This window comes from Halorubrum distributum JCM 10118, from assembly GCF_000337335.1.
Lineage (GTDB): Archaea > Halobacteriota > Halobacteria > Halobacteriales > Haloferacaceae > Halorubrum > Halorubrum distributum.
Genome location: NZ_AOJN01000018.1, coordinates 1 through 54254 on the forward strand (window position 1 = coordinate 1; position 54254 = coordinate 54254).

Genomic DNA, 54254 nt, shown 5'->3' on the forward strand with positions numbered 1-54254 from the left:
GCCCGCTCAGAGATGTGTATAAGAGACAGGTTCCTGACGGGGCGGCTGAAGCACGGTGACAGGGACCTCACCTCCACGCAGCGACTCCTGTTGTCGGCGACGGTCGGCGTCGCGACCGCGGTTGGCGCCCTCACGCTGATCGCGGTGTGGGACCGGAGCGGCGCCCTGTTCAAGGCCGCGCAGTCGGCGCTGACCGCCAACCAGGTGTCGAACGTCGTCCTCGCCGTGATCCTCCTCGCGATCGCGTACGCGCTCACGGACTTCCTCGGGGGCGTCATCCGCGAGATCGGCGCCGAGAGCGCGTCGATCTCCCAACACCAACAGGAGGTGATCCTGCGGGTCACGCAGCTGACCGTCTACACGTCGGCGATACTCGCGGTCGTCGGGCTGTTCACCGAGAACGTCGGCAGCCTCCTCGTCGGCGCGGGGTTCCTCGGGATCGTGGTCGGGATGGCGGCCCGGCAGACGCTCGGCGCGATCCTCGCGGGGTTCGTGCTGATGTTCTCGCGACCGTTCGAGGTCGGCGACTGGGTGGAGATCGGCGACCACGAGGGGACGGTGACGGAGATCTCGATCATGAGCACCCGGATCCGGTCGTTCGACGGCGAGGTGATCACGATGCCGAACGACGACGTCCGCTCGGGGTCGATCGTCGACCGCTCGCGGCGGAACCGGCTGCGGATCGAAGTAGAGGTCGGCGTCGACTACGACACCGACGTCGAACGCGCGGCCGCGGTCGTCGAGGCGGCGGCCGCCGACGTCGAGGACGTCGCCGAGATGCCCGAGCCGAACGCCGTGACGAAGCGCTTCGACGACTCGGCGGTCGTGTTGGGGCTCCGCTACTGGATCCGGAACCCGAGCATGCGGAAGCGCTGGCGGACCCAGACCGCCGCGATGAACGCGATGAAGGACGCGCTCGAAGACGAGGGGATCGTCATCCCGTTCCCGCAGCAGACGCTCTCCGCCCGCGCAGAGGGCGCTTCCGGGCCGCAGCTGGACGCTTCGGTCGAGGGCCGCGCGGCGACGCGAGACGGGTCCGCGTCCGCGGGCGACGGCGGCTCGGAAGACGCCGACGACGGAGGCTCTGTGAGCGCGAGCGACGGGGGCTCGGAGGGCGACGGCCGATGACCGGCGGCGGGGGCGAGCGCGACGCCGCGAGCGACCGCGGCGGCGACCTCGCGGCGCTTCGCGGCGCCGACGACGCCGCTGTCTACCAGCCCGCCGAGGACTCCGGGCTGCTCGCGGAGGCGGCGGTCGCGGAGGCGCACGGGCGCGTGCTGGAGGTCGGGACGGGCTCTGGGTGGGTCGCCGAGCGGGTCGCGACCGAGCGCGACCTCGACGTGGTCGGCAGCGACCTCAACCCGCACGCGGCACGGCAGGCCCGCGAGCGGGGCGTCGAGGCCGTCGTCGCCGACCTCCTCTCGCCGTTCCGCGCGGACGCGTTCGACGCGGTGTGTTTCAACCCGCCGTACCTGCCGACCGACCCGGACAACGAGTGGGACGACTGGATGGAGCACGCGCTCTCGGGCGGCGAGTCGGGCCGCGAGCTCATCGAGCCGTTCCTCGCTGACGTGGGGCGCGTCCTCGCGCCCGACGGCGTCGTCCTGCTCTTGGTCTCCTCGCTCACCGGGTACGACGAGGTGCTCGCCCTGGTCGAGGACGCGGGGTTCGACCACGAGCCGGTCGTCGAGGAGTCGTTCCCGTTCGAGACGCTCACGGTGCTGGCGCTGCGGCGGGCGTAGCGCTCCGTCGCGCACTCAATTACCTTCGGACATAATTCGTATTAGCAAATATTATACGACGGCATATCTAACGGACGGTGATGACCGAACGTGTCGCGGCGACGCCGGGGCTGTATCCGCTCCCGGACCGGGCGAAAGAGACGCTCTCCGACCTGAAGGGCCACCAGAAGGGCGACCTCCTGAGCGGCGACGAGAGCGAGGCGATCGTCGCAGAGTACGACGAGGTACGCGCCGAGTACGTCGACCACCAGCTGGACGCCGGCCTCGACCTGATCTCCGAGGGGCAGGGCCGCTGGGACGACATGATCGCGCACCCGCTGACCGTCAGCGACGCCGTCGAGACAGGCGGGATCGTGCGGTACTACGACAACAACAACTTCTACCGCGACCCGCGCGTCGCCGACGACCTCGGCTTCTCCGGCGACGTGGCCGGCGAACTGTCCGACGCGGCCGACCTGCTCGCGGACGCCGACGGCGCCGCCGACGCGTCGCTCGCGGCGACGCTCCCCGGGCCGTACTCGCTCGCGGACCTCGCGACGGACGAGCACTACGGCGACGAGGCCGAGTTTCAGGCGGCGATCGCCGAGTTCCTCGCCGGCGAGGTCGCGGCGTTCCCGGCCCACGAGACGCTGTTCCTCCTCGAGCCGTCGCTCGTCACGAACCCGCCCGCCGAGGGCGACGAGTCGAGCGCGACGGACGCGATCGCGACGGTCGCCGACGCGACCGACGCCGACGTGGTCGTCCAGACGTTCTACGGCGCGCTCGGCGAGAAGCTGTACGCGCACCTCGTCGACGAGGCGGGCGCGGACGCGCTCGGGCTCGACCTCGTCGCCGGCGATCGCGACGACACCGTCTACAACGTTCAGGAGTTCGGCTCGACCGACTCGCTGTCGCTCGGGCTCGTCGACGGGCAGAACACGCTCGTCGAGGACGCGGAGACGGTCGCGGAGCGCGTCGAGTGGTTCGAGGAACAGATCCCGCTCGAGGGGTTCGACCGGACCTACCTCACGCCGAACACCGAGCTGTTCTACCTGCCGACGAACAAGTACCGCGAGAAGCTGAACGCGCTCGCCGCCGCCGCGGAGGTGCTCGACTGATGGTCAGAAACCCCGAAGCCAACCGCGACCAGTTCCGCCCGCACGACCACCCGAACGACGCGTTCCTGCTGACGACCGTCGTCGGCTCCTACCCGAAGCCGAAGTGGCTCAACCGGGCCGACGAGCTGGTCGACGACCCCGACTCGAAGTTCGACGCGTCCGACCTCGAAGAGGCCCACGACGACGCCTGTCGGCTCATCACGCACGAGCACGAGCGCGCCGGCCTCGACACGGTCGTCGACGGCGAGATGCGCCGCAACGAGATGGTGGAGTTCTTCGCCGACCGCATCGACGGCTACGAGTTCAACGGCCCCGTGAAGGTGTGGGGCCACAACTACTTCGACAAGCCCAGCGTGGTCGAGGAGGTCGCGTACGACGAGCCGTGGCTCGTCGACGAGTTCGAGTTCACCTCGAACGTCGCCGAGCGCCCCGTCAAGGTCCCGGTCACGGGGCCGTACACGCTCGGCTTCTGGGCGTTCAACGAGGCGTACCCCTCCACCGAGGAGCTCGTCTACGACCTCGCGGACCTCGTCAACGAGGAGGTCGAGAAGCTCGTCGAGGCGGGCGCGCGCTACATCCAGATCGACGAGCCCGCGCTCGCGACGACCCCGGAGGACCACGCCATCGTCGGCGAGGCGCTCGAACGCATCGCCGCGGGTATCCCCGAGGAGGTCCGCATCGGCCTCCACGTCTGTTACGGCGACTACTCGCGGATCTACCCCGAGATCAACGACTACCCGATCGACGAGTTCGACGTGGAACTGTGCAACGGCGACTTCGAGCAGATCCCGACGTTCACCGACCCCGAGTTCGAGCCCGACCTCGCGCTCGGCGTCGTCGACGCGCACACCGCCGAGGTCGAGTCGGTCGCAGAGATCAAGGAGAACATCCGCCAAGGCCTCCGCGTCGTCCCGCCGGAGAAGCTCACGATCTCCCCCGACTGCGGGCTGAAGCTCCTCCCGCGCGACGTCGCGTACGGCAAGACCGAGAACATGGTGACCGCGGTCCGCGAGGTCGAGGCCGAGATCGATTCCGGCGAGATCGACCTCGATAACCCACTCGCTGACGACTGACACGGCGCCGTCGAACCACTCTTCGTGAGCTCGCCGCTCTCAGTCCAGCGGAACATCCGGATTGCGTCCGAACGTTTACTACGGCGGGCACACTCGATGCCCATCGTGAGTCGCGTTCGGTTGCTAGAGAGCCCCTTCGTTCGATGGGCGATCGCCGTCCTCTATCTCGCGACGTCGCTGTTCTTACTGATCGTGGTCGGTGACCTGCCGAAGCCGGATCAGATCGCGGTGACGATCACCTGTGTGATCGGGTTCTTCGTGGTCCCGATAGCGCTGAAGGGGTACGTGAATTCGGCGCCGGAAGAGTACTGACGGACCCGAGACGGTGCCGCTGCGCTGCGCGTGCCCCGACGGACCCGTTCTGAGCCCGGACCAACGGGGAATCCCGACGCGGCACCGCCGAGCCGGCGACACCATTTATGCGATCGCCGCACCCACCGCCGACATGGACATCGGCGTGACCGTCGGCGACGACCTCGACCGCCTCGCGGCGTCGCCGGCGCGGTTCGACTTCTGCGAACTCGGCGTCGGCGAGCCGACGCTCGTCCCGGGCGAGATCGACCCCGACCGCCTGACGGACGCGCTCGCCGGCCGCGACCTGCTCGTCCACCTCCCGTACAGCCAGCGCCTGGCGACGTACGTCCCGGAGGTGAACGACGCCATCGTCGACTACCAGCGCCGCCTTTTAACTGCGGCCGGCGACCTCGGCGCGGAGAAGGCGGTCCTCCACGCCACCTCCGCCGACCGCGACGACGTGAACTTCAGGGAGACCGCCGGCGAGCAGCTCCGCCGGGTCGCGGACGCCGGCCGCGAGGCGGGCGTCGAGGTCGTCGTGGAGAACGTCGGCCACCAGCACGCGGGGCTCCAGCTCTCCGTCCTCGGCGACCTCGCTCGCGAGACGGACACGCCGGTCTGCTTCGACGTCGGGCACGCGTACATGGAAGGCGGAAACAAGGCGATCAAGCGGTTCCTCCGGAGCCACGGGGACCGGGTCTCACACCTCCACTGTCACGACGTCCGCCGCCGCGGCGACACGCACCTCCCGGTGGGCGCCGGCGAGGTCGACTACGACCTCGTCGAGTCCGAGCTCGCCGACTTCGACGGGACGGTCGCGCTGGAGGTGTTCACCGACGACGAGACGCTCCTCCTCGATTCGGCCGAGCGCGTCGCCGACCGGCTCGGGGCGTCGTTTTAAAAGTGTGACTCAGTTCGGCCGGTCGTCAGAGTCGTCGGCGTCCGCGCCGTCCGCGCCGTCCGCGTTCCTCTCCTCGTCCACGGCGCCTTCCGCGTCGTCGTCCTCGACGGGAGCGTTCTCGCCAGCGTCCGGTTCGACCTCGTCGCCGTCGATCTGGCGCTTTATCGACTCCAGCTCGGACTCGACGTCGACCTCCGGCGGGTCGTCGGCGTCCTCGGCCGCCTCGCCCTCGGACGCGGCGTCCTCGGCGTCCTCGTCGGGATCGGTCACGTGAATCTGAACCGGGTCGGTGTCGTCGTCTCGGTCGGCGCCTCCCTCGTTCCGCGGTGGGTTCTCGTCACTCCGGCTCTCGTCGCGGTCCCGCCCGAGCCGCCGGTCTCGCGCCGCGTCCGCCTCCCGTCGCCCCTCGTCGATCCGGGACTCGATCTCCGCGGTGAGGTCGCGCGCGTCGGCGATGATCGAGCGCGAGGCGGCCTCCTCCGGGAGGTCGGCCTCCGAGAGCGCGGTCCGGAGCTCCGAGAGCGACCGCGAGAGCCCGGCGGTCGCGCCGTCGCGGACGTCCGCGAGCCGGTCGCCGGCGCCCTCCGCGCCCTCGGCGACGCTCCGGCCGGGGTCCGCGAGCCGGAGGGTGCCCTGAAGCAGTTCGAGCGACTTGATCGTCGTCTCCAGGAGGGCGATTATCGTCGGGATGGTGTACTGCTCGGTGAACCGCACGAGCTCCGAGAGCCGGGGCGGCCGCGGGGGCCCGCGGCGGTCGCGCTCGGTCTCCCGGAGGTCGGCGCGGAGCTCGCTCAGCACGTCTTCGAGCTCGTCGAGCCGCTCCTCGAGGTCGTCGTCGCGTGGGTCGCGGGAACTCATGCCGCGTCGTAGACGGTCCGCGGATAAAAAGCCCGGCAGCGCCGCGGGGGCCCCGCGGGCCGGTCCGCTCCGCTCAGAACCCCTCGCGCAGAAAGGTCCGCCGCGGCGGGAACAGGGCGGCGAGGTCGGCCGCGAGCCCGTCGGGCGCGCCGTCGGCGAGGCCGAGCGCGGCGTGCGCCCGGAGGTCGTCGACGTCGCGGTAGCCGGCGTACAGCTGCGAGAGCGCGCCGATACCGGCGCTCACGTCGGCGTCGACCGAGCCGGAGACGTCGGGGTCGACCCGTTCGGCGTCGACCGCGCCGTCCGCGACGGCCACCCGGACCGGTCGCTCGTGCCAGTCGACGAGGGGGTCGTCGACCGCGAGCGCGAACGCCGTCTCGAGGTCGGGGTCCGGATCGAGCGCGGCCAGCGCGGCGGGCACGTCGACCAGTCGGAACATCGGGCCGGCGCGGACCTCCTCCGTCACCTCGCGCGGGTCGTCCACGCGGTCGAGGAGGCTCACGTCCGCGGGGAGCCGGAGCCGGACGCGCTCGACCTGCGAGTCGTGGTCTCGGCAGAACCGAAACACCAGGTCCCAGTCGGCGGGGTCGGCGACGGCGGCGTCGGAGACGACCATCGCGCGCCCGTCGCCGTCGTCACGCTCCTCGAACGTGTACGACAGGAGCGCCTGGAGGTCGCCGTCGCGCTCGAAGCCGTAGACGTACGGGTCCGTCTTCCACCCGCGGAGGGTGCGCTCGCGCCACCACGGCTCCGTGCGGGCCAGCGTGAAGTCGTAGCGCTCCGCGGTCGCGGCCAGCAGGTCGGCGGCCGCGTCGTAGTCGTCCTCGTCGAGTCGGCGGAACTCGCCCGCCTCGTCGCCCCTGTCGCTCGCTTCGGCCGCGAACGCCAGCTGCTCGGGGGGCGTCTTCACCCAGCGGTACCGGTTCACGGTCGCCCAGCCGTAGCGCCGGTAGAACGGGTGCTCGAAGGGCCACAACACGGAGAAGCGCACGCCGTCGCCGCGGTACTCCGTTACCGACTCGCGGAGGAGCCGCTCGATGTGGCCCTGCCGCCGGTGTTCGGGCGGCGAAGCGACCGCGGAGAGGCCGGCGGCGTCCCGGTCGCGCCCGCGGATCCGGAGCGTGAAGTCGTGGTGGCCGCACACCGCCACCGGCTCGTCGCCGTCGAACAGGCCCCGGTAGTCCGCGAGGTGCTCGCGGTCGTCGTCGTCTTCCTCGGGGTCGTAGGGGCCCTCCTCGGGCGAGAAGGCGTAGCGCATGAACGCGCTGAACTCGTCGTCGCGCTCCTCGGGGAAGGGCCGGTAGTCGAGGTCGCCCATACGCCGACGGCGCCCGCGAGCCCGATAAACCTTCCCGGCGCCTGCGTGTGGTTCTCAACCTCGCGGCGCCGGCGGTCGGCCGGGCGACCCGTCTCAGTCGTAGCGCCCGCGGCGGTACTGGACCGGCCACTCGGCCTCTTCGCCGAGCTCGTGGGCGGCCTCCAGCGGCCAGTAGGGGTGTCGGAGCATCTCGCGGCCGAGCGCGACGAGGTCCGCCCGCTCGTTTCGGACCAGCGCGTCGGCGTGGGTCGGCTCCGTGATCCCGCCGACCGCGGCGACGGGCACGTCGGCCCCCTCGCGGATCGCCTCGGCGTAGGGCACTTGGTACCCCGGGCCCGCGCTCGGGATCTCCTGGTCCGGGTGGATCCCGCCCCCCGAGACGTCGATCAGGTCGGCGCCGGCCTCGGCGAGGAGGGGCGCCAGCCGCACCGAGTCGTCCACGTCCCACGAGTCGCGGTCGGGGAGCCAGTCCGTCGCGGAGATGCGGACGAAGACGGGCTTCCCGTCGGGCCAGACTTCGCGGACGGCCTCGACGACCTCGCGGACGAGGCGGGTCCGGTTCTCGAAGCTCCCGCCGTACTCGTCGTCGCGGTCGTTGGTGACCGGCGAGAGGAACTGGTGGAGCAGGTAGCCGTGGGCCGCGTGGACCTCAGCGACCTCGAAGCCGACGTCGTGCGCGCGCTCCGCCGCGGCCGCGAACGCGTCGATCACCTCGTCGATCCCGTCGCCGTCGAGCCGGCGGGTGTCGGCCAGCTCGCTCTGGTCGACGTTCGGGTGGGGGTACGGCTCGTCGGTCGCGGAGACGGCCTCCCAGCCCGCCGGCTCGTCGGCGGGGATCGGACCGCTCCCCTCCGCCGGCGGCCGGTGGGAGGCCTTCCGGCCGGCGTGAGCCAGCTGGATCCCGGGCGTCGCGCCCTGTGAGCGGACGAAATCGACGATCGGTTCGATCGCCTCGGCGTGGTCGTCCGACCAGATCCCGAGGCAGTTCGGCGTGATGCGGCCGCGGTCCTCGACGGCGGTCGCCTCCGTCATCACGACCCCCGCGCCGCCGGCGGCGCGGGCGCCGAGGTGGACGCGGTGCCAGTCGTTCGCCAGCCCGTCCTCGGCGGAGTACTGGCACATCGGCGAGAGCATCACGCGGTTTCGGACCTCGGTGTCGCGAAGCGTGAGCGGCGTGAACAGCGTGTCGGTCACGGATCGCCGAACGGCCGCCGCGAGGTAAGTCCCACCGATCCCCCGCGCGGATCGCCGCCTGTGGTTTAGGCCGACCGAAATCTATAACACCGACGGACTCCGAGGGAGTCGTAATGACAACGGGAGACCGGATCGAGCGGGACGCCGAACCGGCGGCCGACGAGCGGCCGACCGTCGCCGCGACCCGCTGTTCACAGGACCGGACCGTCTTCGCCGAACAGGGCAACACCGACGCGTGGATCGCGACCGACCTCACGGTCGATCTCGATCTCGAACGATAACGCGAAAATCCTCCGACCCCGCTGACGCCGCCCCCTCCACCTCTCCGCGTTCGCCGTTCAGCGGCGCTTCACTCCTCGGAGCGCAGCGTCTCTCCCGGCGTCCCGGATGCGCGCGGCGACGATGCGGATCCCGCGTTCGTCTCCACCCCGCGCTCTCGCCGCTCGTCGACGAGCGCGCGGATCCGGTCTACGATCGCGTCGAACCGACCGCGGTCGGCCCCCTTCTCGAAGTAGGCGTCCGCGCCGGCGCCGAACGCCGCCGCCTCGCGCTCCTCGCCCGGACACGTGGTGTGGAAGACGATGGGAACTCCCCGGCCCGCCTCGCGCAGCCGTTCGGTGAGGGCGACGCCGTCGCCGTCGGGGAGCCGCTGTTCGGTCACGACGCAGTCGACCGGGACGCGCTCCCCGCCGACCCCGACGCCCGTCTCGACCGCGTCGAGCGCGTCCGCGAAGCGGCCCACGGAGCGGACCTGGAATCGGTCGGTGAGCCGCGCCGCGAACGCCTCCAAAAGCTCCGCGGAGCGCGCGTCGGGCTCGACTTGGAGAACGGTTATCGGCGCGTGGCGCGCCTCCGCGGCTCCGGCTGTGGTCGGTTCTGATCGATCGGCGGCTGCGTTCGTGTCCACGCGTGCGTCTGACGGCGGGGATGTGTGTTCGGTCATGCGTTGTGGCGGCGAGCGACGACTCGGCGAGGAGCGACTTACTACAACGGTGGTAACTTTCTTCGAAGAATAATTTCATCGCCGACGACATAATAATACCGCGATCACCGTTGTCACGGCGCTCAGACGCGATTATTCGGTGGTATTACCGCGAAACCACCGGACGAAAGTGGGGCCGGCGGGCGGTCGCGCGAACGCTCCCCGAGCGCGGCGAAGGTCCCCGAAACGGGGCCGCTCAGGCGAACAGGTCGCGCGCCTCGCGGACCGCGTCGACGAGGGCGTCGACCTCCTCGACGGTGTTGTAGAAGTAGAAAGAGGCGCGCGCCGAGGCGGCGACGCCCATCTCGTCGTGGAGGGGTTGGGTGCAGTGGTCGCCGGCGCGGATCGCGACGCCGTAGTCGTTGAGGATGCTGGAGAGGTCGTGGGCGTGGACGCCCTCGACGTTGAACGCGACGAGGCCGCCGCGGTCGTCGCCGGGCGGGCCGTAGATCTCGACGCCGCCGAGCGCCTCCAGTTCGTCGTAGGCGTACTCGGCCAGCAGATCCTCGTGGGCCTCGATCCGATCCATCCCGACCTCTTCGAGGTACTCGATCGCGGCCGCGAAGCCGATCCCCTGCGCGATGGAGGGCGTCCCGGCCTCGAACTTCCACGGCAGGTCCTCCCAGGTGGAGTCCTCGAAGGAGACGCGACGGATCATGTCGCCGCCGTAGAGGTACGGTTGCATCCCCTCTAAGATCTCCTCGCGAGCGTAGAGGGCGCCGATGCCGGTCGGACCGCACATCTTGTGGCCGGAGAAGGCGAGGAAGTCGACGTCCAGTTCCCCGACGTCGACCGGGCGCGTCGGCACCGACTGCGCGGCGTCGGCGAAGATGTAGGCGTCGTGATCGTGCGCCATGTCGGCCAGCTCGCGGATCGGGTTCACGGTGCCGAGCGTGTTCGACACGTGGACGATCGACACCATCTCGGTGTCGTCGTCGACCAGCTCGGCGGCGTGGTCCATGTCGAGCCGCCCCTCGTCGGTGACGTCGATGAAGCGCACGTCGGCGCCCGTCCGCTTGCCGATCTGCTGCCAGGTGACGAGCGACGCGTGGTGCTCCATCTCGGAGAGGACGACGTTGTCGCCGGGACCGAGCTCCTCGAGCCCCCAGGCGTACGCGACGAGGTTCATCGCCTCCGTCGTGTTCTTCGTGAAGACGATCTCCTCGCGGCCCGCGGCGCCGACGAAGTCGGCGACCGCGTCGTGGGCCTCCTCGTAGGCGACCGACGCCTCCTGGCTCAGCTGGTGGATCCCGCGGTGGACGTTCGAGTTGTAGCTCCGGTAGTAGTCCGAGATGGCGTCGACGACCGGGTCGGGCGTGTGCGAGGTCGCCGCGTTGTCGAGGTAGACGAGGGGGGTGTCGTCTCCCTCGCCCTCCCCGGCCGTCTCCGGGTCCCCGCCGACCTTCCGATCGAGGATCGGGAAGTCGGCGCGGAGCGCCTCCACGTCGAACGGGTACTGTTCTTGGACTCCCATTACCCGTTATCGGGCCCCGAGCACTAACACACCTTCGGTCCGGTACGTCTTGCCCGTATCGCTGACGCGCGGGATCGCGCGCTTCGCGGCGGTTCGCGCCCGAAATCGACCCGCAGTCGAGGCGCACTCGACCCGCACTCGACCCGCGCTCGACCCGCACTCGACCCGCGCTCGACCCGCACTCGACCCGGCCCGGACCGCCCCCCGCCTACTCCTGCCAGTCCGGGTTCGCGCGCGGCGGCGAGAAGATGTCGAAGCCGACGACCGGCTCGTCGGTGCGGTTCTCGGCGGCGTGCGGCTCGCCGCCGGGGATCGCGTAGGTGTCGTCGGGGCCGACGACGCGCTCCTCGCCGTCGGCGACGAACGTCAGCCTCCCGGCCGTGATCACGCCGATCTGCTCGTGCGGGTGCTCGTGTTCGGGCACCGTCGCGCCCGGTTCGAGCTCGAACCGCTGGATGCTGGTATCCTCGGCGACGGCGCCCTGCGTGAGGAACACGCCGTCGACCGCCTCGACCGCTTCGACGTCCGCGTCGGGTACGACGTCCATACGACCTCCCGCGACCCGGAGGCACCTAAACCCGCGGGCACGGGCAGTCGACGCCGGAGCGAGCAGCCCGACCGGCGGGACGCCGCCCGGGCCGCCCCGTCACGGGAACGGGTGGTACGGCCGGTCAAGCGCGGGATCGAACCCCATCGAGCGCGGCACCTCGCTCGCGCGGTCGCCGAAGAACGGATCGCCGGTGAACAGCGGCTGGGCGTCTGGCACCAGCACGCGAACGGCCTCGAAGCCCAGCGTCGCGAGGTCCCGCGTCGTCACCCGCGCGACGTAGGGGTCGAGCCCGACGCTCTCGACGCGGTCGACGACCGCGGCGAGCTCGTCGGCTCCCGACAGCGCCGGCTCCCCCAGCCCCTCGGCCGAGACGGTCGCGTCCGGGTCGAAGAACGCGGCCGTCTCCGCGGGGCGGTCGGCGTGGTGACCGATCGCCGCGCCCTGCTCGTCGGCCGTTTCACGGCCCATCGAGCGGAGTTCGGTCCAGTTCTGGAGCGCCTCGGCGAGCGCGCTCCGCGCCGCGGCTGTCGGGTCGAGGTCGGCGCCCGACCCCGCGGCGAACCGCGGCCAGTCGCCGTCGCGGCCGACGCCGACCGCGACGACCGGCACGTCGACGTCGGTCGTGACGAGCAGGGAGGTCACCGACAGCGACTCCGCGCGCGCCCGCTTCTCCAGCTCGGCGAACCCGGGATCGTCCACGTCGAGCCCGAGCGGCTCCGTCGTGGAGTACCAGCTGGTCATCGTCGCGTCGCGCTCGATCGTCTCGTAGAGTCCGGAGAGCGCGGCGTCCGGGCCGGAGCTTCCGAGCCCGAGCCCGGTCGTGATCGGCGGGCGATACCGGTTCTCCGGGGGCGGGAAGTGAACGAACTCCGCGGGGAGGCTCGCGGGGTTGCCGGTCCCGAGCCGCTCGCCGCGGACCCACGGGAGCCGGTCGTCGCGGTCGTACGCCTCGGCGCCCTCGGGCCGGACGAACGCGTCCGGCGTGACCGGGTTCGGGACGTTCGCGGCCGGCGCGCGCGTGAAATCCGCCTCCCGGTAGACTCCGGCCGCGTACCGCTCTAACCCCTCGCCGAGCGCCTTCATGAACGCGGCGTCCCAGCCGGCGGCCGCCCCGCCGCCGAAGTCGGCCGCGTCGGCGTCGGAGAAGGGCGTCGTGTCCGCGATCCGGGCGACGTAGTACGGCAGGGGGAACGACTCCTGCTCGCCCACCTCGCTCAGGGCGCCGATCCGGCGGTCGACCGCGCGCTCCGCCCGGTCGATCGCCTCGTCGAGGTCCCGCTCGACGTGCTCGCGCGGGAGCGCGTCGCCGGGGTCGGCGCCGCAGCCGCACCCGGGCGCGGGCAGCAGGGTCCGCTCGCCGCCCGGGACCTCGACGACGGTGTCCGCCACCGGGTCGCCGGCGAGCAGTCGGATCGCCCGTCGCCCGGCCACCGCGCCGGCGTAGCGCACGGCGGAGCGGCGGCCGGTCGGCGAGTCGGCCGGCTCCGCTCCGCCGCTCTCGACGCGGGCGCGCAGGCAGTCGTAGCAGGCGTCGTCGAAGGCCGTCACCGCGGCGTCGAGGTCGGCGAGGGGGACGCCGCCGAGCCCGCCGACCTCGACGGCGATCCAGCGGTCGAGCAGCTCGTTCGCGGTCGCGAACGCCGCCGACCCCGCGGTGTCGACGACGACCGCCAGGTCGAACCCGTCGAGCAGGTCGGCCTCGACGGGCATCGCGTTCACGTCGACGTCGCCGAGCGCGGCCTCTGTCGCCTCCGCCGCGGGCCCGTCGCCGACAAGTCCGATATCCATACCCGGTCGACGCGAGGCGGCGAAAAAAAGCCGCGGGGTCCGCGGCGGGCGGCGGCTCGCTCAGCGGTGCCGCGGCGAGGGTCGGAGCGGGCGTTCGCGAGTGCGCTCAGGCGGGCGTCGCGGCCATCATCTCGGCGGCCTCGGCGGCCAGCTCCGCGGCGTCGACGCCCTCGAGGCGCTCGTCGCCGAGCTTCAGGCGGAGCCGGGGGCGGCCGACGTCGATCGGGACCTTCTCGGTGTCAATGACCCCGAGGTCCTCGAGGCGCGTCTTCGTCCGGGAGAAGGTCGCCTTCGAGGCGATGCCGACGTCCTCGCCCCACTTCGAGATGTCATAGAGGAGCACGTCGTTCTTCGCCGCGACGAGCAGCGAGACGGTCACCTCGTCGAGGTCGGCGCCGCCGTCGCGCTCGGTCGCGTCGAGGACGGCGTCGAAGTCGGCGCGGGCCGCCTCGCCGATCTCCGCCTCCATCGTCTCGCGGACCCGGCTGATCGCCGGCGTGCGGAGCGTGTACGGCTCCGCGTCGTCGAACGCGCCGCGGTGGGAGTCGTACACCTCGTCGACGAACTCGCCGTCGTCGGTCGAGAGCGCGGCGACGCCGTCCCCCGCGGTGACCAGGGCGACGACCCGGGACGGGGAGACGAACAGCGCGTTGTCGACCTCCCCGTCGAGCACCCGGAGGTCCAAGGAGCCGTCGGCGACGAGGTCGGCCGCCCGGGACGCGACGACGAAGTCGTCCATCACGTCCTTGAGCGTGCGCTCGTCGGCGAGCATCGACAGCTCCGGGAGGTCGTCCCGCCCGACCGCGGTCTCGACCAGCGATACGATCGTCTCCGCGGAGGGGTCCACGACGAGCAGCTCGTCGTCGCCCCCGGCGAACGCCGCTTCGAGTGCCGCCTCGACGTCGGCCGCCAGTAAATTCGACACCATTTATCTCTCAGTATCAAGGCCGGTTGCGTATTTAATATTAACGGGGTTATTGGAACGAACAACACGGTTAGAGGGGCTCAAACCTCCGAAAAAGGGGGATGAGCCCTCGCCGATCGGATGCCTCTCGAGGGGAGCGATCCCGAGGTGACGACGCAGACGATCCCGAGGTGGCGACGCAGACGAGTGCGATGCGGAAGCGGGCGCGGAACCGCACCCTCGGGGTTCGGCCGAAGCGGCTCTCGCCGCCGACGGAAGGATTAATGCGCGGTCGCGCCCGCGTTCGCACATGGACCACGAGCACGTCCGGGAGGTCGACCCGGCGGTCGCCGACGCGCTGGCGGGCGAGCGCGACAGACAGGAGCAGACGCTCGCGATGATCGCGAGCGAGAACCACGTAAGCGAGGCGGTACTGGAGGCGCAGGGGAGCGTCCTCACCAACAAGTACGCCGAGGGCTACCCCGGGTCGCGCTACTACGCCGGCTGCGAGTACGCCGACGAGGTCGAGGAGCTGGCGATCGAGCGCGCGAAGGAACTGTGGGGCGCCGACCACGTCAACGTCCAGCCCCACTCCGGCACGCAGGCGAACCAGGCGGTGTACTACTCCGTCCTCGAACCGGGCGACAAGATCCTCTCGCTCGAGCTGAACCACGGCGGGCACCTCTCGCACGGCCACCCCGCGAACTTCACGGGGCAGCTGTACGAGGTCGAGCAGTACGAGGTCGACACCGAGACCGGCTACATCGACTACGAGGGGCTCCACGAGGCGGCCGAGTCGTTCGATCCGGACATCATCGTCTCGGGCTACTCGGCGTACCCGCGCACCGTCGACTGGGAGGAGATCCAGGCGGCCGCGGACGCGGTCGACGCCTACCACCTCGCGGACATCGCGCACATCACCGGGCTCGTCGCCGCCGGCGTCCACCCCTCGCCGGTCGGTGTCGCCGACTTCGTCACCGGCTCGACTCACAAGACGATCCGCGCCGGCCGCGGCGGGATCGTGATGTGCGACGAGGAGTTCGCGGACGACGTCGACAGCGCCGTTTTCCCCGGGGGGCAGGGCGGCCCGCTGATGCACAACGTCGCCGGCAAGGCGGTCGGCTTCAAGGAGGCGCTCGAGCCCGAGTTCGAGGAGTACGCCCAAAACGTGGTCGACAACGCCGAGGTGCTCGCCGAGACGCTTCAGGAGCACGGCCTCTCCCTGGTCTCCGGCGGGACCGACAACCACCTGGTGCTGGCCGACCTGCGCGACTCGCACCCGGACCTCTCCGGCGGCGACGCGGAGGACGCGCTCGCGGCCGCGAACATCGTCCTCAACGGGAACACGGTCCCCGGCGAGACGCGCTCGCCGTTCGACCCCTCCGGGATCCGCGCGGGCACCGCCGGGCTCACCACCCGCGGCTTCGACGCCGACGCGATCGAGGAGGTCGGCGACCTGATCTACCGCGTCGTCGACAACGTCGACAGCGAGGACGTCATCTACGAGGTCGGCGAGCGCGTCGTCGAGCTCTGCGAGGCGCACCCGCTGTACGAGTAGTGACCCGCGGTCGGCGGCGGTCCGCGTCGACGAGAATCCGTGCGTAAAAGTGGGGGCGGCTCACAGGAGTCGGTATGGACGCTCCGTCGTTTCTCGCCGCCCGCCTCGACCGCGGCGCCGCGCCGCTCGCCGTCGGGGACGTGATCGCGTTGATCCTCCTGTTGACCGTCGGGACGCTCAACCACACCACCGTCGAGTTCCTGACCGCGAACCCGCTGTACCTGCCGGGCGTTTACGCGCCCTTCCTGATCGCGTGGGCCCTGATCGCGCCGCTCGTGGGCGCGTACTCCGCGGGCGCGGCCGAGACGGCGAAGTCGTCGGTGCCGCTCGTCGTCCGGTCGTGGATCCCCGCCGCGGTCCTCGGGCTCGCCCTCCGCGCGTTCGTGTTCCGCGGCGGCGCCGAACTCACCTTCGCGGCCGTCATGCTCGTGACGGGATCGCTCGCGCTCGGCGGCTGGCGGGCGCTCTACTTCCGGCTCCGGTAGCGTTCTCGGCCGATTTCTGGGCTCGAAAGCCGTTTCTTCCACCTTTTGGCGATCTCGACCTGCGTCGACGACACCACCTTCCGGCTCATAAGTTATGAGTTACATCTGCGTGTTCACGAACGAACCGCCTCCGAACCGCGGGAAAAATTTAATATGGATTTCGACGTTAGTATTCAACGGAAGCATGACTGGATACTACGACTACGTCCTTGGGCTCATCCCGGTAGCGCTGATCGGTGTGACCGCCTCGCTCACGCTGGTCGGGTTGTCCGTAACCTCGGCGCTCCCGTTCGGCGCCGTCGCCGCGGGGACGGTAATGGCTCACGCGATGTTCGTCCGAAATCCAGTCGCCAGCGACGCGCCCTCGGAGCGGTCGTTCGACGGCGACGCCGGCGAGCGCTCCGCGGTCGGGGGCTCGGCGGCGGGCGGTTCCTCCGCGGGCACCGCCGACTGAGCGGCGGCGGGGCGTTCCGCTCGTCGCGGCCCCGGGCCGCCGGCCGCGACCGATCGCCGCGTCCTGTACCGTTTAGTCCCCGCGCCCCGAGTGGGCGGGTATGACGGAGGCCCTGTTCCTCACGAGTTCCGAGGTCGACGACCTCGCCGAGCCGGCCGACTACGTCGCCGCCGTGCGCGACGCCTACCGACAGGTGGGCGAGGGAGCGCCCGCGGAGCCGCGGACGAAGCTGTTCAACCGCGAGCCGCCGGGGATGTTCACGACCTACGCCGCCGTCCTCCCGGAGACGGGCGCGATGGGCGGCTACTCCTACTCCGCCGGCTTCGGCGCGGGGGACGCGTGGTTCATGACGCCGCTGTTCGACGCCGAGTCGGGCGCGCCGCTCGCGCTGCTCGACGGCGCGTCGATGAACCCGTTTAAGACGGGTGCCGCCGGAGCGGTCGCGGTCGACGCGCTCGCCCGCGACGACGCGACCGACCTCGCCGTGATCGGCAGCGGCGCGCAGGCGCGCGGGCAGGTCGCGACGACCGCGACGGTCCGCGAGTTCGAGGCCGTCCGCGTCTTCTCGCCGACTCCGGAGAGCCGAGAGTCGTTCGCCGCCGACTTCGACGAGCGACTCGACGCCGACGTGTCGCCGGTCGAGAGCGCGGGCGACGCGCTGGCCGGCGCCGACGTGGTCATCACCGCGACGACCGCGAGCGACCCCGTGGTCGACGACGCCGACGTAGAGCCGGGCACGCACGTCACGGCGATGGGGCAGTACCACCCGGAGAAGAACGAGCTCCCGCCGGAGCTCGTCGCGCGGGCGACGTACGTCCCCGACCTCCGAGCGCGCGCGACGCAGGACGCCGGGTCGTACCTCGCCGCGGTCGCGGCCGGACTGATCCCGGAGGGCGAGGGCATCGCGGCCGACCTCGGCGAGGTCGTCGCGGGCGACCACCCCGGTCGGACGAGCGACGACGAGGTGACCGTCTTCGACTCGGGCGGGACCGGGGTCGAGACGGTCGCGGCCGCGCACATGCTCTACGAGCGCGCGAGCGAGGCGGGCCGCGGGCAGACCATCGACCTCGCGCCCGCGAGCGATGCGCTGACGGGCGAGTAGTTGGAAACAGCTCTGTTACGATCCTAACCGGTGATATGTACTTGGAGCCGTGCTGAATACAGAGCGCGAATCGGCCAGAGTAGAGTTCGTTTCAGACGATCTCTTCAAGCACTGACTCGCCACTACCATCCTGTGACTCCCATTCCCACTTGTCTTCGATACGCACGCGACCATCGCCAAGCAGTTCGACGGTGCCCACAGAGTGGCCACTCGCGGTTTCGTTCTCCGTGTTGATCTGTGAATACCTGATATTCCATTCATTTCCGTCAAACGTTCCGACGAGATGGCCATCGACAATACTTCCACCAGCATAGTGTGCGTAAATTCGTTCGCCTTCCTGTTCAAACTCGAAGCGAGTATCTCCACTCACTTCCCCCGAATCGGTGTTTGCAACGCCAACAAGCGTCCGACCATCGAGTGAGATATCTTCTGTCATATACTGTTGTGCTATCTATGAGGTCAAAAAACCACGAACTTAGTTGCTGACTACATCCTCTGTATCTCGCACGTAATTCGTGTCAAGATATGGGGATTTCTACAGAGTCAATGACGTGTTCGTGAGCGAAATATCGGCGAGAATTCCGGCCTCCATCCCCCGCGCGGGGGTGGGGGGCTGGCGCACACGCGGGCGCGTAATCTCCCGCATCGAGCGGTTCGCCGCGATTCTTCGTGCTGATTGAAATCAGACTCTCGGCTCTGCTGAAATCCTCTTCTTCAGATAGGCTCTTGCCTGAAACAACTGGTCACTGAAGGGTGCCTACTGATACGCCCGTTCGAAGACATATTGTGTGACGAGTACGGCGACGACGACGATCGCAAACCTCGACAACAGCCCAAAACCCGTCAATGCCCGTAGGACGACAAGAACAACGAGGGCAACCACAGCAGAGGCGGCTAGTTTCTGGTTCTCGCGGGAGACCATATCGCAAATCAACAGAATTGAACAAAGTACCTACCGAAAACTCGTTCCTCTGTGCTGAGCGATTGGGGTGAAAAACTATCAGTTGCTGAGGATTTCAACAGAGCTAGATTTATCTGTCTCACATGAAGATTGATATAAATGAGTAAACGCCGGGAGATGCTCTCTGCCCTCGTCGGTGCCTGTGCTGGAGTCTTTAGTTGGACCCTCGGATCAGAGTTCGTCGACGAATTTCGAACCTCGGAAGTCCGATACACCACCTTCCGGAATGAGACGCAAAGCCAGCAGTCCCTCAGCGTGTTGTTCGAGAGCGAATCGGAGCCGGTCTTTTGGGAAACGTACGAACTTGAACCGGGTGAAGTCGTCGAGTTTGACGGCTTCGATCGAGTCGGTGATTATCGGGTCTTCGCACGGTGGGATGACGTGGCTCGCTCCCAGCGACTTGAGACGGGCGAAAGAGCGGTCACAGTCGTTCTCGCGTTTCCGTTCGGAGATGAAGACATCTTGATTCGAGACGTTCCTTTCTCGTCGCTATCTCCCTCACAGCGATCTGTCGAACGGCCACAAAACGACTCGTCAGCGTAGGTCTCGATATTGTTTCACCCTCACACTCCGTTCACTCGATTATTTCCAATCTCACTCCGTGGCTGGCTCAGTCTTCGACGGGTGAAATGAGCGCCGATGGCTGTAACATACACGCTCTGTATCTCGCACTCCGATTCCATCAGATCTTAAGGATTTCAACAGAGCCTCGGAAACCATCTCGAGGCACCGGAATTCAAGTGCTGCGCCCGCCTCCCGCCCACATGCTGATCGGCATCGTCTCCGACACGCACGACGACTTGGCCGCGGTCGAGGCGGCCGTCTCGCTGTTCGAGCGCGAGGGGGTCGACGCGGTCGTCCACTGCGGCGACTTCGTCGCCCCCTTCTCCGCGACACCGTTCGACGCCGACTTCGCGTTCCACGCGGTCCGCGGGAACAACGACGGCGAGTGGGCGGTCGAGTCGACCGTCGAGGAGTTCGGCGAGTACCACGGCGAGGCCGCCGCGCTCTCGTTCGGCGACGGCGACGGAGCGAGCGACGCCGTCGACGTCGCGGTCACCCACGGCACGAGCGAAGTCCTCGTCGACGCGCTCGTCGACTGCGGCGACTACGACTACGTGCTCCACGGGCACACCCACGCGCACGGCGTCGAGGCGCGCGGCGGGACCGTCCGCGTGAACCCCGGTGGGCTCCCGATTCCGGTCGACGGCGCGGACGACGCGTTCCATGTCGCGACGCTCGACACGGCGGCGTCCGGCGTCGAGGCCGTGACGCACCACGTCCTCGACGAATAAGGAACGCGCGTGCCGCAGGTCGGCCGTTTATAAATTGAATCGCGATACAGCGTCGGATATCTATAAATCGTCGTCGGCTCTGCGGTGAAAGTCGCTAACCACCCAGCCGCTCACTTATAAATTACTGCTGCTGGATCGGCGGAGAACACCTCCAAAGCCCCAGCCGCGAGGGCCGCGCACACTCGTTGTGCTCCTCTCTCGTTCGCTCCGCTCACTCGCTGCGGTGCTTACGTCGTCTGCGCGGCCCTCGCGGCTACCCCTTTGAGTCCCGCCCCGATCAGCTCCGCACAGCGCCTCACGCCTCCCCAGCCTCGTCAGTCGCCTCCGCTTCGCTCCGGCGACTGACTCCCTCGCGCGTGCTGCTCGGCCCCAAGGCGGCCTCGCAGGCACGCGCCACCGCACCGATCTTTATAAACGATCGCGCCGCCGCTGAGTGATATTTAAACCTCGACCACCCCGAGTTTTATCGCCGCCCGCATGCTCTGTGGCCCCATGAGACACGCGCAGGGACCGCTCCTCACGATCGACCTGACTGAGCGGACCGCGTCGACGGAACCGATCGACGACCGGCTCGCGTCGTTCGTCGGCGGCCGCGGGCTCAACACGTCGCTCGCGTACGACCGGATCCCGTTCGACGCCGACCCGCTCGGGCCGGAGAACCGGCTGTATTTTTCGACCGGCCCGATGCAGTACTCGACGACCTCCTACACCGGCCGGATGGCCGCCACGGGGCTCTCGCCGCTCACGAACGGCCTGCTCTCGTCGAACGCCGGCGGGTTCCTCTCGCGGAACTTCACGGGCGCGGGGTACGCGGCCGTCGAGCTCGTCGGCGCGAGCGACGACCTCCTCGCGGTCCACGTCCGCGAAATCGCGCCGGACGGCGAGCCGAACGTGACCTTCGAGGAGGTTCCGGACTTGGCGGAGGCCGAAGTGTCGGCCGTCTCCGACCGGTTCGCCGAGACGCGCGACCTGGAGCCCGAACACGTCGCCTGCGTCGGTCCCGCGGGCGAGAACGCGGTCCGGTTCGCCTCGATCATGACCTCGGACACGCGGGCGTTCGGCCGCGGCGGGCTGGGGGCGGTCCTCGGGTCGAAGGGCGTGAAGGCGCTCACCTTCGACGGAGACGCGGACGCCGAAATCGAGGTCGACTGGCCCGACGAGGCAGGCGAGGTCCACCGCGAGGCGGCCACCTCCGACTCGATCATGAAACGGCAGGGGACGACGAGCGTGACGGAGCTGGCCAACGAGGTGGACGCGCTCCCGTCGTACTACTTCGCCGAGACCTCCTTCGAGGGCGTCGAGGGCATCTCCGGCGACCGCGTCGAGGAGAAGAAGTACAAGAAGGGGACCTGCTCGGGGTGCGCGTTCGCCTGTAAGCTCCCCACCCGCGACGAGGCGACCGGCGTCGAGACGGAGGGCCCGGAGTTCGAGACGGTGATGGCGTTCGGCTCGAACGCGGGCGTCGACGACGTGGTCGACGTGATGCGCGCCAACGAGCTGTGCGACGAGCTCGGGATGGACACCATCTCCTGTGGCGACGTCGTCTCGATGTTCCTCCAGAGCGAGGACGAGTTCGGCAACGCGGGGCTCGTCCGCTCGCTCGTCGAGCAGATCGCCTACCGCGATGGCGTCGGCGACAAGCTCGCTGAGGGCGTCCACCGCGCCAGCGAGGAGTTCGGCGCCGAGGACTGGACGGTGAAGGGGATGGAGTTCTCCGGCCACGACGGCCGCGCGCTCAACGGCCAGGGGCTCGCGTTCGCGACCGCGAACCGCGGCGCAGACCACATGTACGGGGAGTTCTACCCCTACGAGTACCCCCTCGTCGACCCCGACGACGCCCTCGATCCCGAGGGGCTGGAGGGGAAGCCGCCGAAGCTCGTCGCGAAGGAGAACCGCAACGCGGTCCTCGACTCCGCGGTGATATGTAAGTTCTCGCGGGGCACCGTCACGGACGACCGGCTCGCGGCGCTGCTCGACGCCGACTACGACGGCCTCCAGACGCTGGGCGCGCGGATCGTCGAGCTGGAGCGCGCGTTCAACAACGCCCGCGGCTTCGACCGCGCGGACGACACGCTCCCGTACGCCGACGCCATCGAGGGGTTCGACGCGGCGCTCTCCGAGTACTACGCGCTCCGCGGCTGGAACGACGACGGCACCGTCCCCGACCACGGCGACGGGCTCGACCCGGCGAGCGCGGCGCCCGCCGACGACTGAGCGGGCCTTACGCTCCTCCCTCGCTCGACTCGACCTCGACGCCCCGGAACTCGAACCGGGTGCCGCCCGTCTCGCTCTCGGCGAGCTCGACCGTCCACCCGTGCGCCTCGGCGACCTCGCCGACGATCTTCAGCCCGAAGCCGGTCCCGTCCGGGTCCGACGTCACGCCCGCCTCGAACACCGCCTCGCGGTCCGCGGGGTCGATCCCGGGGCCGTCGTCCGCGACGTAGAAGCCGTCGCCGTCGGGGAGCGCGCCCACCGTGACGGCGACGTCGGGGCCCGCGTGGGTGACGGCGTTCCCGAAGAGGTTCTCGAGCGCCTGCCGCAGGCGGCTCCGGTCTGCGGCGACGACGGCGTTCGTCTCGGCCGACAGCGTCGCCGACTCGGTGTCGACGGTCTCCCAGCACTCCGCGGCGAAGTCGGCGAGGGGGACGGGTTCGGTCTCGTCGATGCCGGTTCCCTGTCGGGCCAGCGCGAGCATGTCCTCGATGAGCGCGTCCATCCGGTCCAGCGAGCGCTCCACCGCGTCGAGCTCCCCGATGTCTATCGACTCGTCCGCGAGGCGGTCGCTGACGATTTCGAGGTTGCCGGCCGCGACGTTGAGCGGGCTCCGCAGGTCATGCGAGACGAGGCTCGCGAACTCCTCCAAGCGGTCGCGCTCGCGGGCGACCTCGGCCTCGCGCCGGCGGAGCTGTCGCTCCCGCTCGATGCGGACGAGGACCATCGTCACCGTCGCCGCCCAGATCTGCGCCACCGCAAGATCCGAGTCGTCGAAGGCGTCCGCGGTCGTGGCGCCGATGTTCAACACGCCGTACCGGCCGAGCGGGACGACGAGCTCGCTGCGGATCGTCGCGTCGTCGCTGTAGCGCTCGGGCTCGTCGTCCACGTCCGCCACGTAGGTCGGCTCGCCGCTCTCGAAGGCCTCCCAAGTGATGCTCCGTCCGTCGGCGTCGAACGTCGGGTGGTCGCCGACCACCGCCTCGGCGGTGTCGGTCCAGACGATGGGTTCGAGCACGTCCCGTCGCTCGTCGTGCAGCCAGATCGCGGCGATGGGGTGGCCGAGCACGTCGTCGACGTACGACACCGCCGCCTCGGCCGCCGCCTCCCTGTCGGTCGTCTTCAGCAGCTCCCTGGTCGCGTCGTGAAGCGATTCGAGCGTCTCCGTGCGGCGCCGGAGCGTCAGCTGTCGCGTCCGCTCGTTCGAGACGTCGATGGCGGTGACGACCGCGTACGGCTCGCCGTCGAGCTCGAAGGCCCCGACGCTGACGCGGACCGGAACCGCGCCGCCGTCGCCGCGCCGCACGACGAGCTCGAAGCCGTCGGCGAGCGACCGCGACTCGCCGGCGCGCACCGTGTCGATCAGCGCGTCCACGTCGTGGGCGTCGTCCGCCCCCTCGGCGCCCGTCGCGTCCCGGCCGATCTCGGAGTCGTGGGCATCGTCGCCCGAGCCGGTCTCGAGGGCCGGTATCGACGCGGACTCGTCTCGATCCAACCCGGCCGGGTCCTCGAACACGTCGGTAATGGAGCGGCCGGAGAGGCCGTCCGGGTCGAGCCCGAACACCGCCTCGACGCTCGGGGTGCCCGCGCGGACGACGCCGTCGCCGTCGACGACGAGCGTCGGGTCGGGGGTCGCGTCGATCGCCTCCGGAAACCGGTCCATCGTCACTCTTCGGTCGGTTTGTGGACGTGCCCGCACTCGGGGCAGCGCACCTCTTCGCCGCGGAGGTCCGCCGAGGAGGCGCGCACGTCGCGCATCACCTCGCTGATCTTATCCTCGGCCTCCAGCTCGTCGGCGACCGCGAGGTCGACGCCCTCGACCTCGAGGAGGAACTTCGCGACCTCCGTCACCTCGTACATCATCTCGTCGAGGTCCTCGGCGGTGAAGAAGCCGGACATCGCGCCGTAGAGGAACGTCGCGCCCGCCTTCGTCACCTTCTCCTCGAAGGAGTAGCGCGCCTGGTTGACCGCCTGTGGGGTGTACGTGTCGGTCATGAACGGGACGAGCTCCGGGAGGTTCTCGCCGATCTTCGTCATCTCGACGCCGGTCTCCGTGCGGAAGTCGGCGCAGAGCCGCGCGATCGCCCACTCGCGGGCCGTGATGTACGTCCGGTCGCGGAGGAACTCGTTGACGCGCTCGTAGCGCGCGCCGTCCATCTTCTTGAACCGCTCGTACTTCTGGACGTCCCGCGGCACGTCCTCGTCGGTCTCGCCGGCGGTCTCGTCGCCGGTCGCGGTCGTCTCCTGTTCGTCGTCGGTCGCGTCCGCCCCCGCGGCCGGTGTCTCCTCGTCCGTTCCGTCACCCGCTCGGGAGTCGGAGTCCTCGTCGCCGCCCTCGGAGGCGGGTCGATCCTCGGGCGGGGACCGGTCCGCGGGGGAGTCGCCGGTGTCACCGGCCGAATCGGCCGCCGAACCGGTGTGATCGCTCATACATCCGAAACTCCGCGGGCGGGCAAAAGCCTTGTCGGTGGTCCCCCGCTCGGAGATCCACTTTTGTATCGTCGCGTGAACGGATGGGGCATGAAGGTGCTCTGCGGGATCGGCGGCAGCGACGACTCGTTCCGCGCGCTCGACCGGACGGTCGACCGGGCGGCGGTCGCGAACGACGACCTGACGATCGCCGTGGTCGACAACGAGGACTCCTCGGTGTCGCCCGACGAGGTCGTCGAACGCGCCGAGGCGGCGGCCGACGAGGCCGAAATCGACGCCGAGGTGCGCCGCGTCGAGGGCGACCCGGGGAGCCGGCTGGTCGAGATCGCCGAGACCGAGGGGTTCGAGGAGATCGTGTTGGGCGGCGGCCACACGAGTCCGATGGGGAAGATCACGATCGGCCCGATCGCGGAGTTCGTCCTGTTGAACGCCAAGACCTCGGTCACGCTGGTCAGATGAGCGACCGAGGCTACCCGGACGCGGTGGCGGACGAGTTCCCGCCGCCGCCGACCGCGTTCACCGACCGCGAGGACCGCGAGATCGAGATCCGGCCGTACGAGGGGGACGACGAGACCCGCGAGGCGCTCGTCGAGATGTACGACGCCTTCGACCCGGCCGACCGCGCGCAGGGGATCCCGCCGGGCGGCGAGGACCGCATCCGCGAGTGGCTCTCGGCGATCCTCGCCGGCGACTGCTACAACGTGATCGCCTGGTGCGGCGACGAAGTCGCCGGCCACGCGACGCTCGTCCCCGACGGCGACGCCTACGAGCTGGCGATCTTCGTCCATCAGGAGTACCAGCGCGCCGGAATCGGCACCCACCTCATCCGCGGGCTGCTCGGGCACGGGCAGGCGAACGGCGTCGAGAAGGTGTGGCTCACGGTGGAGCGGTGGAACCGCGCCGCGGTCTCGCTGTACAAGAAGATCGGCTTCGAGACCTCCGACGCCGAGAGCTTCGAGCTGGAGATGGGGCTGCGGCTTCACGCGGCCGACGACGAGGACGCCGATCCCGACCCGGACGACGGCGGCGAGTAGCGTTGGCCGGAATCTTCAAGCCTTTAGGGGCGGCCCGCGACCGCTCCGGTATGAGCCACCGAATTCTGCTGTTGGGAGCGCCCGGCGCCGGAAAGGGGACGCAGAGCGCGAAGCTGGCCGACGAGTACGGCGTCGAGCACGTCACGACCGGCGACGCGCTCCGCGCGAACAAGGAGATGGAGACGGAGTACGGGACGCCGAAGTCGTTCATGGACGCGGGCGAACTGGTCCCCGACCCGGTCGTCAACGAGATCGTCGAGGCCGCGCTCGACGACGCCGACGGGTTCGTCCTCGACGGCTACCCGCGCAACCTCGAGCAGGCCGAGTACCTCTCGGAGATTACGGACCTCGACGCCGTCATCCTCCTCGACGTCGACGAGGAGGTGCTCGTCGACCGCCTCACCGGCCGCCGGGTCTGCGACGACTGCGGCGCGAACTACCACGTCGACTTCCAACCCCCCGAGGAGGCGGGCGTCTGCGACGAGTGCGGCGGCGAGCTGATCCAGCGCGAGGACGACACCGAGGAGACCGCCCGCGAGCGGCTCCAGGTGTTCTACGACAACACCGAGCCCGTCGTGGACCACTTCCGCGACGAGGGTGTGCTCGTCGAGGTCGACGGCGAGGCGACCCCGGACGAGGTCTTCGCCCGGATCCGCGACGTCGTCGAGAGCTAACCCGCGTCGTCGAGAGCTAACCCGCGTCGTCGAGAGCTAACCCGCGTCGCCGGAAACCGATCGGCGTCGCCGCCGGAAACCGATCAGCGTCGCCGCCGGAGGCCGACTCGCGTCGTCGAGGGAAGCCGATCCGAGCGGCGATCCTACAAGGTTCTTAACCGTCGACCGCTAACCGGCCGCTAATGAGCAAAGTCGAACGGCGAGTCCGCTCGCTGGTCCGCGATGACGGCGAGATGCGGGACGCCATTCAAGTCGTCCTCGACAACGCCAGCGGCGGCGAAGTCCGTTGGGTCGACGTTCGCGACAAAATATCGAGCGGGCAGTGGGGCCGGCTCATCGAGAAGGAGATCCTCGTGGACGGCGAGGAGGGGTTCACGCTGGCCGACCGCGAGGGAATCGAGGCCGGCTTGGAAGATGACGACGATTCAGGCGGCGACGTGGAGACGCCGGAGACGACCACTTGGTCGAAGTGGGACAAGCTCGCCGGGGTGGCGACGCTCGGCGCGTTCGTCGGCTACGCGGTCGGCCCGGTCCGCAACGCGATCGCCGGCGCCATCGACGTGGTCCTCGGCCCCCTCCTGAACGTGGTCCCCTTCTACGTGGTGATCATGGTCATCGCGCTCGGAACGGGGCTCTACTCGACGCTGCTGCGCGCCGGGCTCATGGACATGGAGAAGATGGGCGCGTATCAAGACCGGATGAAGGACATCCAGGAGCGTCGGAAGGAGGCCGAGAAGCGCGACGACGACGAGGCGCTCGACGAGATCCAAGAAGAGCAGATGGAGGCGATGGGCGACCAGCTCGGCATGTTCAAAGAGCAGTTCCGCCCGATGGTGTGGATCATGTTCCTCACCATCCCCGCGTTCCTCTGGATGTTCTGGGTGATCGGCTACCGCGGGTCGGACGCCGCGTATCCGGCCGTCGCCGCACAGGAGCTCGTCGTGCCGCTCGCCGGTTCCGTCACCTGGGACACCGGCATCGTCGGCCCGATCCAGATGTGGATCCTCTGGTACTTCCTCTGCTCGATGGCGTTCACGCAGCTGGTCCAGAAGAGCCTCAACATCGAGATGTCGCCGTCCTCCTCGTAGGCGACGCGCGCCGATTTCGACCCGCTTTTTCCTTTACTCCCGCGCTTCGAGGAACGTCACTACCTCCTCCCGCGACGGGATCGATCCCATCCCGCCGACCGATCGGACCGACAGCGCGGCGGTCGCGTTGCCGAACGCGAGCGCCTCGCGGAGCGGGTCCCCGTCGGCGTCGCCGGCGGTCCGCCGCCCGGCGAGCCGCGAGAGGACCCCAGCCGTGAACGCGTCTCCGGCGCCGGTCGCGTCGACGGCGTCGACGGAGAAGCCGCCGTGCCGGACCGTTTCGGCCCCCCACGGCGCGGCGTCCGAACTGACCGCGAGCGCCCCCTCGTCCCCCATCGTGACGACCGCGGTGTGGGGCCCGAGCGCGATCAGGTCTCGGGCCAGGTCCGAACCCTCGCTCTCCGAGAATCCGGCCGCGGCCGCGTCCTCCCCGCTACACAACACGACGTCGCTCTCGCCGACCGTCTCGCGGACCGCGGTCGACACCGCCTCCGCGGCGCCGTCCGGAACGAGGTCGGGCCGGTAGTTCACGTCGAACGAGACCGGGCAGTCGACGTCGGCCGCCACCGCGAGCAGCTCGCGGGTCGCCGCCCGGCCCCGCGGGTGCGTCAGCGCCACGCCGCCGAGGTGGACCCAGGGCGAGGCCTTTCCGTCCCCCGCCAGCGCCTCCGTCGGGACAGAGTCGGGGGCGAAGCCGAACGTCGCGTCCCGGTCGCCGTAGAACCCGAACCGGGGACCGTCGGAGTCGGGCGGCGACACCACCGCGAGCGTCGTCCTCCCCTCGACGCGCTCGACGTGCGTCTCCGGGATCCCCTCGGCCGCGAGCGTCTCCGCGAGGAAGTCGCCGAACGCGTCGTCGCCGAGGCGCGTCCAGAACGCGGGCGGCGAGCCGAGCCGCGCGAGCCCGACGGCGACGTTGGCGGGCGCGCCGCCCGCCCGGTGTGCGTAGCCGTCGACCTCGCGAAGCGTCTCCCCCGCGTCGGGCACGAAGTCGACGAGCGTTTCGCCGGCCACGAACACCTCCGCCATCGACCTATTCGGCCGCCGCGCCCCCGTCGCCGTCACCCGCTCCGGCCTCGACCTCCTCGGCGACCGCTTCGAACGCCGCGAGGATGACGCGTTTGCACGCCTGTCCCTCGGTGCTCCAGTGGTGGGCGTAATCGAGCATGTCGTCGTAGATGTCGGGCTTACAGCCCGCGGCCTGCGGGTGGCCGCCGCCGTTCACCCGGCCGGCGACCTCGTGAGCGTGGCGGAAGTCGTCCGAGCCGCGGATCGAGGCCGACCCCGCGGGCTTGACGATCACGGCGGCGTCGGCGCCCGCCTCGCGGAGCCGCTCGGCGACCTCGTTCTGCGAGCAGCGGCCGTAGGTGACCGCGACGCGCCAGTCGCCGACCTCGTGGGTGACCGCGCGGTCGACCGCGAGGTCGATCCTGGCCTCCTTCTCGACGCGGCGGTCCTCGACGAACGACCGAACCGCCTCGGGGAGGTCGACGCCGTACGCGCCGATCACGGCCGCGTACTCCTCGGCGCCGGCCCAGTAGGAGTAGTCGGCGAGGTCGTCGGAGCGCGGGTCCTCCTTGAGCCAGAGGTCGTGGTCGCGCGTGACTTCGGCGAGTTCGGCCCAGCGCTCGTCGAACGCGTGCTCCAGCGACCGGAGCGCCACGTCGGCGGTGCACTCCTCGTCGGAGTCGCCGACGACGAGGTCGACGCCCGCCTCGCGGACCGCGGCGGCGGTCGCGTCGTCCCACTGGTGGTGGTCGAACCAGCGGATCGCGTCGGTCGACTCCGCGAGCGCTTCCAGCGGCTCCGCGATCCACTCGTAGTCGTCGGGACAGAGGTCGCAGACGAACAGGTCGATGTCGTCGTCGGCGTACGCCTCGACGCGTTCGAGCGCGGTGTCGATCGAGTACGGCCCCGCCGAGAGCAGTCCGACCGGCGACTCGGCGTGGGCGTCGTCGAGGGGGTCGTCGTCGGACTCCTCGCTCTCTGCGTCGTCGGTCTCCGCGCCGCCCGACTCGTCGCCCTCGTCCGCCAGCCGCGCCGCGATGGCGTCCTCGAAGGGTTCGACGTCGAGCGCGGCGTCGTACGCCTCGCGGACCATCGCCGCGCAGGCGAGGCCGTCGGCGTCGCCGTCGGCGATCACGACCGCCTCGCTGCCCTCGATCGTCTCCCTCGCTCGCCGCTCAGCGCGCTCGTCGTCCAGCGAGTCCGGGTAGAAGAACCCCTTCCCCGGAAGCTTCGTGTACCGCGAGCGGGGGGCGTCCCCCGTCTCGATGAGGTCGTCGTCCATACCGTCGAGGCGGGTGGCAGCCGGAAAACTCCGCCGCTCTCACGTCGGTCGCGTGGCGTCGGCGCGCGTTCGGCGGCCGCCTCCCCCGCCCACTCAGACGGTCGTCCGCCGCGGGTCCTCCTCGGTCAGCTGTCGCACGGTCAACACGGGGACCGGGCAGGTCCGGACGACGCGCTCGGCGACGGAGCCGATGAGGAAACGGTTCTCGCCGTGCCGTCCACGCGTGCCCATCGCGATGAGGTCGGCGTCGACCGACCGGGCGTAGGCGTCGATCTCCGAGGCCGGGCGCCCCTCGCGGACCTCGATGGTCACGTCGAGGTCGCCGTCGCGGTCGTGCGCCGCGTCGGAGACGCGGTCGAGCGCGTCGCGTCCCTCGTCGTCGAGCGCGTCGCGGAGGTCCTCGCGGACCGTGTCGGGCGACGACTCCACCTCGCCGGCGTCGACGACGTACACCGCGTGGACCTCGGCGTCGAACCGCGCCGCCACGTCGACCGCGACCGCAACGGCCCGCCGCACGCTGTCGGAGCCGTCGGTCGCGACCACGATGGTGTCGAACATGGCCACCCGTTCGCCGCAACGGCACCTAAAACCCGGCGGTCGGGGGAGGGGAGACGGTGCGAAGCGGGGCGAGCGCGACGACGGCTCTATTTATAACTGGCCAGACTGGACGGCGGCGCGTGCCGACGAGCGCCCGGCGGGCGCGAGTCGCACGCGCGAGTCCTCGCGGCTGGGGCTTTGGAAGTGTTTTCCGTCGTTTCGCAGTCGACTGTTTATAAGCGAGCGGGTGGGGTTTGGAGGAATTCTCTGCCGACCCGCCGTACTTATAAAAGACTGCGCGCGTCCAGTCCCGTTACGCTAAGAAGACGTGTCGCGGGCGGTCGGCGAGCACGTCGCGGCCCCACTGGACGGTCTCGGAGAACTCGTCAGAGCGGAAGAACGCCATCGCGTCCTCCTTCGCGTTCCACTGGCTGGCGATGAACATGTCGTTCTCGTCTTCGACGTTCACCATCAGGTCGGTCTCGACGTGGCCGTCCATCTCCCCCAGCAGGTCGCCGACGTCGTCGAACGTCTCGACGAACTCCGTCTGGTAGTCGGGCTTGACGGTGTAGAACATCCCCATCGTGCCGAAGCCGGACTCCTCGCCGGCGCGCGCGACGATGTCGGGCAGCTCCGAGAGGAAGCCGCCCGCGGTCTCCGCCGCCGACGCGGTGTCCCAGATGGAGACGACCGCGGCGCGGTCGGTGTGGCGCCCCTCGTACACCGCGGTCTTGACGTGCGTGCCGTAGTGGTCGAAGTTGCCGCGGAGCCCCTCGACCTCGTCGAACAGCTCGTCGACGTCCGCCTCGCTGTACAGCACCGTGGCGTACACGTCTTCGCCGTGGGGCTTCCCGGCGTAGATGTCGAGGTCCGCGAGCTCGCCGCGGATGTCCTCGTCGGAACTGGCGTCGCCGCCGCCGTGACCGCCCTCACCGCCGTGACCGTCACCCTCGCCGTGGGGATGGTCGCCCTCGCCGCCGGCCTCCCCGTCGCCGTGCGGGTGGTCGCCGTGCGCGGACCCGCCGCCCGAACCCGAGCGGTCGTGTCCCTCGCCGCCCCCGTGCGCGTCGTCGCCGTGATGACCGCCCTCGCCGTGATGACCGCCCTCGCCGTGGGAGTGGCCGGCGCTGTCCTCCTCGGGCTCGCGCCCGGTCGGGACCGTCTCGCCCGCGAGGAACGCGTCGAGGTCGCGCGGCGGGAACCGGCGCCCGACGTAGAAGTCGCCGAACTCGCCGTACCGCGAGGAGGCCGGGTCGAACCGCATCTCGTAGACGATGTCCTTGATGTCGGTCGGGTCCGCGCCGAACAGCGTGACGCCCCACTCGTGGTCGTCGAAGCCGACGGAGGAGGCGATCACCTGCTTGATCTTGCCGGCGTACTCCTTGCCGACCTCGCCGTGGCCCGCCATCAGGTCGGCGCGCTCCTCGAAGTCGAGGTCGTACCAGTTGTGCTCCTCGCCGCGGCGCTTGCTCATCGGGTAGAAGCTGACGTACTCCTCATCCGGGATATCGGGCTTCAGTTTCCCCTCGATGTACCGGCGCAGCCCCTCGTCGACGGCGTCGGCGCCCTCCTCGAAGTAGTCGTCCGAGACGTACCCGGACACCTCGGTGACGGAGACGTAGGAGGTCTCGCGCTCGGTGAACTTCGCGAGCGCGGTGTCCTCGAACCGGCGCTCGATCGCGGAGAGGTCGTCGAGCGACGGCCGGAAGTGTAAGAAGAGGAGGTCGGCCTTGTGCCCGAGCACCGAGAACAGCGCGGACTCGCCGGCGTCGGCGTCGGCGACCAGCTCGCGGTGTTTCAGGAAGGCTTCGCCCTCCTCGATCGCTCGCCGTCGCTCGGACTCGGGCGCCTCGCGCCACGCGTCCCAGTCGATCGAGCGGAAGTCGTGCAGCGAGAACCACCCTTCGGCGGTCTGTGGAGCCTCGACCATACGTCGGGTTCGGGCCGCGCGACTTAGGGGTTTGCGGGTCGTCCCGCTACGTGGTAGTCCGCGGAACGGTCGGTGGTGGTCCCGGGCTTTGGGACAGTCTCGGGAGCCTCGAATCTACTACCGCTCGGCCGTGCGTAGCTGTTTATAAGTAGCCGACCGGCACGGACCGCTCCGAAGCCCCAGCCGCTCGGCTGTACGCGTCTGCTTATAAACTCCTGACCGACACGGACCGCTCTGAAGCCCCAGTCGCGAGGCGGGCAGACGCTCGCTGTCGCCCGAAAATCGTAGATTTTCGGGATGACGAGACGCCTCCGGCGTCTCGAACCACGCTCCTCGCTCGCTCGCTTCGCTCACTCGCTACGGTGCTTACGTCGCCTCTGCCCGCCTCGCGACTGCCCCTTCGAGTCCCGCCCCGCACAGCCCCGCACCTCACACCTCCCCAGCCTCGCGGCTCACGCTCGCGGCGTCGCCGCTCGCGTTCGCCGCGTCCCTCGCGCGTGTTCCTCGCGCCCGGTGGGCGCTCGGAGGCACGCGCCGCCGCACGTGGCTATCCGGTCGGGTTCCGGAGCCATCGAAACGCCTAATTCGCCCGGATCATCGTGGCTCGCGTCAGCAGTCACCGTGACCGAAACCCTTTCGACGCGACCCCGAAAAGTCGGGACGATGCGGAAAAGCGGCCCGCCGAAAGGACTGATCTCGTATCTCGTGTTGGAGCTGCTGGACGAGCGCCCCCGGTACGGGTACGAGCTGCTCGGCGAGATCACGGAGATTAGCGGCGGCCACTGGGAGCCCTCCTACGGCTCCGTCTACCCGATCCTCTACAAGTTCGAGGAGGAGGGCGTCGCCGAGCGCGTCGAGCGCGACGACGAGCCCGACCGCAAGTACTTCGCGCTCACCGACGCGGGCCGCGAGGAGCTCGCGGAGAAGCGCCGCGAGATCGGCGGCGAGGCGAGGGACTTCGGCGACGTGGTCCTCGGATTCTATCACCTGTACGCCGCGCTCGCGACCGACGACCGCTTCGAGGTCGACGACGCGGACGCCGACTGGGGGTACTCGGAGCGATACAGCGCGTGGATCGTCGAACAGATGATCCGCCACCACGAGCGCGACTTCGGCGAGTTCGAGCGGATCGACGCCTCGCCGGATGAGTTCCACGCCGAGACGGGAGCGACCGGCGCGGACGCCACCGACTCGGACGGCGCCGGACCGGAGGGCACCGAACCGGACCGGACGGAGCCCGGATCGTCCGAGTCGGTGCCCGCAGACGACGCGGAGGAGTCCTCCTCCGGGGCCGCGGACGACTGACGGGCGCCGAAGTTCTCGATGCGGGCGGGCTCCTCACCGGTGGAGCAGCCGCCACAGGAGCCCGCCGGGGAGCCCGGCGCGGACGAGCCGATCGTACAGCCGGTCGGGGAGGACGCGCGCGAGCCGCGGCAGCCACCGCGCCCGGCGGCTCACGCGGTAGCGCGTCCGCGGTCGGTCCGCGGTCGTCGCGGTCACCACGCGCTCGACGACCGTCTCGACGTCGGTGGCGGCCGGCGAGTACCCCTCGAACGCGCGGTAGGCGCCGGCGTAGGGGCCGTCGGGGTCGCTCGACTCGGCCGCTGCGGCCGCTGCGGCGGCCCGCTCGTTGAACCCGGTCGGGACGGGGCCGGGCTCGGCAAGCGTCACGTCGACCCCGTGCGGATCGACCTCTCGGCGGAGCGCGTCGACGTAGCCGTCGAGCCCCGCCTTCGCGGCGCTGTACGCGCCGTGGTACGGGAGCGCGACGGAGCCGACCATCGACCCGACGACGACGATCCGACCGCCGCGCTCGCGCAGCGTCGGGAGCGCCGCGGAGACCGTCACGTGGACCGCGGTCAGGTTCGTCTCCAGCTGCCGCCGGAACGCCTCCGCGGAGGTGTCCTCGACCGCCGCGATCTCGTAGCCCCCGATACAGGAGACGACCGCGTCGAGTGGGCGGTCCGCGAGCAGGTCGCTGACGGCGGCCTCGTCGCGGAGGTCGACGACGGCGGTCTCGACCGCGTCGGGCAGTCCCGCGAGGCCCGCCGCGTCGCGGTCGACCCCGAGGACGTCGTGACCGGCGGCCGCGAGCGAGCGCGCGACGCCCCCGCCGATCCCGCCGGCGGCCCCCGTCACGAGAACGTGCATGGCCGGGCGTTCGCGACGGAGTCAATAGACGGTGGCGGTTCGGCGGGCCGGCGGTTCGGCGCGATGCCGACGACCGACGACGCGCCCGAAGGCATATATCCGCCACGGGCGATTGTCGGCGTAATGTCCACCGACGAGCCGTCCGTCCCGATCGTGTGCGACGAGTGCGAGACGGAGACCCGCGTGCCGCTCGACGACCTCGCGGACGCGCTCGAGAAACACAACGCCCAGAAGCACGACGGCGAGTCCGTCGCCGAGGTCGACCCGGCGATCAAAGACCGCCTCGCCGACCTCGTCGCCGAGGACCTCGGGCTGTTCGACGAGGACGCGACCGAGCGGCCGTGAGCCCGCCCGCCGGCCGGCACCGGTGACCGGCCGCCGCCGACAGACTCCCGCGTGCGCCCCGCGAGACCGCGACCGAGCGCTCCCGACGGGGGAACCACACCAGCAACATTTGCGTCGTTCGATGACGAGCTCTGCTCCGAAATATCCCTTGAAACCCGTTTTCAGTCCCGAGCGGCTGCGAATTTCGAATTCGTCGGCGTCACCGGAACGCGCTTCCGTTGCTGGTGACGCGAGGGTGTTGCCCGCGGAGCCGCTTCCATGCGTATGTACGAACCAACGCGGACAGCGTCGCGGCGGTCGTTCCTCGCGGCCGCGGGCGGAACCGCGACGGTCGGCCTCGCCGGCTGTCTCGGCGGCGGCGGTGGCGGCGGCCTCGACGAACTGACGGTCGCACACATGCCGATCTACCCGGACCTCCAGTGGTACGTGATGGAGGGCGAGGGGTACTTCTCGGAGATAGACGCCGAGGTCACCGGGCAGGAGTTCGGCAACGGCCCGGACATCGTTCAGGCGCTCGGCGGCGGCGACATCGACGTCGCGATGTTCGGGATCGTCCCCGCGATGATCGCGATCGACCGCGGCATCTCGGCGCAGGTGACCGCCGCGAACATCCGCGAGCCGATGGGGATCATGGCCGAGTCGTCGTTCCACGAGACGTTCGAGCAGCAGGGCGCAGACGCGTTCGCGGCGTGGGCGGACGAGCGGGGCGAGCCGTTCACCTTCGGCACGTTCCCGCAGGGGAGCGTTCCTGACGTGCTGCTCCGCTACTGGCTCCGCGACGTCGGCGTCGATCCCGCCGAAAACGACGCCGTGGAGATCATCGAGATCAGCGGCGCCAGCTCGGTCTGGCAGGCGATCGCCAACGACGAGATCGACGGCACCTCGATCATGGAGCCGGTGCCGACCATCGCGCAGGCGGAGAACTCGTCCGTGACGATGCTCCGGACCGCCGCCGACGTGCTCCCCGGCCAGCCGGCCGCGGTCACGCTGATGAGCGACGCGGTCCGCGACTCCCCGCTCGCCGCGCAGTTCCTCGAACAGCACGGCCGCGCGACCGAGTTCATCGACGAAAACCCGGACGCGACCGCGGGCCACGTCGAGGAGGGCATCGGGATGCCGGTCGACCGCGCGCGGAAGGCGCTCGACTCGCCGCTGTCGAACTTCATGACCGACCCCAACCAGATCACCGAGGCGACGCAGGTGTTCTCCGAGTTCGCCGCCGGGAACGGCCAGATCGACGAGCAGCTGCCGAACGACCAGATATTCGACCTGGAGGTGTACGACTCGCTCTGATGGCGACCGAAACCGCATCGCCGGTCGGCGAGGGCGACGCGTTTGCGAGCGCCGGGCTCGGCGACGGCCGGCGGCTGCTCCGCGGGGCGGTCGGGGTCGCGGCGTTCCTCGTCGTCTGGCACGCCGTCTCGCTGACGCAGGACCCGTTCGTCCTCCCCTCGCCCGTCGCGGTCGCGGGGGCGTTCGCGAGCGAACTCGCCTCCGGCGACATGACGGCGGCGCTGTCCCAGAGCGTCCGCCACTGGGTCCCCGGGACGATCGCCGGGACCGGCCTCGGGGTCGCCGCCGGCGTCGCGTTCGGGTGGAGCCGCTTACTGGACGACCTGACGGCGCCGCTCGTCCGGACGCTGCGCCCGGTGCCGCCGCTCGCGCTGATCGGCTTCGCGATCGCGTGGTTCGGGATCAACGACTGGGGCGCCGCGTTCATCATCGCCGTCGGCGCGTTCTGGATCAACTTCTACGCGGCGTACGGCGCCGTGGAGGGCGTGAGCGAGGACCTCCTCGACGTGGGGCGGACGCTGGGCGTCCGCGGCGACCTCGACGCGGTCCGGTCGATCGTGCTGCCGGCGTCGCTGCCGGGGATCATGACCGGGATCCGGACGGGACTGGGCCGGTGTTGGATGCTCGTCGTCGCCTCGGAGATATTCGGCGTCCCCGGCGTCGGCCGCGAGATCATCCGCGCCAGCAACAACCTCCGCGTCGACCGGGCGATCGCGTACATCCTCGTGTTGAGCCTGATGTACCTGCTCGTCGACGTGGCGTTCCGCGCGGTCGAACGGAGGGCGTTAGCGTGGCGGGCGTGAACGGGAGCGACGCCGGCGACGCCGACGACTCACCTGGCCGAGCCGACGGGCCGCCCGAACCCGAGGCAGCGAGCGTCGCCCTCGACGGGGTCGGCAAGACGTATCCCGGCGACGGCGACGGCGGCGCGGTGCGCGCGCTCGACGACGTGTCCTTCTCGGTCGCGGACGGGGAGTTCGTCTGCCTCGTCGGTCCCTCGGGATGCGGGAAGACGACGCTGTTCCGGATCGCGGCCGGGCTGACCGAGGCGACCGACGGCCGGGTGCTGCTCGACGGCACCGAGGTCACGGGCCCGACGACGGACATGGGCGTGGTGTTCCAGGAGTACCACCTGTTCCCGTGGCTGACGGTCGCGGAGAACGTCGGGTTCGGGCTCGAACGGAGCGACCGCTCGCCGGCCGAGCGCGAGGCGCGCGTCGACGAGATGCTCGACCTCGTCGGGCTGACGGAGTTCCGCGACGCCTATCCGAAGTCGCTGTCGGGCGGGATGAAACAGCGCGTCGCCATCGCCCGGTCGCTCGCCGTCGATCCGAGCCTCCTGCTGATGGACGAGCCGTTCGGCGCCGTGGACGCACAGACCCGCGAGATGCTCCAGCGGGAGCTGCTCGACGTGTGGGCGTCGACGGGGAAGACCGTCCTCTTCGTCACGCACGACGTCGCGGAGGCAGTGACGCTCGCGGACCGGGTCGTCGTGATGGCCGCCGACCCGGGACGCGTCCGCGAGATCGTCGACGTCGACGTCGAGCGCCCGCGCGAGCGCGGCGACGCCGCGTTCGCGGAGTACGTCGGCCGCGTGCGAGAGCTGATCGGGGCGGGGCCGTAGCGGATCCGGAATCGGGGCCGAACCGTAACCGGTCCGGCGCACCCTCGCGGCCGCTCCGGTTACTCCGGCTACGCTTCTCTGTCGTTTCCGTCGTCCTCGACGCTCTCTGACAGCTCGTCGACGTGGGTGCGCAGCATCGCCACCGTCGCGTCCGCGTCGGCGTACCCCTCGTCGTAGTCGTCGAGCGCGGCCGCGGCGCTGTCCAGGAAGCGTTCCACCGCCGCGTCGGTCGACTCGTCGGTCATGCGAAACTGTCCGCCCGCGAGCGGTTTATGTCTCCCGGCGTCGAGGCCGTGGCCGCAGAACGAGTCGCTCCCTCAGCGCCGACGGAGCGCGTACGTCGTGTAGCCGACGGCGGCGACGAGCGCCGCGGAGAGGAGCGTGCCGAAGACGGCCGGCGACGCGGTGACGTAGTCGCCGAACGGGTCGGTCAGCGCGAACACGGCGACGATGAGCGCGAGCGAGATGGCGATGCCGACCGCGCCGAACGCCTTGAACGCCGCGTCGAGGTCGAATCCACGCGATCCCGATTGGTGGCTCATACCCCCTCGTACGGGCTCCGTATATAAACCTACCTGAGCGGATTCTCACGTCGGTGGAACGGCGGCGGCGTCCCGGGCCCGCGACGACGAACTTCTGGGTTTACTATTGGTGTTGATAATTTGCTCCGAGCGCTTTTATCTCCCTCAGGCCGACGCCGATGAGATGACAGAAACGCGGACGAAGACGCTCTCTCGCAGGCGAGTCGCCGTCGGTCTCGGCGGTGCGCTCGCGGGCGCAACGGCAGGCTGTCTCGGCGGTGATAACTCCGGGACGGCGTCGATCGATGCGAACGAGACGGCGACCGAAGAGACGGACGACGTATCGGACGCGGCCGACGCCAGCGCGACGGTCGGCATGATCTACGCGCTCGGCGGGCTCGACGACCGGTCGTTCAACGACGCCGCGAACAGGGGCATCCAGCGCGCTCGACTCGACTACGACGTGGCGTTCTCGAACGAGGAACCGGCATCGATGCCGGACTTCGAGACCACGCAGGCGACGCTGTCGGCCTCGGAGTCTCCCGACTACGATCTGATCTGCTGTATCGGCTTTCTCCAGGGGGACGCGCTCTCGACGGTCGCGGGGGAGTACCCGGACCAGCAGTACGCCATCGTCGACTCGGTCGTCGACCGCGACAACGTGGCGAACTACGTGTTCCGAGAACACGAGGGGTCGTTCCAAGCGGGCCATTTCGCCGGGCTGGTGACGAGCCGCGACCTCTCCGTGGGTGCCGGCTCGACGCGCCCGGACGAGCGGGCCGTCGGCTTCGTCGGCGGCGTTGACTCGGGCCTCATCCGCCGGTTCGAGGCCGGGTACCGCGCGGGAGTCGACCACGCGCCGACCGACGTGTCGGTGCGCTCCACGTACGTCGGCGCCTTCGACGACCCCGAGGCCGGATACGCCGCCGCCGCGGAGATGTACGAAGGGGGGGCCGACGTGGTGTATCACGCGGCGGGCGGCAGCGGACTCGGCGTGTTCCAAGCCGCACAGGAGTACGGCCGGTACGCGATCGGCGTCGACTCGGACCAGTCGCGGAGCAACCCGCGCTACGCCGACGTGATCCTCGCGTCGATGGTGAAACGCGTCGGGACCGCCGTCTACGACGCCACCGAGCGGACGATCGACGACTCCCTCGAGACCGGCTCGACGACGGCCCTCGGACTCGCCGAGGACGGCGTCGCGCTCGTTTACGGCACGTCGCTCGGTCCGGTCATCCCCGACGACGTGCGCGCGGCCGTCGCGGAGTCCGGCGAGCGGATCACCAGCGGCGACCTGACGGTCCCGTCCGAGCTGGAGGAGTCCGACCAATGACGGACCGGCTGACCGACCGACTGGCGCGGGCCGTCGGCGGACTCCTCCCGGACGCGGTTCGACGCCGGTACGCCGCCAAGTTCGCGCTCGCGTTCCTCGTCGTCGCCGCGGTCGTCGTCGCGGGCGGCGCGTTCACCTACCTCCAGACCGAACAGACCGTCGAATCGGACGCGACGGCGCAGCTGGCCGAGACCAGCGGCCTCCAGGCCGACGCCATCGGCTCGTGGACCGAGCGAATGAGCACGGAAACCCGGTCGATGTCGGCGGCCGACGCCCTGCGCTCCGACCGACGGGCGCCGGCGTACGTGCTGTTGAAAGACCAGCTCCTGTCGGACGACATCGTCAGCATCCACCTCGTCGACGCGAGCGAGGACCGAGTGGTGGCCAGTACAGAACGGCCGCTCGAGGGGCGCGCACCGAGCGAGTTGGACGCCCCGTGGAGCGACGCCGACGTGCCGGAAGGGGTCGGCGAGGACGACCGCGTCTGGCGGTCGGTCCGCTCGTACCGGTCGCCCGTGCTCAACGACCGACCGGTGATGGCGTTCGCCAGCTCCGTGCCGCGGGCGGACGGCCGGTACCTCGTCGTCGTGACCCGGATCCAGCCGCAGCTCGAACGGATCCAGAACACCGACACCGGCGAGGAGACGACGATCCTCAACGCCGCGGGACAGACCGTCCTCGACATCGACCGGACCGTCGACGGGGAGCGACACGCCGACAAGGTCGAGGCGATCCGGCAGGGCAACGCGACGACGGCGAGCCAGATCGGCGACGACCGGGTGTACGCGTACGCGTCCGTCCCGGACACCGACTGGGTGGCCGTGACGAGCGTCGACCAGTCGACGGCGTTCGCGGTCCGGAACGACGTCGGCAACTCCGTGTTGCTCCTCATCTTGCTCACTCTCGCGTCGCTGGGCGCCGTCGGCGTCGTGTTGGGGAGCCGGACCGTCATGCCGCTCGCCCGGCTCCGAGACCGCGCGGAGCAGATCGAGTCCGGAGAGCTCGACGTCGACCTCTCGACCGGCCGGATCGACGAGATCGGCCGCCTGTTCACGAGCTTCGGCGCGATGCGCGACGCGCTCCGCGAGCGGATCGCCGAGGCCGAGACCGCCGCCAACGAGGCCGAGGAAGCGCGGCGGGAGGCCGAGGCCGTCACCCGCGACATGGAGGCCCGCGCGGCCGACTACAGCGAGGTGATGGGCGCGGTCGCGGACGGCGACCTCACCCAGCGGATGGACCCCGACGCTGACCGGGAGGCGATGCGCGAGATCGCCTCGGAGTTCAACGGCATGGTGGCACAGCTCGAACGGACGACCGCACGGGTCGCCGCCTTCGCCGGCGAGGTCGACTCGGCGAGCGCGGACCTCGCGGCCGGCGCCGACGAGGTCGAGACCGCGAGCGGGACCGTCAGCGAGCAGATCCAGGAGATCGCCGACGGCGCGGTGCGACAGGACGAGCGGCTCGACGCGGTGAGCAGCGAGATGAGCGACCTCTCCGCCAGCATCGAGGAGGTGGCGTCGTCGGCCGCGTCCGTCGCCGAGACGGCCGAGGCCGCCGCCGAGCAGGGGTCGAGCGGCCGCGAGGCCGCCGCCGAGGCGCTCGACGAGATGGACGCGATCGAGGAGCGCTCCGCGGCCGCGGTCGAGCAGATGGAGTCGCTCGACGAGCGGATGGACGAGATCGACGAGGTCGTCGAGTTCATCACCGACGTGGCCGAGCAGACGAACATCCTCGCGCTGAACGCCTCCATCGAGGCCGCCCGCGCCGGCGAGGCGGGCGAGGGCTTCGCGGTCGTCGCCGACGAGGTCAAGGACCTCGCCGAGGAGACGCAGGAGGCCGCCGCCGAGATCGAATCGCAGATCGAGGCCGTCCGCGAGGAGGCCGACGAGACCGTCGACGACATCCGCGAGACGAACGCGCGGATCGACGAGGGCTCCGACACCGTTCGGGAGGCGTCGTCGTCGCTCGAAGCCGTCGTCGACGCCGTCGAGGAGACGAACCACGGCGTTCAGGAGATCAGCGAGGCGGCCGAGGACCAGGCCCGGTCGACCCAGCGCGCGGTCGAGGGGGTCGAAGACGTCGCCGAGGTGAGCGGCGAGGTCGCCGCCGGGTCCGAACAGGTGTCCGCGGCCGCCGAGGAACAGACGGCGACCGTCACCACCATCGCGGAGAACGCCGACCGACTCCGGGGACAGGCCGAGGCGCTCTCGGCGTCCGTCTCCGCCTTCGAGGTCGACGTGGACCAGGACGATATCGAGGACGCCGACCCCGGCGACGACGCGAGCCGGCCGGACGCCGACGACCCGGCGACGGGCGACGGTCTCGCCGCCGACGGCGACGGCCGGAACGCGTCGCCGGACGACCGCTAGTCCCCGCTTTCGGGGTGTCCCTCGACGATGGCGACGCCGGAGGAGGCGCCGATCCGGACCGCGCCCGCGTCGAGCATGTCGACCGCTTCCTCGTAGGAGCCGACGCCGCCGGACGCCTTCACCGGGAGGTACTCGCTCATCAGTTCGACGTCCGAGAGCGTCGCGCCGCCGTCGGCGAAGCCGGTCGAGGTCTTCACCATGTCCGCGTCGGCGGCCACGGCGGCCTCGCAGGCGCGGCGCTTCTCGGCGTCGTCGAGCAGCGCGGTCTCGATGATCACCTTCACCGGGACCGGCACGGCCGCGACGACGTCCGCGAGCTCGTCGGCGACCGCGCCGTCGTCGCCCGCCTTCAGCCGGCCGACGTTGATCACGAGGTCGATCTCGTCTGCGCCCGCCTCCCACGCCGCCACCGCCTCGTCGCGCTTGACTTCCGGCGCGTGCTGGCCGTGCGGGAACCCGACCACGGTGGCGATCGCTTCGGGGTCGCGCTCGTGCGCGACCGCCTCGGCGACGTAACACGGCGGGATGCACGCGTTCATCCCGTGAGCGGCGGCCTCGTCGAGAACGGTCCGCACGTCTGCCGGGGTCGTCTCGGGGCCGAGAACGGTGTGGTCGATGCTGGCGGCGAACTCCTCGCGGTTCATGCCTCGTCCGTGGCGGCGGAGTACAAAAGGCGTGCGGGGTCGGGGCGCTCCCTCCGAGACGACGCGATCGGTCGAAAGAGCGAACGGGATCGGAAAGCGGGCACGCGGCCGAAAAACGAGTGACGGAACGCGAAGGGGGCGACCGGCACCGCGCCGGTCGCTCGAAACGGGGGTCGGAGACCGAAGCGGTCGCGACCGAGGGCGCGGTCAGCCCTCGATCTCGATCTCCCTGCCGGAGACGGCGCTCTCGACGGTCACGGGGAGCCGGACCGTCAGGATGCCGTTCCGGTACTCGGCCTCGATGCCGTCCTCGTCGATCGCCTTCGGGAACCGGAACCGCCGGTGGTACGTCCGACGGGTCCCGCGTCGCTCGTCCTCGTGTTCGCCGGCGACGTTGAGCACGCCGTCGTACCACGAGGCGGTGATCTCCGCGGGGTCGAACCCGGGGAGTTCGACCGAGAGGACGAACTCGCCGTCCTCCTCGTACAGTTCGTAGTCGTTGCTACCGGATTCGAACAGTCGGCTCGGGAAGTCGAGTCCTTGCGTCCACGTGTTCGCCGGTTCGAGCATGGGCATTGCTGACCACCTCGAACTCAGCTGCCACTATGGTTGCGATTCTATAAAAATCTGTTGAATAATGTGGGTATCTAACATTCTCACCCGGCCACGACCCGGTCTCGGGCGCTTCGCCCGCGGCGTCGACGGGGTCGAGACGCTCGCCCTCGCAGCCCGGTCGACGGCGCGCTGTTGAATATTTCTCCAACGTTCTCGCGATCGCCCCGGATTTATTTCACCCGCGTGCCACCACGGCGCATGGATCGCGACACCGCCACGCCCGCCGTCGCAGACCTCCCCGGCGAGCGCGCTCGCGAGTGGGTCGACTACCACCACGAGTCGGCCGCGCCGAGCACCTACGTCTACGAGTTCGTCTGGGACCGCACCGCGCCCGCCGAGGGCCCGTTCTGTACCGACGTCGACGGCAACGTCCTCATGGACTTCACGAGCCACGTCGCCGCCGCGCCGCTCGGGTACAACAACCCGCTGATCATGGACCGGCTCGAAGAGTTCGACCTCGTCGACCCGCTGAAGATCGCCGGGCAGGACTTCTACGCCGCGGGCGGCCCGACGCCGGACGACGGGATCCCCGGCGCCTCGGGGCTCATGGACCGCCTGACGGACCTGACGAGCCACTACGACATGGACACCGTCTTCCTCTCGAACTCAGGCGCGGAGGCGGTCGAGAACGCCATCAAGATCGCCTACGACGAGTCGGACGGCGCGAAGTACGCGATCACCTTCGACGGGGCGTTCCACGGCCGCACGCTGGGCGCGCTCTCGCTCAACCGCTCGAAGGCGGTGTACCGCCGCGACTTCCCCGAGGTCAGCGGCGTGATGGAGATGCCGTACTGCGACGACCGAACCTGCTCGCCCGAGACCTGCTCGTGCGGCTTCTTCGCTGACGGCGTCTCGCGGCTCCGGAAGAAGCTCGACCCGAAGCGGGGGAACGTCCACCCGGACGACGTGGCCTACCTGATCATGGAACCGATCCAGGGCGAGGGCGGCTACCGGTTCCCCTCCGAGGCGTTCACGGACGAGATCGCGGCGATCACCGACGAACACGACATCACCCTGATCGCCGACGAGATCCAGTCTGGCGTCGGTCGCACCGGCGAGATGTGGGGCTCCGACCACTACGCGTACGACCCCGACGTGATCGCGAGCGCGAAGGGGCTCCGCGTCGGCGCGACCGTCTCGCGGAGCGACGTGTTCCCCGAGGAGACCGGCCGGCTCTCCTCGACGTGGGGCGCCGGCGACCTGATCGCCTCGGCGCAGGGCGCGCTCACGCTCGACGCCATCGAGGAGGCGGACCTCATGGACAACGCCGTCGTCCGCGGGCGACAGTTCAAAGAGACGATACGCGACGCCGACCTCGGTCCCGTCGAGGACGTCCGCGGGAAGGGGCTCCTGCTCGCCGTCGAGTTCGACACGAAGGAGCGCCGGGACGCGGTCGTCGAGAACGCCTTCGAGCGCGGCCTCCTCACGCTCGCGTGCGGCCACAAGGTCCTCCGGATCCTCCCGCCGCTCGACGTCACCGAACGCGAGATCGACCTCGGCTGCGACCTGCTCGCGGCCGCGATCGAGGGCGCGGCGTAGGTTCGCCGTCGTCGCTCGCTACCGGTCCGCGTACCACTCCGCGAACTTTTCCAAGGCGCGGCCGCGGTGTGACACCGCGTTCTTCCGGTCGGTGTCCATCTCCGCGAACGTCTCGCCGTCGTGTTCGAAGATCGGGTCGTAGCCGAACCCGCCGTCGCCACGCGGCGCGACGATCCGGCCCGGGACGTACCCCTCGAACAGCTTGACCGGGAGGGGGTCGGTCCCGTCGGATCCTCCCGCTCCGCGCTCCTCGTCCGGGCCCGCCGCCGCGGCCGCGTCGCGGTCGCCCCGGTCCACGGGGTCGGGGCTCGCGGCGAACCCCTCGCCGTCGCAGTAGCCGAGCACGCACCGGAAGGCGGCGCGGCGGTCGTCGAGGTCGGCGGCGATCTCGTGGACGCGCTCGATCCCGAGGGTGTCCTCGACGTACGACGAGTACGGGCCCGGGAAGCCGTCGAGCCCCTCGACGAACAGCCCCGCGTCGTCGACGAGGACGGGCGCGTCCGCGTGGCGGTACGCCTCGCGGGCCCCCCGGGCCGCGATCGGGCCGAGCTCGTCGGCTTGGACCTCCGCGTAGTCGAAGTCGAGCCGCTCCACCGAGCCGTCCGGGAGGTACCGCTCCGCCTCGCGTACCTTCCCGGGGTTCGTCGTCACGTACCTGAGCACGGATCGCCGTGGGCGCGCGCCCGAGGAATAGGCGTCGGTCGCGGGCGGGCGGCGGCGGACCGCCCGCCGCGCGCCAGTACGTTTTTGTCAACGCACCGGAATCCGTTGCGTATGGCCCTCCCTACGTTCGAGAAGAAGCGACTCATCGGGCTCATCGCGATCCTGTCGTTCGGGCTCACATCGCTGTCCGCCGTCCTCCTCCCGGCTCCGCTCGTGACGCTGGGGCCGGCCCTGTTCATCACCGGCTTCTTCATCCTCATCCCGCTGGTGTTGGTGCTCGGCGAGCAGTTCCCGCTCGTTGCGTCCGACGAGGACGACGCGGCCTCTGCGACCGCCGAACGGCCGGTGGCGGCGCTGCGCGACCGCTACGCGAGCGGCGAGATAGACGAGGCGGAGTTCGAACGCCGGCTCGACCGCCTGCTCGCGACCGAGGACCTCGACGAGCGGTTCGACCAGGTCGAGTCCGACGGGACGGGGTCCGTCGAGGCCGGCGACCACCGGGAGCGCGACCTCGAACTGGAGTGAGTCGCCGCGCGGCTCAGGGGTCGACGCGGACGAGCCACGCCTCGGGGTCGTCGATCTCTCCGGCGGTCGGGAGGTTCTCGGCGCGCTCCCAGACGGCGCCCGCGGCCTCGACGCCGCGCGCGTCGGCGACGTGCCGGAAGAAGGCGGCGCCGCGCTCGTACTGCCGCCGCTTGAGCCCGAGGCCGAGCAGGCGCCGCGCGAGCCGGCGCACGGGGCCGCCCCCGCCGCGGCGCTCGTCGAGCTTCCGTCGGAGGTCCGCGTACTCGCCGTCGAACGCGCGGTCCATCAGCACCTCGGCGTACCCCTCGACCGCGGTCATCGCGGTCTGGAGCTCCGCGAACGCATCGGGGTCGAGCCCGCGGCCGGTCATTCCCTCGACGCCGCCGACCATCCCCTCGACGCCGCGCTCGACGCGCGACTCCAGGTACTTCGGCAGCCACGGCGCCGCGCCGAACTCGGCGGCGTGGGTCACCTCGTGGAACGCGATCCACCGGCGGAACCGGGGGTAGTCGACGTCGAGCGCGCTCGCGACAGCGACGATGTTCGGATGGACGAAGTAGAGCCCGTGCTCGGCGTCCGGCTCGTCGGCCAGCAGGAGCGGGTCGTACTGGCCGAGGACGTTTCGCGCGAGGAAGCCCAGCGCGAACGCCATCGACCCCGTGTTGGCGACCCGCGAGAGGTCCTGTGCGAAGGCGGCGCCGGGCGCGGGTCCGCCCGGTCCGGGCGCGCTGTCCGGCATCACGTCGATCGAATCGGTTCCGGGGTTCCCGACCGCTCCGGCCTCCGCGCCGTCGCCGGCCGCGGCCGCCTCGATCGGGTCCATCACGCGCCGGAAGGTACCGACGCTCGCGTCGATCCAGTGATGGCGGTTCTGCACCTCGACGGTGTCGGGAACGTCGAACTCGATCCCGGCCACCTCGGCCAGCCGCGAGCGCGCGTCGCGGACGTCGGCGGCGTACCCCGCGCGCTCCGCGTCGGAGAGCGCGATCGACCCGGGGTCCGTGGCGTCCTTCGCGGCCGCCGCGGCCCGGTCCCAGTCGACGACGCCCGGCCCCTCGGCCTCGGCGACGGTCCGGACGCTTCGGAGGATGTCCATACGGATCCGACGGGCGGCCGCCCCAAAGCGCTTGTGTCGACCGTCCCCGCGCCGACTGGCTCGCCGCGACCCCCAGCGCTGAGAGCGCGGCGTCGAAGGTCCCGGCAACGAGGGTCCCGGCGCCGAGGGCCCCGGCGCCGAGCGCCGACACCGACGTTTTCTTGTCGGCCGCCCCACAGCCTCGGAGCATGGACGACGAGCGCAGCGCGTTCCTCGACGACCTCCTCGCGACGCCGAGCCCCTCGGGCTTCGAGACGGCCGTCCAGCGGGTCTGGACCGACTACGTCCGCGAGTTTGCCGACCGGGTCGACACCGACGCGTACGGCAACGCCGTCGCGGTCCACGAGGGCGATCCCGACGCCCCGGCGATCGCTGTCACCGGCCACGCCGACGAGATCGGGTTCATCGTCCGCGACGTGCTCGACGACGGCTTCCTCCGGATCGGCCGGATCGGCGGCTCCGACCGCACCGTCTCGAAGGGCCAGCACGTCACGGTCCACGCCGACGAGCCGGTCCAGGGCGTCGTCGGCCAGACGGCGATCCACCTGCGGGACGAGGGCGACGACGACTACGAGGACGTCGCGGCCCAGTTCGTCGACATCGGCGCCGAGGACGCCGACGAGGCGCGCGCCCACGTCGAGGTCGGCGACCCCGTCACGTTCTCGACGGGCCGCCGCGACCTCGTCGGGGACCGGATCGCCGCCCGCGGGGTCGACAACCGGGCCGGTGCGTGGGCGGCCGCGGAGGGGCTCCGCCGCGCCGCCGCGGCCGATGTCGACGCCACCGTCTACGCCGTCTCGACCGTTCAGGAGGAGGTCGGACTCCAGGGCGCGCGGATGGTCGGGGTCGACCTCGACGACGTCGACGCGTTCGTCGCGGTCGACGTCACCCACGCGACCGACAACCCGGACGTCGACCGCGAGCGACGCGGTCCGATCGAGCTCGGCGCGGGTCCGGTGATCGGTCGGGGCAGCGCGAACCACCCGGTCCTCGTCGACCTCGCGCGCGACGCGGCCGAGGACGCCGGCGTCGAGGTCCAGCTCCAGGCGGCCGGCATCCGCACCGGCACCGACGCGGACGCGTTCTACACTGCCCGGGGCGGCGTGCCCGCGCTCAACGTCTCGATCCCGAACCGGTACATGCACACGCCGGTCGAGGTGATCGACACCGGGGACCTCGACGCGGTCGCCGACCTCCTCGCCGCGATCGGCGCGGCGGCGGGCGATCTCGACGCGGCGGAGTCGCCGTTCGCCGTCGACGTCTGAGCGCGCCTCGCCACGACAAACCGGGGCACGGCGGCGTCAAAACGGAACTGTTTTACTACCGTCTTTCCTACCGTAGATTGCGACGAACGGACGTGCTCTGGTGGTGTAGTCCGGCCAATCATATCACCCTCTCACGGTGATGACCTGGGTTCAAATCCCAGCCGGAGCATTTCTCTCACGACGCGACCAACCGACGAGGAGTCCCCTCGTCGCTTCGATCGCGCCCGCCGAACCGCGTCGCCCGGCTTCGGTCGGGTCGGTACGGCTCCCCACACTTATCCGAAGGCCGGCCGTCCACCGACACAGATGCCCGACGAGCCGAGCGGCCGTAACCTCGACGGCGACGCCCCGGTCGCGGAGTCGGTCGTCGAGACCGAGTCGGCGACGATCACCGACGACGCCGAGCTCGAACGCACCATCGGGCTGACCGGCGGCCTCGCGATCGGGATCGGGACGATGATCGGCGCCGGGATCTTCGTGTTCCCCGGGCTCGCGGGCGGAGCGATCGGGACCGCGGCGGCCGCCTCGTTCGCCGTCGGCGGGGTGATCGCGCTCCTCGTCGCGCTCCCGACCTCCGAGCTCGCGACGGCGATGCCGCGGAGCGGCGGCGGCTACTACTTCATCTCGCGGGGGCTCGGGACGCTCGCCGGGACCGTCATCGGCCTTTCGCTGTGGCTCGGGCTCGTGTTCGCGACCGCCTTCTACCTCGTCGGGCTCGGCTACTACGCGCTCGACGCGCTCGCGCAGGTCGGGCTCGCGGTCGGCGCCGGTTCGGACGCGATCGTCTCCGTCATCGCCGTCCTCGCCGGGGGCGCGTTCACCGTCCTGAACGTCACGGGAACCGAGAACGCCGCCAAGCTCCAGAACGGGATCGTCGCGCTCCTGCTCTCGATGCTGGTCGCGTTCCTCGGGTTCGGCCTGCTGGAGGCGTTCGGGGTCGTCGCCGTCGACACGCCGCCCGGGCAGGCCGCGAACGTCTGGGGTGCCGGACCGGTCCTCTCGGTCGCCGCGCTCGTGTTCACCTCCTACCTCGGGTTCGCGCAGGTGGCGACTGTGGCCGGGGAGATGAAAGACCCCGGTCGGAACCTCCCGCTCGCGATGGTCGGCTCCGTGGTGATCGTCACGGTCCTGTACGTGCTGACCATCTTCGTCGCGACGAACATCTTCACGCGGGACGCGCTGCTCGCCGCCGGCGAGACCGCGATAGTCGAGGTCGGCCGCGCGCTGCTCGGCCCGGCCGGGGCGCTCGTGATCATCGTCGGCGGACTGTTGGCGACGATGTCGTCGGCGAACGCCTCGATCCTCAGCACCTCGCGGGCGATCTACGGCGTCTCGAAGGACGCGCTCCTCCCGCGGTGGGCGAGCCGGATCAACCTGCGGTACGGCACGCCGCACGTCGCCCTCGGCATGGCCGGCGGTCCCGTCGTCGTCCTCGCGGCGACCGGACAGGTCCAGCTGCTCGCCGAGGTCGCCTCCTTCCTCCACCTGATCATGTACGGGCTGATGTGCGTCGCGCTCGTCGCCATCCGCCGGGACCGGCCCGCGTGGTACGACCCCGACTTCGTCGTGCCCGGGGGGCCCGTTATCCCGGTCCTCGGCGCCCTCGCCAGCTTCGGGCTGATCGCGTTCATGAACCGGCTCTCGATCCTCGTCGGGATCGCGGTCATCGCCGCCACGGCCGGGTGGTACTTCTATTACGCCCGCGACGTGTCGCTCAAGGGGGCCCTGTAAATGACACGCGTACTCGTACCCGTCGCGGTGCTCGAGGGAGGGAGCGTCTCACCCGGCCTGATATCGCTGCTCGGCGCCGTCGACGTCACCGTGCTCGGCTACCACGTCCTGCCGGAGCAGACGCCGCCGGACCAGGCCCGGCTCCAGTTCGGGGAGCGCGCGACGTCCGCCCTGGAGGACATCAGTCAGGAGTTCGCGGCCGCGGGCGGCGCGGCCGACCACCGGCTCGTGTTCACCCACGACCGCGAGCAGACGATCGAGCGGGTGACCGACGAGGTCGACGCCGACGCGTTCGCCGTCCCCGGAACGACCGGTGACGTCGAGCGGGTCCTGGTGTCGCTTTCGGGCGACGTCGACGCCGACCGGATCCTCTCGTTCGTCGGTGCGCTCGTCGGCGACCGCGACATCGGCGTCACCCTGTTCCTCGCGGCGGGAGCCGGAATGCCCGGCGACGGCGTCGCAGACGCCGCCGCGTCCGAGAGCCCCGCTCCGGCCGGCGGCGACGCGGGCGACGGTACCGACGCCCGGCTGGCGGCCGCGGCCGACCGCCTCCGCGAGCGGGGGCTCGACGTTGACACGGCGACGGCGGCGGAGGGCTCGCCGTTCGACGCGCTGATCGACGCGGTGCCCGGCCACGACGCGGTCGTGATGGGCGAGCGCGCGCCCTCGTTCCGGTCGTTCGTGTTCGGCGAGGAGAGCGAGCGCGTCGCGGCCGCCTCCGTCGGTCCCGTCCTCGTCGTCCGCGACCGCCGAGCGGACGACGAGTCCGACGAGGACGCGGCGGCGTCTGCCGCCGACGACACGGCGCCTGCCGCCGACGAGTAGGACGGGCCGGCGCGGCGTCGTTCGGAGGTCCTACCGCTCGCTGCTGACCGACACCGTCTCCCGTTCGAACCCCGCCTCGTCGCCGCGCCAGCGCCACGAGCCGACGAACGGGGAGCCGTCGAGCGCACAGATCACGTACGAGTAGCCGGGCCACGTCGCCCGCGAGGCGTCCGTCTCGCTCGGGTGCGCCGGTCCCGCCGGGTGCGAGTGGTAGAAGCCGACCACCTCACGGCCGTCGGCCTCGATCGCCTCGAACAGTTCGAGCTGCTCCTCGGGGTCGATCCGGTACCGGACCGCGGGCGCGTCGGCGACGTTCTCCGCCTCGTGGGCGCGCGCGACAACGCTCGGCTCGTCGCCGTTGCCGCGCGTCCCGGCCAGCACGCCACAGACCTCCTCGGCGCCGCCCGCGTCGGCGTGCCGGACCACGTCGTCGTAGGCCTCCCGAGCGAACTCGATCATACGCGGACAACGGAGGGGCGCCGGATAAGTCCGTCTCGACCGGGGGTCGGCGCGCCGCCGAAGGTCGCGAGGCGGAGCGACGTTGAGTCGGAGCGGCGGCGAGGTGTCGATGCGGTGGCCGTCGTCACCGGTTCAACCGCCAGCGGATCGCCGCGGCCGCGAGGAGGACCGTCCCGAACGTGACGGCGCCGGAGATCAGCGCGCCGCGGACGCTCGTCGCGCCGGTCGCGAACGCGCTCGCGGAGGCGGCGCCGCCGACCGCCGCCGCCCCGCCGGCCAGCCCGCCGAACCCGATACAGCAGAGGCTCAGCAGGCTCACGGCGGACAGCGACCCGAGGATGCCGTCGTCGCTCATCGTCGCTTCGCCCTTTCGCCCCGGACTACCAATAGGTGTCGCCCCCGCGGCCCAAGCGAGGGTTTAATTCGGCCAGCCCGCGAGGGCGTCGTGTGGACCCGAGCCGGATCCCCGCCGAGTTCCCCGCGCCGAGCTTCCGCGGGGCACAGGAGCAGGCCCTCGCCGACATCCGCGACGCCTTCGCGGCCGGCAACCGGGTCGTGCTGGTGCGCGCGCCGACGGGCAGCGGCAAGTCGCTGCTCGCCCGCGCGATCATGGGCGCGGCCGCGACCGCCGGCGAGGCGGCCCCCAGCGAGGCGACCGGGGCCTACTACACGACACCGCAGGTGTCGCAGATCGACGACGTCGAGGCCGACGACCTCCTCGACGACCTCGCGGTGATCCGCGGGAAGTCGAACTACGACTGCGTGCTCCCGGGCGAGCACGACACGCCCGTGAACCGCGCGCCCTGCGCGCGCCAGCAGGGGTTCGACTGCTCGATCCGGCACCGCTGCCCGTACTTCTCCGACCGCGCCATCGCGTCCGGCAACCGATTCGCCGCCATGACGCTGGCGTACTTCATGCGAACCGCGGGCTCCGAGGTGTTCCGCAAGCGCGACGCCGTCGTGATCGACGAGGCGCACGGGCTCGCGGAGTGGGCCGAGATGTACGCCACCATCGAGATATCGCCCGATCGCGTCCCGGTGTGGGACGACGTCGGCGTCCCCGACGTCGCGGCCGACGCCGGCCCTGAGGAGGACGCCCTCGACCGGACCGCGCGGTTCGTCGAGGCGCTCCGCGACGTGGCGATCCGGGCGAAAGACGAGCTGGTCGGCCGCCCGGAGCTCGACCGCGAGGAGGTCGCCCGGCGCGACAGGCTTCAGGAGCTGATAAGCGAGCTCGGCTGGTTCCTCGAGGACTACCGCGAGCCGGAGTCCCCGACCACGTGGGTCGTCGACCAGTCGGGCGGCGAGGAGTCCCCCATCGACATCAAGCCGCTCGACCCCGCGCGCTACCTCAGACACACGGTGTGGGACCGCGGGAACCGGTTCGCGCTGCTGTCCGCGACCATCCTCTCGAAGGAGGCGTTCTGCCGCGGCGTCGGCCTCGACCCGGCCGACGTCGCCCTCGTCGACGTCGAGCACACGTTCCCGCTCGCGAACCGACCGCTGTACGACGTGACGCAGGGGTCGATGACGTACGAGCACCGCGACGAGACGGTGCCGAAGATCGCCCGCCTGATCGTCCGGCTGATGGCGGAACACCCCGATGAGAAGGGGCTGATCCACGCGCACTCGTACGACATCGCGGAGCGGCTCACCGAACGCCTCGGCGAGTTCGGCGTCGCCGCGCGCGTCAGGCGGCACGACCGACAGAACCGCGACGCCGAGCTGGAGGCGTGGAAGGCGAGCGCCGACCCGGAGGTGTTCGTCTCCGTGAAGATGGAGGAGGCGCTTGACCTGAAGGGCGACCGCTGTCGCTGGCAGGTCGTGTGTAAGGCGCCGTACCGGAACACGAACGACTCGCGGGTCGCTCGCCGGCTGGAGGACGGCCAGTGGGCGTGGTACCACCGCACGGCGCTGCGTACCGTCATCCAGGCGTGCGGCCGGGTCGTCCGGGCGCCCGACGACCACGGCGCGACGTACCTCGCCGACGACTCACTGCTCGACCTCTTCGAGCGCGCCGAGGCCGACACGCCAGGGTGGTTCCGCGACCAGGTCGACGCGATGACGACCCCGTCGCTGCCGGCGTTCGACCCGGAGGCGGCGCTGGCCGGCATCGACGCGTCGCCGTCCGGCGGCGCGGGGGCGGGACGGCGGCGGGGTCGCCGTTCGGGCGGGTCGGAGAGCGGGAACGCGGGTCACTCGTCTCGCGGCGCGGACGGCTCGAAAGCCGGCGACGGCGACGCGACCGGCGACAGCGGAACGACGGACGACGCGTCGGTCCGGACCCGCTCCGAGCGGGACGCGGAGCGCCGGCGGGACCACCCGCTGTCGGACGTGTGGGGCGACGGCTGACCGGAGTTACCGCGAGGCGGCCGTCACAGCAGCGAGACGCCGTACGCGACCATGGAGCTCACCATGAGAAACGCGAAGAACAGCGCCATGACCTGTTGTCTGTCCATGTCGCCGTGTCGACCGCAGAACCGTATAACTCCTGCGGGCGAGGGGTGGCGGCGCGCGAGTCATATTATCACTCCCGCGCCGATCATCCGTCAATATATATCGTATAAGGTGTATCAGGGCCCTCCATGAAGTAGTAACCTTCATAATCCCTCACGCGACTACTGGATGTATGGCCACGAACGGGCTGTCGAGTGCGCTGACGCTGTACGGTGCGCGAACCCTGACGCTGTCGCAGGCGGCCGCACAGGCAGGGCTCAGCGAGGCCGAATTCATCGAGCAGCTCGAACGCCGCGGCATCGAGGTAACCGAGTCCGAGCGGGCCGCAGCGCTCGGCCACGAACAGCCCGCCCGCGCCGACTGAACGTCCCCCGTCCCCGCCGACCACGTCGACGCGTCGACCGGAACCTTCGGCTCACTTCCACGAACGATCAGTTCTTCTGCCGAAACGACCCGCGAGGAGCGTCAGTCTCGACTCGGAGCCGACTCCGCGGCCGGTTCGGTCCCCTCCTCCGGCACGAGGTGAACGTCGCCGCCGTGTTCGAACGCGAGGACCGCGTCGGCGTCGTCGTCGA

The 54254-nt window shown here is 70.5% G+C and carries 58 protein-coding genes and 1 tRNA gene (1 of these 59 running past the window's edge); 33 read left to right on the plus strand and 26 right to left on the minus strand.

Features of this window, described 5'->3' with window-relative positions:
* Positions 1-12 precede the first annotated feature (12 nt).
* The 6 genes from C466_RS02035 (at position 13) to C466_RS02060 (ending at position 5107) form a co-directional block, all read left to right on the plus strand.
* The gene (locus C466_RS02035; RefSeq protein WP_080510530.1) at positions 13-1128 is read left to right on the plus strand and encodes a mechanosensitive ion channel family protein; all 1116 of its coding nucleotides are present in this window, start codon (positions 13-15) and stop codon (positions 1126-1128) included.
* A complete protein-coding gene (locus C466_RS02040; protein WP_004597138.1) occupies positions 1125-1742 on the plus strand; it encodes a HemK2/MTQ2 family protein methyltransferase in 618 nt (205 codons plus the stop codon). Before C466_RS02035 ends, C466_RS02040 begins: the two co-directional genes overlap by 4 nt.
* A gap of 80 nt (positions 1743-1822) precedes the next feature.
* Positions 1823-2839: a hypothetical protein gene (locus C466_RS02045; protein ID WP_004597136.1), complete on the plus strand. Its 1017-nt coding sequence runs from the start codon at positions 1823-1825 to the stop codon at positions 2837-2839.
* On the plus strand, positions 2839-3912 hold the full coding sequence (locus tag C466_RS02050) for a methionine synthase (RefSeq protein WP_004597134.1): 1074 nt from the start codon (positions 2839-2841) through the stop codon (positions 3910-3912). Before C466_RS02045 ends, C466_RS02050 begins: the two co-directional genes overlap by 1 nt.
* A 96-nt stretch (positions 3913-4008) precedes the next feature.
* Positions 4009-4224 carry a hypothetical protein gene (locus C466_RS02055; protein WP_004597132.1) on the plus strand — a complete coding sequence of 72 codons (216 nt, stop codon included), beginning with the start codon at positions 4009-4011 and terminating at the stop codon, positions 4222-4224.
* Between the two features lie 133 nt (positions 4225-4357).
* Complete coding sequence (locus tag C466_RS02060) at positions 4358-5107, plus strand: sugar phosphate isomerase/epimerase family protein (protein ID WP_004597130.1); 750 nt, start codon at positions 4358-4360, stop codon at positions 5105-5107.
* Positions 5108-5116: 9 nt separating this feature from the next.
* Here the strand turns inward: C466_RS02060 and C466_RS02065 are convergent, their stop codons facing one another.
* The 3 genes from C466_RS02065 to C466_RS02075 form a co-directional block, all read right to left on the minus strand.
* A complete protein-coding gene (locus tag C466_RS02065; protein WP_004597129.1) occupies positions 5117-5965 on the minus strand; it encodes a DUF7547 family protein in 849 nt (282 codons plus the stop codon).
* A gap of 73 nt (positions 5966-6038) precedes the next feature.
* Entirely contained in the window at positions 6039-7283 is a 1245-nt protein-coding gene (locus C466_RS02070; RefSeq protein WP_004597128.1) for a GNAT family N-acetyltransferase, read from the minus strand.
* A 93-nt stretch (positions 7284-7376) separates the two neighbouring features.
* Positions 7377-8477 carry an NADH:flavin oxidoreductase/NADH oxidase gene (locus tag C466_RS02075; RefSeq protein ID WP_004597127.1) on the minus strand — a complete coding sequence of 367 codons (1101 nt, stop codon included), beginning with the start codon at positions 8475-8477 and terminating at the stop codon, positions 7377-7379.
* Between the two features lie 113 nt (positions 8478-8590).
* Here C466_RS02075 and C466_RS16870 point away from each other — a divergent pair, with 113 nt between their 5' ends.
* Positions 8591-8758: a DUF7331 family protein gene (locus tag C466_RS16870; RefSeq protein WP_004597126.1), complete on the plus strand. Its 168-nt coding sequence runs from the start codon at positions 8591-8593 to the stop codon at positions 8756-8758.
* Between the two features lie 68 nt (positions 8759-8826).
* On the opposite strand, the gene C466_RS02080 is transcribed toward C466_RS16870, so the two are convergent.
* From C466_RS02080 to tbsP, 5 genes are all read right to left on the minus strand, one after another.
* Positions 8827-9420 carry a response regulator gene (locus C466_RS02080; RefSeq protein ID WP_049908370.1) on the minus strand — a complete coding sequence of 198 codons (594 nt, stop codon included), beginning with the start codon at positions 9418-9420 and terminating at the stop codon, positions 8827-8829.
* Between the two features lie 235 nt (positions 9421-9655).
* Positions 9656-10933 carry an aminotransferase class V-fold PLP-dependent enzyme gene (locus C466_RS02085; RefSeq protein WP_004597124.1) on the minus strand — a complete coding sequence of 426 codons (1278 nt, stop codon included), beginning with the start codon at positions 10931-10933 and terminating at the stop codon, positions 9656-9658.
* A gap of 208 nt (positions 10934-11141) precedes the next feature.
* Positions 11142-11480, minus strand: coding sequence for a cupin domain-containing protein (locus C466_RS02090; protein WP_004597123.1), 339 nt, complete (start codon positions 11478-11480; stop codon positions 11142-11144).
* Between the two features lie 99 nt (positions 11481-11579).
* Entirely contained in the window at positions 11580-13271 is a 1692-nt protein-coding gene (locus C466_RS02095; protein ID WP_004597122.1) for a YcaO-like family protein, read from the minus strand.
* A gap of 106 nt (positions 13272-13377) precedes the next feature.
* Positions 13378-14199 carry a transcriptional regulator TbsP gene (gene tbsP / locus C466_RS02100; RefSeq protein WP_004597121.1) on the minus strand — a complete coding sequence of 274 codons (822 nt, stop codon included), beginning with the start codon at positions 14197-14199 and terminating at the stop codon, positions 13378-13380.
* A 286-nt stretch (positions 14200-14485) separates the two neighbouring features.
* Here tbsP and glyA point away from each other — a divergent pair, with 286 nt between their 5' ends.
* The 4 genes from glyA to C466_RS02120 all read left to right on the plus strand — a co-directional run bounded on the left by glyA (position 14486) and on the right by C466_RS02120 (position 17774).
* Positions 14486-15733 carry a serine hydroxymethyltransferase gene (glyA, locus tag C466_RS02105; protein WP_004597120.1) on the plus strand — a complete coding sequence of 416 codons (1248 nt, stop codon included), beginning with the start codon at positions 14486-14488 and terminating at the stop codon, positions 15731-15733.
* A gap of 74 nt (positions 15734-15807) precedes the next feature.
* Entirely contained in the window at positions 15808-16218 is a 411-nt protein-coding gene (locus C466_RS02110; protein ID WP_004597119.1) for a DUF3054 domain-containing protein, read from the plus strand.
* Between the two features lie 184 nt (positions 16219-16402).
* Positions 16403-16672 (plus strand): hypothetical protein, encoded by a 270-nt coding sequence (locus C466_RS02115; RefSeq protein WP_004597118.1) that lies wholly within the window; start codon positions 16403-16405, stop codon positions 16670-16672.
* A 100-nt stretch (positions 16673-16772) separates the two neighbouring features.
* On the plus strand, positions 16773-17774 hold the full coding sequence (locus tag C466_RS02120; protein ID WP_004597117.1) for an ornithine cyclodeaminase family protein: 1002 nt from the start codon (positions 16773-16775) through the stop codon (positions 17772-17774).
* Positions 17775-17865: 91 nt separating this feature from the next.
* On the opposite strand, the gene C466_RS15780 is transcribed toward C466_RS02120, so the two are convergent.
* Positions 17866-18210: a hypothetical protein gene (locus C466_RS15780; protein WP_004597116.1), complete on the minus strand. Its 345-nt coding sequence runs from the start codon at positions 18208-18210 to the stop codon at positions 17866-17868.
* Between the two features lie 321 nt (positions 18211-18531).
* Positions 18532-18696 (minus strand): hypothetical protein, encoded by a 165-nt coding sequence (locus C466_RS16730; RefSeq protein WP_160163045.1) that lies wholly within the window; start codon positions 18694-18696, stop codon positions 18532-18534.
* 138 nt (positions 18697-18834) lie between these two features.
* On the opposite strand from C466_RS16730, the gene C466_RS02125 reads away from it, so the two are divergent.
* From C466_RS02125 to C466_RS02135, 3 genes are all read left to right on the plus strand, one after another.
* The gene (locus C466_RS02125; RefSeq protein WP_049908369.1) at positions 18835-19278 is read left to right on the plus strand and encodes a hypothetical protein; all 444 of its coding nucleotides are present in this window, start codon (positions 18835-18837) and stop codon (positions 19276-19278) included.
* Between the two features lie 221 nt (positions 19279-19499).
* On the plus strand, positions 19500-20030 hold the full coding sequence (locus tag C466_RS02130; RefSeq protein ID WP_004597115.1) for a metallophosphoesterase: 531 nt from the start codon (positions 19500-19502) through the stop codon (positions 20028-20030).
* A 492-nt stretch (positions 20031-20522) separates the two neighbouring features.
* Entirely contained in the window at positions 20523-22244 is a 1722-nt protein-coding gene (locus C466_RS02135; protein WP_004597114.1) for an aldehyde ferredoxin oxidoreductase family protein, read from the plus strand.
* A gap of 7 nt (positions 22245-22251) precedes the next feature.
* Here the strand turns inward: C466_RS02135 and C466_RS02140 are convergent, their stop codons facing one another.
* Positions 22252-23910 (minus strand): ATP-binding protein, encoded by a 1659-nt coding sequence (locus tag C466_RS02140; RefSeq protein WP_004597113.1) that lies wholly within the window; start codon positions 23908-23910, stop codon positions 22252-22254.
* Entirely contained in the window at positions 23907-24671 is a 765-nt protein-coding gene (locus C466_RS02145; RefSeq protein WP_004597112.1) for a DUF5806 family protein, read from the minus strand. The genes C466_RS02140 and C466_RS02145 overlap by 4 nt, the downstream gene beginning before the upstream one ends.
* 90 nt (positions 24672-24761) lie before the next feature.
* On the opposite strand from C466_RS02145, the gene C466_RS02150 reads away from it, so the two are divergent.
* The 4 genes from C466_RS02150 to C466_RS02165 all read left to right on the plus strand — a co-directional run bounded on the left by C466_RS02150 (position 24762) and on the right by C466_RS02165 (position 27467).
* Positions 24762-25130, plus strand: a complete 369-nt coding sequence (locus C466_RS02150) for a universal stress protein (protein WP_004597111.1) — start codon at positions 24762-24764, stop codon at positions 25128-25130.
* Positions 25127-25705: a GNAT family N-acetyltransferase gene (locus tag C466_RS02155; RefSeq protein WP_004597110.1), complete on the plus strand. Its 579-nt coding sequence runs from the start codon at positions 25127-25129 to the stop codon at positions 25703-25705. Before C466_RS02150 ends, C466_RS02155 begins: the two co-directional genes overlap by 4 nt.
* A 50-nt stretch (positions 25706-25755) precedes the next feature.
* Positions 25756-26379, plus strand: coding sequence for an adenylate kinase (locus C466_RS02160; RefSeq protein WP_004597109.1), 624 nt, complete (start codon positions 25756-25758; stop codon positions 26377-26379).
* Between the two features lie 182 nt (positions 26380-26561).
* Positions 26562-27467 (plus strand): DUF106 domain-containing protein, encoded by a 906-nt coding sequence (locus C466_RS02165; protein WP_004597108.1) that lies wholly within the window; start codon positions 26562-26564, stop codon positions 27465-27467.
* A 33-nt stretch (positions 27468-27500) separates the two neighbouring features.
* Here C466_RS02165 and C466_RS02170 read toward each other — a convergent pair whose 3' ends face one another.
* The 4 genes from C466_RS02170 to C466_RS02185 form a co-directional block, all read right to left on the minus strand.
* Positions 27501-28496, minus strand: coding sequence for a carbohydrate kinase family protein (locus C466_RS02170; RefSeq protein ID WP_004597107.1), 996 nt, complete (start codon positions 28494-28496; stop codon positions 27501-27503).
* Positions 28497-28500: 4 nt separating this feature from the next.
* Entirely contained in the window at positions 28501-29757 is a 1257-nt protein-coding gene (locus tag C466_RS02175) for a DHH family phosphoesterase (protein ID WP_004597106.1), read from the minus strand.
* Positions 29758-29850: 93 nt separating this feature from the next.
* Positions 29851-30315, minus strand: a complete 465-nt coding sequence (locus tag C466_RS02180) for a universal stress protein (RefSeq protein WP_004597105.1) — start codon at positions 30313-30315, stop codon at positions 29851-29853.
* Between the two features lie 292 nt (positions 30316-30607).
* Positions 30608-32224 carry a heme-binding protein gene (locus tag C466_RS02185; protein WP_004597104.1) on the minus strand — a complete coding sequence of 539 codons (1617 nt, stop codon included), beginning with the start codon at positions 32222-32224 and terminating at the stop codon, positions 30608-30610.
* Between the two features lie 663 nt (positions 32225-32887).
* Here C466_RS02185 and C466_RS02190 point away from each other — a divergent pair.
* Positions 32888-33529: a PadR family transcriptional regulator gene (locus tag C466_RS02190; protein ID WP_004597103.1), complete on the plus strand. Its 642-nt coding sequence runs from the start codon at positions 32888-32890 to the stop codon at positions 33527-33529.
* A 33-nt stretch (positions 33530-33562) separates the two neighbouring features.
* Here C466_RS02190 and C466_RS02195 read toward each other — a convergent pair whose 3' ends face one another.
* Positions 33563-34375: an SDR family NAD(P)-dependent oxidoreductase gene (locus C466_RS02195; RefSeq protein WP_049908368.1), complete on the minus strand. Its 813-nt coding sequence runs from the start codon at positions 34373-34375 to the stop codon at positions 33563-33565.
* 123 nt (positions 34376-34498) lie between these two features.
* Between C466_RS02195 and C466_RS02200 the strand changes: the two genes are divergently transcribed.
* The 4 genes from C466_RS02200 to C466_RS02215 all read left to right on the plus strand — a co-directional run bounded on the left by C466_RS02200 (position 34499) and on the right by C466_RS02215 (position 37637).
* Complete coding sequence (locus C466_RS02200; protein ID WP_017344002.1) at positions 34499-34720, plus strand: hypothetical protein; 222 nt, start codon at positions 34499-34501, stop codon at positions 34718-34720.
* A gap of 264 nt (positions 34721-34984) precedes the next feature.
* Positions 34985-36013, plus strand: a complete 1029-nt coding sequence (locus C466_RS02205) for an ABC transporter substrate-binding protein (protein WP_004597100.1) — start codon at positions 34985-34987, stop codon at positions 36011-36013.
* Positions 36013-36816, plus strand: a complete 804-nt coding sequence (locus C466_RS02210) for an ABC transporter permease (RefSeq protein ID WP_004597099.1) — start codon at positions 36013-36015, stop codon at positions 36814-36816. Before C466_RS02205 ends, C466_RS02210 begins: the two co-directional genes overlap by 1 nt.
* On the plus strand, positions 36804-37637 hold the full coding sequence (locus C466_RS02215) for an ABC transporter ATP-binding protein (protein ID WP_004597098.1): 834 nt from the start codon (positions 36804-36806) through the stop codon (positions 37635-37637). The genes C466_RS02210 and C466_RS02215 overlap by 13 nt, the downstream gene beginning before the upstream one ends.
* Before the next feature lie 68 nt (positions 37638-37705).
* On the opposite strand, the gene C466_RS16875 is transcribed toward C466_RS02215, so the two are convergent.
* Both C466_RS16875 and C466_RS02220 read right to left on the minus strand, forming a co-directional pair.
* Entirely contained in the window at positions 37706-37882 is a 177-nt protein-coding gene (locus tag C466_RS16875) for a hypothetical protein (RefSeq protein WP_004597097.1), read from the minus strand.
* A gap of 72 nt (positions 37883-37954) precedes the next feature.
* Positions 37955-38179 (minus strand): hypothetical protein, encoded by a 225-nt coding sequence (locus tag C466_RS02220; protein ID WP_004597096.1) that lies wholly within the window; start codon positions 38177-38179, stop codon positions 37955-37957.
* A gap of 163 nt (positions 38180-38342) precedes the next feature.
* Between C466_RS02220 and C466_RS02225 the strand changes: the two genes are divergently transcribed.
* Positions 38343-39491 carry a BMP family lipoprotein gene (locus tag C466_RS02225; RefSeq protein WP_004597095.1) on the plus strand — a complete coding sequence of 383 codons (1149 nt, stop codon included), beginning with the start codon at positions 38343-38345 and terminating at the stop codon, positions 39489-39491.
* A complete protein-coding gene (locus tag C466_RS02230; protein ID WP_004597094.1) occupies positions 39488-41860 on the plus strand; it encodes a methyl-accepting chemotaxis protein in 2373 nt (790 codons plus the stop codon). The genes C466_RS02225 and C466_RS02230 overlap by 4 nt, the downstream gene beginning before the upstream one ends.
* Here C466_RS02230 and deoC read toward each other — a convergent pair.
* Both deoC and C466_RS02240 read right to left on the minus strand, forming a co-directional pair.
* Entirely contained in the window at positions 41857-42504 is a 648-nt protein-coding gene (gene deoC / locus C466_RS02235; protein WP_004597093.1) for a deoxyribose-phosphate aldolase, read from the minus strand. The genes C466_RS02230 and deoC overlap by 4 nt on opposite strands.
* A gap of 207 nt (positions 42505-42711) precedes the next feature.
* Positions 42712-43074 (minus strand): Hsp20/alpha crystallin family protein, encoded by a 363-nt coding sequence (locus tag C466_RS02240; protein WP_004597092.1) that lies wholly within the window; start codon positions 43072-43074, stop codon positions 42712-42714.
* A 243-nt stretch (positions 43075-43317) separates the two neighbouring features.
* Here C466_RS02240 and C466_RS02245 point away from each other — a divergent pair, with 243 nt between their 5' ends.
* Positions 43318-44658 (plus strand): aminotransferase class III-fold pyridoxal phosphate-dependent enzyme, encoded by a 1341-nt coding sequence (locus tag C466_RS02245; RefSeq protein WP_004597091.1) that lies wholly within the window; start codon positions 43318-43320, stop codon positions 44656-44658.
* An 18-nt stretch (positions 44659-44676) separates the two neighbouring features.
* Here the strand turns inward: C466_RS02245 and C466_RS02250 are convergent, their stop codons facing one another.
* Positions 44677-45321, minus strand: coding sequence for a non-canonical purine NTP pyrophosphatase (locus C466_RS02250; RefSeq protein WP_004599554.1), 645 nt, complete (start codon positions 45319-45321; stop codon positions 44677-44679).
* Positions 45322-45432: 111 nt separating this feature from the next.
* On the opposite strand from C466_RS02250, the gene C466_RS02255 reads away from it, so the two are divergent.
* Positions 45433-45846, plus strand: coding sequence for an SHOCT domain-containing protein (locus C466_RS02255; protein WP_004597089.1), 414 nt, complete (start codon positions 45433-45435; stop codon positions 45844-45846).
* Positions 45847-45859: 13 nt separating this feature from the next.
* On the opposite strand, the gene C466_RS02260 is transcribed toward C466_RS02255, so the two are convergent.
* The gene (locus C466_RS02260; RefSeq protein WP_004597088.1) at positions 45860-46942 is read right to left on the minus strand and encodes a zinc-dependent metalloprotease; all 1083 of its coding nucleotides are present in this window, start codon (positions 46940-46942) and stop codon (positions 45860-45862) included.
* Positions 46943-47130: 188 nt separating this feature from the next.
* Between C466_RS02260 and C466_RS02265 the strand changes: the two genes are divergently transcribed.
* From C466_RS02265 to C466_RS02280, 4 genes are all read left to right on the plus strand, one after another.
* Positions 47131-48207, plus strand: a complete 1077-nt coding sequence (locus C466_RS02265) for a zinc-binding metallopeptidase family protein (RefSeq protein ID WP_004597087.1) — start codon at positions 47131-47133, stop codon at positions 48205-48207.
* A 94-nt stretch (positions 48208-48301) separates the two neighbouring features.
* Positions 48302-48376, plus strand: a tRNA-Glu gene (locus tag C466_RS02270).
* A 137-nt stretch (positions 48377-48513) separates the two neighbouring features.
* The gene (locus C466_RS02275; protein WP_004597086.1) at positions 48514-49938 is read left to right on the plus strand and encodes an APC family permease; all 1425 of its coding nucleotides are present in this window, start codon (positions 48514-48516) and stop codon (positions 49936-49938) included.
* Positions 49939-50763 (plus strand): universal stress protein, encoded by an 825-nt coding sequence (locus tag C466_RS02280; RefSeq protein WP_004599555.1) that lies wholly within the window; start codon positions 49939-49941, stop codon positions 50761-50763.
* Positions 50764-50793: 30 nt separating this feature from the next.
* Here C466_RS02280 and C466_RS02285 read toward each other — a convergent pair whose 3' ends face one another.
* The gene (locus tag C466_RS02285) at positions 50794-51222 is read right to left on the minus strand and encodes a desampylase (RefSeq protein ID WP_004597084.1); all 429 of its coding nucleotides are present in this window, start codon (positions 51220-51222) and stop codon (positions 50794-50796) included.
* Between the two features lie 124 nt (positions 51223-51346).
* A complete protein-coding gene (locus C466_RS02290) occupies positions 51347-51577 on the minus strand; it encodes a hypothetical protein (RefSeq protein ID WP_004597083.1) in 231 nt (76 codons plus the stop codon).
* Positions 51578-51669: 92 nt separating this feature from the next.
* On the opposite strand from C466_RS02290, the gene C466_RS02295 reads away from it, so the two are divergent.
* Both C466_RS02295 and C466_RS02300 read left to right on the plus strand, forming a co-directional pair.
* The gene (locus C466_RS02295; protein WP_004597082.1) at positions 51670-53574 is read left to right on the plus strand and encodes a helicase C-terminal domain-containing protein; all 1905 of its coding nucleotides are present in this window, start codon (positions 51670-51672) and stop codon (positions 53572-53574) included.
* 277 nt (positions 53575-53851) lie between these two features.
* Positions 53852-54043, plus strand: a complete 192-nt coding sequence (locus C466_RS02300) for a UPF0175 family protein (RefSeq protein WP_004597081.1) — start codon at positions 53852-53854, stop codon at positions 54041-54043.
* Positions 54044-54144: 101 nt separating this feature from the next.
* On the opposite strand, the gene C466_RS02305 is transcribed toward C466_RS02300, so the two are convergent.
* Positions 54145-54254 carry the 3' portion of a 60S ribosomal export protein NMD3 gene (locus C466_RS02305; protein WP_004597080.1) on the minus strand. The gene runs 1036 nt beyond the window's last position, so only the last 110 of its 1146 coding nucleotides appear in the window; its start codon lies beyond the right edge, outside the window; it ends in the stop codon at positions 54145-54147.

What these genes read in the sequence shown, in the direction of transcription:
- C466_RS02035 (WP_080510530.1), top strand. Translation starts at nt 13, where the DNA reads ATGTGTATAAGAGACAGGTTCCTGACGGGGCGGCTGAAGCACGGTGAC.
- C466_RS02040 (WP_004597138.1), top strand. Translation starts at nt 1,125, where the DNA reads ATGACCGGCGGCGGGGGCGAGCGCGACGCCGCGAGCGACCGCGGCGGC.
- C466_RS02045 (WP_004597136.1), top strand. Translation starts at nt 1,823, where the DNA reads ATGACCGAACGTGTCGCGGCGACGCCGGGGCTGTATCCGCTCCCGGAC.
- C466_RS02050 (WP_004597134.1), top strand. Translation starts at nt 2,839, where the DNA reads ATGGTCAGAAACCCCGAAGCCAACCGCGACCAGTTCCGCCCGCACGAC.
- C466_RS02055 (WP_004597132.1), top strand. Translation starts at nt 4,009, where the DNA reads ATGCCCATCGTGAGTCGCGTTCGGTTGCTAGAGAGCCCCTTCGTTCGA.
- C466_RS02060 (WP_004597130.1), top strand. Translation starts at nt 4,358, where the DNA reads ATGGACATCGGCGTGACCGTCGGCGACGACCTCGACCGCCTCGCGGCG.
- C466_RS02065 (WP_004597129.1), bottom strand. Translation starts at nt 5,965, where the DNA reads ATGAGTTCCCGCGACCCACGCGACGACGACCTCGAGGAGCGGCTCGAC.
- C466_RS02070 (WP_004597128.1), bottom strand. Translation starts at nt 7,283, where the DNA reads ATGGGCGACCTCGACTACCGGCCCTTCCCCGAGGAGCGCGACGACGAG.
- C466_RS16870 (WP_004597126.1), top strand. Translation starts at nt 8,591, where the DNA reads ATGACAACGGGAGACCGGATCGAGCGGGACGCCGAACCGGCGGCCGAC.
- C466_RS02080 (WP_049908370.1), bottom strand. Translation starts at nt 9,420, where the DNA reads ATGACCGAACACACATCCCCGCCGTCAGACGCACGCGTGGACACGAAC.
- C466_RS02085 (WP_004597124.1), bottom strand. Translation starts at nt 10,933, where the DNA reads ATGGGAGTCCAAGAACAGTACCCGTTCGACGTGGAGGCGCTCCGCGCC.
- C466_RS02090 (WP_004597123.1), bottom strand. Translation starts at nt 11,480, where the DNA reads ATGGACGTCGTACCCGACGCGGACGTCGAAGCGGTCGAGGCGGTCGAC.
- C466_RS02095 (WP_004597122.1), bottom strand. Translation starts at nt 13,271, where the DNA reads ATGGATATCGGACTTGTCGGCGACGGGCCCGCGGCGGAGGCGACAGAG.
- tbsP (WP_004597121.1), bottom strand. Translation starts at nt 14,199, where the DNA reads ATGGTGTCGAATTTACTGGCGGCCGACGTCGAGGCGGCACTCGAAGCG.
- glyA (WP_004597120.1), top strand. Translation starts at nt 14,486, where the DNA reads ATGGACCACGAGCACGTCCGGGAGGTCGACCCGGCGGTCGCCGACGCG.
- C466_RS02110 (WP_004597119.1), top strand. Translation starts at nt 15,808, where the DNA reads ATGGACGCTCCGTCGTTTCTCGCCGCCCGCCTCGACCGCGGCGCCGCG.
- C466_RS02115 (WP_004597118.1), top strand. Translation starts at nt 16,403, where the DNA reads ATGACTGGATACTACGACTACGTCCTTGGGCTCATCCCGGTAGCGCTG.
- C466_RS02120 (WP_004597117.1), top strand. Translation starts at nt 16,773, where the DNA reads ATGACGGAGGCCCTGTTCCTCACGAGTTCCGAGGTCGACGACCTCGCC.
- C466_RS15780 (WP_004597116.1), bottom strand. Translation starts at nt 18,210, where the DNA reads ATGACAGAAGATATCTCACTCGATGGTCGGACGCTTGTTGGCGTTGCA.
- C466_RS16730 (WP_160163045.1), bottom strand. Translation starts at nt 18,696, where the DNA reads ATGGTCTCCCGCGAGAACCAGAAACTAGCCGCCTCTGCTGTGGTTGCC.
- C466_RS02125 (WP_049908369.1), top strand. Translation starts at nt 18,835, where the DNA reads ATGAGTAAACGCCGGGAGATGCTCTCTGCCCTCGTCGGTGCCTGTGCT.
- C466_RS02130 (WP_004597115.1), top strand. Translation starts at nt 19,500, where the DNA reads ATGCTGATCGGCATCGTCTCCGACACGCACGACGACTTGGCCGCGGTC.
- C466_RS02135 (WP_004597114.1), top strand. Translation starts at nt 20,523, where the DNA reads ATGAGACACGCGCAGGGACCGCTCCTCACGATCGACCTGACTGAGCGG.
- C466_RS02145 (WP_004597112.1), bottom strand. Translation starts at nt 24,671, where the DNA reads ATGAGCGATCACACCGGTTCGGCGGCCGATTCGGCCGGTGACACCGGC.
- C466_RS02150 (WP_004597111.1), top strand. Translation starts at nt 24,762, where the DNA reads ATGAAGGTGCTCTGCGGGATCGGCGGCAGCGACGACTCGTTCCGCGCG.
- C466_RS02155 (WP_004597110.1), top strand. Translation starts at nt 25,127, where the DNA reads ATGAGCGACCGAGGCTACCCGGACGCGGTGGCGGACGAGTTCCCGCCG.
- C466_RS02160 (WP_004597109.1), top strand. Translation starts at nt 25,756, where the DNA reads ATGAGCCACCGAATTCTGCTGTTGGGAGCGCCCGGCGCCGGAAAGGGG.
- C466_RS02165 (WP_004597108.1), top strand. Translation starts at nt 26,562, where the DNA reads ATGAGCAAAGTCGAACGGCGAGTCCGCTCGCTGGTCCGCGATGACGGC.
- C466_RS02170 (WP_004597107.1), bottom strand. Translation starts at nt 28,496, where the DNA reads ATGGCGGAGGTGTTCGTGGCCGGCGAAACGCTCGTCGACTTCGTGCCC.
- C466_RS02175 (WP_004597106.1), bottom strand. Translation starts at nt 29,757, where the DNA reads ATGGACGACGACCTCATCGAGACGGGGGACGCCCCCCGCTCGCGGTAC.
- C466_RS02180 (WP_004597105.1), bottom strand. Translation starts at nt 30,315, where the DNA reads ATGTTCGACACCATCGTGGTCGCGACCGACGGCTCCGACAGCGTGCGG.
- C466_RS02185 (WP_004597104.1), bottom strand. Translation starts at nt 32,224, where the DNA reads ATGGTCGAGGCTCCACAGACCGCCGAAGGGTGGTTCTCGCTGCACGAC.
- C466_RS02190 (WP_004597103.1), top strand. Translation starts at nt 32,888, where the DNA reads ATGCGGAAAAGCGGCCCGCCGAAAGGACTGATCTCGTATCTCGTGTTG.
- C466_RS02195 (WP_049908368.1), bottom strand. Translation starts at nt 34,375, where the DNA reads ATGCACGTTCTCGTGACGGGGGCCGCCGGCGGGATCGGCGGGGGCGTC.
- C466_RS02200 (WP_017344002.1), top strand. Translation starts at nt 34,499, where the DNA reads ATGTCCACCGACGAGCCGTCCGTCCCGATCGTGTGCGACGAGTGCGAG.
- C466_RS02205 (WP_004597100.1), top strand. Translation starts at nt 34,985, where the DNA reads ATGTACGAACCAACGCGGACAGCGTCGCGGCGGTCGTTCCTCGCGGCC.
- C466_RS02210 (WP_004597099.1), top strand. Translation starts at nt 36,013, where the DNA reads ATGGCGACCGAAACCGCATCGCCGGTCGGCGAGGGCGACGCGTTTGCG.
- C466_RS16875 (WP_004597097.1), bottom strand. Translation starts at nt 37,882, where the DNA reads ATGACCGACGAGTCGACCGACGCGGCGGTGGAACGCTTCCTGGACAGC.
- C466_RS02220 (WP_004597096.1), bottom strand. Translation starts at nt 38,179, where the DNA reads ATGAGCCACCAATCGGGATCGCGTGGATTCGACCTCGACGCGGCGTTC.
- C466_RS02225 (WP_004597095.1), top strand. Translation starts at nt 38,343, where the DNA reads ATGACAGAAACGCGGACGAAGACGCTCTCTCGCAGGCGAGTCGCCGTC.
- C466_RS02230 (WP_004597094.1), top strand. Translation starts at nt 39,488, where the DNA reads ATGACGGACCGGCTGACCGACCGACTGGCGCGGGCCGTCGGCGGACTC.
- deoC (WP_004597093.1), bottom strand. Translation starts at nt 42,504, where the DNA reads ATGAACCGCGAGGAGTTCGCCGCCAGCATCGACCACACCGTTCTCGGC.
- C466_RS02240 (WP_004597092.1), bottom strand. Translation starts at nt 43,074, where the DNA reads ATGCTCGAACCGGCGAACACGTGGACGCAAGGACTCGACTTCCCGAGC.
- C466_RS02245 (WP_004597091.1), top strand. Translation starts at nt 43,318, where the DNA reads ATGGATCGCGACACCGCCACGCCCGCCGTCGCAGACCTCCCCGGCGAG.
- C466_RS02255 (WP_004597089.1), top strand. Translation starts at nt 45,433, where the DNA reads ATGGCCCTCCCTACGTTCGAGAAGAAGCGACTCATCGGGCTCATCGCG.
- C466_RS02260 (WP_004597088.1), bottom strand. Translation starts at nt 46,942, where the DNA reads ATGGACATCCTCCGAAGCGTCCGGACCGTCGCCGAGGCCGAGGGGCCG.
- C466_RS02265 (WP_004597087.1), top strand. Translation starts at nt 47,131, where the DNA reads ATGGACGACGAGCGCAGCGCGTTCCTCGACGACCTCCTCGCGACGCCG.
- C466_RS02275 (WP_004597086.1), top strand. Translation starts at nt 48,514, where the DNA reads ATGCCCGACGAGCCGAGCGGCCGTAACCTCGACGGCGACGCCCCGGTC.
- C466_RS02280 (WP_004599555.1), top strand. Translation starts at nt 49,939, where the DNA reads ATGACACGCGTACTCGTACCCGTCGCGGTGCTCGAGGGAGGGAGCGTC.
- C466_RS02285 (WP_004597084.1), bottom strand. Translation starts at nt 51,222, where the DNA reads ATGATCGAGTTCGCTCGGGAGGCCTACGACGACGTGGTCCGGCACGCC.
- C466_RS02290 (WP_004597083.1), bottom strand. Translation starts at nt 51,577, where the DNA reads ATGAGCGACGACGGCATCCTCGGGTCGCTGTCCGCCGTGAGCCTGCTG.
- C466_RS02300 (WP_004597081.1), top strand. Translation starts at nt 53,852, where the DNA reads ATGGCCACGAACGGGCTGTCGAGTGCGCTGACGCTGTACGGTGCGCGA.